General features: G+C 69.6%; 58 protein-coding genes and 4 tRNA genes (2 of these 62 only partly in view). 33 read left to right on the plus strand and 29 right to left on the minus strand.

From position 1 onward, the window contains the following. From IE172_RS18315 to IE172_RS18330, 4 genes are all read left to right on the plus strand, one after another. A protein-coding gene (locus tag IE172_RS18315) for a complex I subunit 4 family protein (RefSeq protein ID WP_190098321.1) crosses the window boundary here: on the plus strand, positions 1-1575 show its 3' portion. The gene continues 54 nt to the left of window position 1, outside the view; the window shows 1575 of its 1629 coding nt (coding positions 55-1629); its start codon lies beyond the left edge, outside the window; its stop codon occupies positions 1573-1575. Then, positions 1572-3071 carry an NADH-quinone oxidoreductase subunit N gene (locus IE172_RS18320; protein ID WP_190098322.1) on the plus strand — a complete coding sequence of 500 codons (1500 nt, stop codon included), beginning with the start codon at positions 1572-1574 and terminating at the stop codon, positions 3069-3071. The genes IE172_RS18315 and IE172_RS18320 overlap by 4 nt, the downstream gene beginning before the upstream one ends. Positions 3072-3283: 212 nt before the next feature. Then, the gene (gene htpX, locus IE172_RS18325; RefSeq protein WP_190098323.1) at positions 3284-4147 is read left to right on the plus strand and encodes a zinc metalloprotease HtpX; all 864 of its coding nucleotides are present in this window, start codon (positions 3284-3286) and stop codon (positions 4145-4147) included. Continuing rightward, positions 4144-4545, plus strand: a complete 402-nt coding sequence (locus IE172_RS18330; RefSeq protein ID WP_190098324.1) for a YccF domain-containing protein — start codon at positions 4144-4146, stop codon at positions 4543-4545. Before htpX ends, IE172_RS18330 begins: the two co-directional genes overlap by 4 nt. 172 nt (positions 4546-4717) lie before the next feature. On the opposite strand, the gene IE172_RS18335 is transcribed toward IE172_RS18330, so the two are convergent. Next, on the minus strand, positions 4718-5965 hold the full coding sequence (locus tag IE172_RS18335; protein ID WP_190098325.1) for an APC family permease: 1248 nt from the start codon (positions 5963-5965) through the stop codon (positions 4718-4720). Between the two features lie 93 nt (positions 5966-6058). Between IE172_RS18335 and IE172_RS18340 the strand changes: the two genes are divergently transcribed. The 7 genes from IE172_RS18340 to IE172_RS18370 all read left to right on the plus strand — a co-directional run bounded on the left by IE172_RS18340 (position 6059) and on the right by IE172_RS18370 (position 9492). Then, a complete protein-coding gene (locus IE172_RS18340) occupies positions 6059-6325 on the plus strand; it encodes a GlsB/YeaQ/YmgE family stress response membrane protein (protein WP_189558459.1) in 267 nt (88 codons plus the stop codon). Positions 6326-6665: 340 nt separating this feature from the next. Then, on the plus strand, positions 6666-7304 hold the full coding sequence (locus tag IE172_RS18345; RefSeq protein ID WP_190098326.1) for a DUF6907 domain-containing protein: 639 nt from the start codon (positions 6666-6668) through the stop codon (positions 7302-7304). After that, positions 7301-7675 (plus strand): DUF6907 domain-containing protein, encoded by a 375-nt coding sequence (locus tag IE172_RS18350; RefSeq protein ID WP_190098327.1) that lies wholly within the window; start codon positions 7301-7303, stop codon positions 7673-7675. Before IE172_RS18345 ends, IE172_RS18350 begins: the two co-directional genes overlap by 4 nt. Further along, positions 7672-8475 (plus strand): hypothetical protein, encoded by an 804-nt coding sequence (locus IE172_RS18355; protein WP_190098328.1) that lies wholly within the window; start codon positions 7672-7674, stop codon positions 8473-8475. The genes IE172_RS18350 and IE172_RS18355 overlap by 4 nt, the downstream gene beginning before the upstream one ends. Continuing rightward, positions 8472-8615: a hypothetical protein gene (locus IE172_RS18360; RefSeq protein WP_190098329.1), complete on the plus strand. Its 144-nt coding sequence runs from the start codon at positions 8472-8474 to the stop codon at positions 8613-8615. Before IE172_RS18355 ends, IE172_RS18360 begins: the two co-directional genes overlap by 4 nt. 11 nt (positions 8616-8626) lie before the next feature. Further along, positions 8627-9136 carry a hypothetical protein gene (locus tag IE172_RS18365; protein WP_190098330.1) on the plus strand — a complete coding sequence of 170 codons (510 nt, stop codon included), beginning with the start codon at positions 8627-8629 and terminating at the stop codon, positions 9134-9136. Next, on the plus strand, positions 9136-9492 hold the full coding sequence (locus tag IE172_RS18370; protein WP_190098331.1) for a hypothetical protein: 357 nt from the start codon (positions 9136-9138) through the stop codon (positions 9490-9492). Before IE172_RS18365 ends, IE172_RS18370 begins: the two co-directional genes overlap by 1 nt. Positions 9493-9856: 364 nt before the next feature. Here IE172_RS18370 and IE172_RS18375 read toward each other — a convergent pair whose 3' ends face one another. Further along, positions 9857-10051: a hypothetical protein gene (locus IE172_RS18375; protein ID WP_190098332.1), complete on the minus strand. Its 195-nt coding sequence runs from the start codon at positions 10049-10051 to the stop codon at positions 9857-9859. A gap of 162 nt (positions 10052-10213) precedes the next feature. On the opposite strand from IE172_RS18375, the gene IE172_RS18380 reads away from it, so the two are divergent. Further along, positions 10214-10444: a GntR family transcriptional regulator gene (locus tag IE172_RS18380; RefSeq protein ID WP_190098333.1), complete on the plus strand. Its 231-nt coding sequence runs from the start codon at positions 10214-10216 to the stop codon at positions 10442-10444. A gap of 36 nt (positions 10445-10480) precedes the next feature. Here IE172_RS18380 and IE172_RS18385 read toward each other — a convergent pair whose 3' ends face one another. From IE172_RS18385 to IE172_RS18415, 7 genes are all read right to left on the minus strand, one after another. Continuing rightward, a complete protein-coding gene (locus tag IE172_RS18385; protein ID WP_190098334.1) occupies positions 10481-15112 on the minus strand; it encodes a peptidoglycan DD-metalloendopeptidase family protein in 4632 nt (1543 codons plus the stop codon). Positions 15113-15768: 656 nt separating this feature from the next. Continuing rightward, the gene (locus tag IE172_RS18390; RefSeq protein ID WP_190098335.1) at positions 15769-16488 is read right to left on the minus strand and encodes a hypothetical protein; all 720 of its coding nucleotides are present in this window, start codon (positions 16486-16488) and stop codon (positions 15769-15771) included. Between the two features lie 13 nt (positions 16489-16501). Further along, positions 16502-16744, minus strand: a complete 243-nt coding sequence (locus IE172_RS18395; protein WP_190098336.1) for a hypothetical protein — start codon at positions 16742-16744, stop codon at positions 16502-16504. A gap of 61 nt (positions 16745-16805) precedes the next feature. Continuing rightward, positions 16806-17048 carry a hypothetical protein gene (locus tag IE172_RS18400; protein WP_190098337.1) on the minus strand — a complete coding sequence of 81 codons (243 nt, stop codon included), beginning with the start codon at positions 17046-17048 and terminating at the stop codon, positions 16806-16808. A 12-nt stretch (positions 17049-17060) separates the two neighbouring features. After that, on the minus strand, positions 17061-18320 hold the full coding sequence (locus IE172_RS18405) for an AAA family ATPase (RefSeq protein ID WP_190098338.1): 1260 nt from the start codon (positions 18318-18320) through the stop codon (positions 17061-17063). Then, positions 18317-19219, minus strand: coding sequence for a bifunctional DNA primase/polymerase (locus IE172_RS18410; protein ID WP_190098339.1), 903 nt, complete (start codon positions 19217-19219; stop codon positions 18317-18319). Before IE172_RS18410 ends, IE172_RS18405 begins: the two co-directional genes overlap by 4 nt. Continuing rightward, positions 19216-19401 (minus strand): helix-turn-helix transcriptional regulator, encoded by a 186-nt coding sequence (locus tag IE172_RS18415; RefSeq protein WP_306432795.1) that lies wholly within the window; start codon positions 19399-19401, stop codon positions 19216-19218. The genes IE172_RS18410 and IE172_RS18415 overlap by 4 nt, the downstream gene beginning before the upstream one ends. Before the next feature lie 137 nt (positions 19402-19538). Here IE172_RS18415 and IE172_RS18420 point away from each other — a divergent pair, with 137 nt between their 5' ends. Continuing rightward, positions 19539-20054 carry a helix-turn-helix domain-containing protein gene (locus IE172_RS18420; protein WP_190098340.1) on the plus strand — a complete coding sequence of 172 codons (516 nt, stop codon included), beginning with the start codon at positions 19539-19541 and terminating at the stop codon, positions 20052-20054. An 82-nt stretch (positions 20055-20136) separates the two neighbouring features. Beyond that, positions 20137-21405: a tyrosine-type recombinase/integrase gene (locus IE172_RS18425; protein ID WP_229886176.1), complete on the plus strand. Its 1269-nt coding sequence runs from the start codon at positions 20137-20139 to the stop codon at positions 21403-21405. A gap of 19 nt (positions 21406-21424) precedes the next feature. Here IE172_RS18425 and IE172_RS18430 read toward each other — a convergent pair whose 3' ends face one another. The 13 genes from IE172_RS18430 to IE172_RS18490 form a co-directional block, all read right to left on the minus strand. Further along, positions 21425-21913: a YajQ family cyclic di-GMP-binding protein gene (locus IE172_RS18430; protein ID WP_030220858.1), complete on the minus strand. Its 489-nt coding sequence runs from the start codon at positions 21911-21913 to the stop codon at positions 21425-21427. 451 nt (positions 21914-22364) lie between these two features. Continuing rightward, a complete protein-coding gene (locus IE172_RS18435) occupies positions 22365-23732 on the minus strand; it encodes a tyrosine-type recombinase/integrase (protein ID WP_190098342.1) in 1368 nt (455 codons plus the stop codon). Between the two features lie 69 nt (positions 23733-23801). Further along, positions 23802-23990, minus strand: coding sequence for a helix-turn-helix transcriptional regulator (locus IE172_RS18440; protein WP_019525248.1), 189 nt, complete (start codon positions 23988-23990; stop codon positions 23802-23804). A 449-nt stretch (positions 23991-24439) separates the two neighbouring features. After that, positions 24440-25912, minus strand: a complete 1473-nt coding sequence (locus IE172_RS18445; protein WP_190098468.1) for an AICE element replication initiation protein — start codon at positions 25910-25912, stop codon at positions 24440-24442. Positions 25913-25914: 2 nt separating this feature from the next. After that, complete coding sequence (locus IE172_RS18450; RefSeq protein WP_190098343.1) at positions 25915-26802, minus strand: bifunctional DNA primase/polymerase; 888 nt, start codon at positions 26800-26802, stop codon at positions 25915-25917. A gap of 88 nt (positions 26803-26890) precedes the next feature. Next, complete coding sequence (locus tag IE172_RS18455; RefSeq protein ID WP_190098344.1) at positions 26891-27343, minus strand: hypothetical protein; 453 nt, start codon at positions 27341-27343, stop codon at positions 26891-26893. 207 nt (positions 27344-27550) lie between these two features. Continuing rightward, entirely contained in the window at positions 27551-29677 is a 2127-nt protein-coding gene (locus tag IE172_RS18460) for an FtsK/SpoIIIE domain-containing protein (protein ID WP_190098345.1), read from the minus strand. A 103-nt stretch (positions 29678-29780) separates the two neighbouring features. After that, positions 29781-30098, minus strand: coding sequence for a hypothetical protein (locus IE172_RS18465; protein ID WP_190098346.1), 318 nt, complete (start codon positions 30096-30098; stop codon positions 29781-29783). Next, complete coding sequence (locus IE172_RS18470) at positions 30095-30445, minus strand: RRQRL motif-containing zinc-binding protein (protein ID WP_190098469.1); 351 nt, start codon at positions 30443-30445, stop codon at positions 30095-30097. The genes IE172_RS18465 and IE172_RS18470 overlap by 4 nt, the downstream gene beginning before the upstream one ends. Next, positions 30445-31308: a protein spdB gene (locus IE172_RS18475; RefSeq protein WP_190098347.1), complete on the minus strand. Its 864-nt coding sequence runs from the start codon at positions 31306-31308 to the stop codon at positions 30445-30447. The genes IE172_RS18470 and IE172_RS18475 overlap by 1 nt, the downstream gene beginning before the upstream one ends. Beyond that, positions 31305-31586 (minus strand): DUF6303 family protein, encoded by a 282-nt coding sequence (locus IE172_RS18480; protein ID WP_190098348.1) that lies wholly within the window; start codon positions 31584-31586, stop codon positions 31305-31307. The genes IE172_RS18475 and IE172_RS18480 overlap by 4 nt, the downstream gene beginning before the upstream one ends. Further along, entirely contained in the window at positions 31583-31852 is a 270-nt protein-coding gene (locus IE172_RS18485) for a DUF6284 family protein (protein WP_190098349.1), read from the minus strand. The genes IE172_RS18480 and IE172_RS18485 overlap by 4 nt, the downstream gene beginning before the upstream one ends. Before the next feature lie 94 nt (positions 31853-31946). Further along, the gene (locus tag IE172_RS18490) at positions 31947-32120 is read right to left on the minus strand and encodes a hypothetical protein (protein WP_190098350.1); all 174 of its coding nucleotides are present in this window, start codon (positions 32118-32120) and stop codon (positions 31947-31949) included. Positions 32121-32679: 559 nt separating this feature from the next. Here IE172_RS18490 and IE172_RS18495 point away from each other — a divergent pair. Then, on the plus strand, positions 32680-33810 hold the full coding sequence (locus IE172_RS18495; RefSeq protein ID WP_498067188.1) for a helix-turn-helix transcriptional regulator: 1131 nt from the start codon (positions 32680-32682) through the stop codon (positions 33808-33810). On the opposite strand, the gene IE172_RS18500 is transcribed toward IE172_RS18495, so the two are convergent. From IE172_RS18500 to IE172_RS18510, 3 genes are all read right to left on the minus strand, one after another. Then, entirely contained in the window at positions 33794-34582 is a 789-nt protein-coding gene (locus IE172_RS18500; protein WP_190098351.1) for an NUDIX domain-containing protein, read from the minus strand. The genes IE172_RS18495 and IE172_RS18500 overlap by 17 nt on opposite strands. 144 nt (positions 34583-34726) lie before the next feature. Next, positions 34727-35539 carry a hypothetical protein gene (locus IE172_RS18505; protein ID WP_190098352.1) on the minus strand — a complete coding sequence of 271 codons (813 nt, stop codon included), beginning with the start codon at positions 35537-35539 and terminating at the stop codon, positions 34727-34729. Further along, positions 35529-36311 carry a hypothetical protein gene (locus tag IE172_RS18510; protein WP_190098353.1) on the minus strand — a complete coding sequence of 261 codons (783 nt, stop codon included), beginning with the start codon at positions 36309-36311 and terminating at the stop codon, positions 35529-35531. The genes IE172_RS18505 and IE172_RS18510 overlap by 11 nt, the downstream gene beginning before the upstream one ends. A gap of 340 nt (positions 36312-36651) precedes the next feature. Here IE172_RS18510 and IE172_RS18515 point away from each other — a divergent pair. Further along, a tRNA-OTHER gene (locus tag IE172_RS18515) sits at positions 36652-36768 on the plus strand. Positions 36769-36889: 121 nt separating this feature from the next. Beyond that, on the plus strand, positions 36890-37102 hold the full coding sequence (locus IE172_RS18520) for a hypothetical protein (RefSeq protein ID WP_190098354.1): 213 nt from the start codon (positions 36890-36892) through the stop codon (positions 37100-37102). A 13-nt stretch (positions 37103-37115) separates the two neighbouring features. Here IE172_RS18520 and IE172_RS18525 read toward each other — a convergent pair whose 3' ends face one another. Both IE172_RS18525 and IE172_RS18530 read right to left on the minus strand, forming a co-directional pair. Then, entirely contained in the window at positions 37116-37772 is a 657-nt protein-coding gene (locus IE172_RS18525; protein WP_190098355.1) for an NAD(P)H-binding protein, read from the minus strand. Between the two features lie 195 nt (positions 37773-37967). Beyond that, entirely contained in the window at positions 37968-39233 is a 1266-nt protein-coding gene (locus IE172_RS18530) for an amidohydrolase family protein (RefSeq protein ID WP_190098356.1), read from the minus strand. 205 nt (positions 39234-39438) lie between these two features. Between IE172_RS18530 and IE172_RS18535 the strand changes: the two genes are divergently transcribed. The 6 genes from IE172_RS18535 (at position 39439) to IE172_RS18560 (ending at position 42042) form a co-directional block, all read left to right on the plus strand. Then, positions 39439-39511, plus strand: a tRNA-Thr gene (locus IE172_RS18535). A 46-nt stretch (positions 39512-39557) separates the two neighbouring features. Then, positions 39558-39630: transfer RNA gene (locus IE172_RS18540), tRNA-Met, on the plus strand. Positions 39631-39719: 89 nt separating this feature from the next. Next, entirely contained in the window at positions 39720-39884 is a 165-nt protein-coding gene (rpmG, locus tag IE172_RS18545; protein ID WP_003948671.1) for a 50S ribosomal protein L33, read from the plus strand. A gap of 158 nt (positions 39885-40042) precedes the next feature. Then, entirely contained in the window at positions 40043-40495 is a 453-nt protein-coding gene (locus IE172_RS18550) for a MaoC family dehydratase N-terminal domain-containing protein (protein ID WP_190098357.1), read from the plus strand. Positions 40496-40503: 8 nt separating this feature from the next. After that, the gene (locus tag IE172_RS18555; RefSeq protein ID WP_190098471.1) at positions 40504-40932 is read left to right on the plus strand and encodes a MaoC family dehydratase; all 429 of its coding nucleotides are present in this window, start codon (positions 40504-40506) and stop codon (positions 40930-40932) included. 54 nt (positions 40933-40986) lie between these two features. Beyond that, positions 40987-42042 (plus strand): UDP-N-acetylmuramate dehydrogenase, encoded by a 1056-nt coding sequence (locus tag IE172_RS18560; protein WP_190098358.1) that lies wholly within the window; start codon positions 40987-40989, stop codon positions 42040-42042. A gap of 87 nt (positions 42043-42129) precedes the next feature. On the opposite strand, the gene IE172_RS18565 is transcribed toward IE172_RS18560, so the two are convergent. Further along, entirely contained in the window at positions 42130-43170 is a 1041-nt protein-coding gene (locus IE172_RS18565; RefSeq protein WP_190098359.1) for an adenosine deaminase, read from the minus strand. A 123-nt stretch (positions 43171-43293) separates the two neighbouring features. Beyond that, complete coding sequence (locus IE172_RS18570) at positions 43294-44520, minus strand: pyridoxal phosphate-dependent aminotransferase (RefSeq protein ID WP_190098360.1); 1227 nt, start codon at positions 44518-44520, stop codon at positions 43294-43296. A gap of 283 nt (positions 44521-44803) precedes the next feature. Here IE172_RS18570 and IE172_RS18575 point away from each other — a divergent pair. The 10 genes from IE172_RS18575 to IE172_RS18620 all read left to right on the plus strand — a co-directional run. Continuing rightward, positions 44804-44876 (plus strand) — tRNA-Trp (locus IE172_RS18575). A gap of 109 nt (positions 44877-44985) precedes the next feature. After that, positions 44986-45273, plus strand: a complete 288-nt coding sequence (gene secE, locus IE172_RS18580; RefSeq protein WP_189558448.1) for a preprotein translocase subunit SecE — start codon at positions 44986-44988, stop codon at positions 45271-45273. Positions 45274-45353: 80 nt separating this feature from the next. After that, on the plus strand, positions 45354-46205 hold the full coding sequence (gene nusG, locus IE172_RS18585; protein WP_190098361.1) for a transcription termination/antitermination protein NusG: 852 nt from the start codon (positions 45354-45356) through the stop codon (positions 46203-46205). Positions 46206-46381: 176 nt separating this feature from the next. After that, positions 46382-46816, plus strand: coding sequence for a 50S ribosomal protein L11 (gene rplK, locus IE172_RS18590; RefSeq protein ID WP_006130605.1), 435 nt, complete (start codon positions 46382-46384; stop codon positions 46814-46816). An 82-nt stretch (positions 46817-46898) separates the two neighbouring features. Then, entirely contained in the window at positions 46899-47624 is a 726-nt protein-coding gene (gene rplA / locus IE172_RS18595) for a 50S ribosomal protein L1 (protein WP_030860891.1), read from the plus strand. Between the two features lie 163 nt (positions 47625-47787). Further along, positions 47788-48726, plus strand: coding sequence for an SCO4651 family lipoprotein (locus IE172_RS18600; RefSeq protein ID WP_190098362.1), 939 nt, complete (start codon positions 47788-47790; stop codon positions 48724-48726). Positions 48727-49058: 332 nt separating this feature from the next. Continuing rightward, a complete protein-coding gene (rplJ, locus tag IE172_RS18605; RefSeq protein WP_030823469.1) occupies positions 49059-49589 on the plus strand; it encodes a 50S ribosomal protein L10 in 531 nt (176 codons plus the stop codon). Positions 49590-49704: 115 nt separating this feature from the next. Further along, positions 49705-50085: a 50S ribosomal protein L7/L12 gene (gene rplL, locus IE172_RS18610; protein ID WP_190098363.1), complete on the plus strand. Its 381-nt coding sequence runs from the start codon at positions 49705-49707 to the stop codon at positions 50083-50085. A 599-nt stretch (positions 50086-50684) separates the two neighbouring features. Continuing rightward, the gene (gene rpoB / locus IE172_RS18615) at positions 50685-54170 is read left to right on the plus strand and encodes a DNA-directed RNA polymerase subunit beta (RefSeq protein ID WP_190098364.1); all 3486 of its coding nucleotides are present in this window, start codon (positions 50685-50687) and stop codon (positions 54168-54170) included. A 95-nt stretch (positions 54171-54265) separates the two neighbouring features. Continuing rightward, on the plus strand, positions 54266-55937 hold the start of the coding sequence (locus tag IE172_RS18620) for a DNA-directed RNA polymerase subunit beta' (protein ID WP_190098365.1). The gene runs 2252 nt beyond the window's last position; only the first 1672 of its 3924 coding nucleotides appear in the window; it begins with the start codon at positions 54266-54268; its stop codon lies off the right edge, out of view.

Here is a 55937-nt window from a genome sequence, read left to right on the forward strand (position 1 = left end):
GGACCGCTCCTCGGCGCCGCCGCCGCCCTCCTGCCGGCCCCGCCCGGACTGAAGGGGAAGTCACCCGAGCAGGCCGTGCTCCGCCACGGCGTCACCGTCACCGGCGCGGTCCTCGCCGCGGCGATCGTCCTCGCGCTCGGCTTCGACCACAGCCGGCCGGCGACGATGCAGGCCACGACCGACATCAGCTGGATCCCCGCACTCGACGTGCGCATCCACCTCGGCACCGACGGCATCTCCCTCCCCCTTCTGGTCCTCACCGCGCTGCTGACCTTCCTCAGCGCCCTCCACGCGTACTTCAAACCGCCCGCGGGCCCGTCCCCGAAGGCCTTCGTCGCCCTGCTGCTCGTCCTCGAGTCCGGCACCCTGGCGACCTTCGCCGTCCTCGACCTGGTCCTGTTCTTCCTCGCCTTCGAGACGGTCCTCATCCCCATGTACTTCCTCATCGCCCGCTGGGGCGGCGAGGGCAGGGCCGAGGCCGCCTGGAAGTTCATCCTCTACACGCTGCTCGGCTCCGTGGTCATGCTGCTCGGTCTGCTCCTGATCGGAATCGAGGCGGGCACATTCGACATGGTGGCACTCGCCACTGACAACGGCCGGTCCCTGACCACATCCGTGCAGGTCATCGCCGTACTGGCGATCGGTGCCGGCCTCGCGGTCAAGACCCCGATGTGGCCGCTGCACAGCTGGCTGCCCGACGCCCACACCGCCGCCCCGACCGTCGGCTCGGTCCTGCTGGCCGGCGTCCTGCTGAAGATGGGCACCTACGGGTTCGTGCGCATCCTGCTGCCCGCCGCGCCGGACGGCTTCCGCACCTTCGCGCCCTACCTCGCCGCGTTCGCCGTCGTCGGCATCGTCTACGGATCCCTCGCCTGCCTGGCCCTCGCCAGACGGGGCGCGAACGGCGACCTCAAACGCCTCATCGCCTACTCCTCCGTCGGCCACATGGGCTTCGTCCTCCTCGGCATCGCCACCATGACCCCGACCGGCGTCAACGGCGCCCTGTTCGCCAACATCGCCCACGGCCTCATCACCGGCCTGCTGTTCTTCCTGGTCGGCGCCCTCAAGGACCGCACCGGCAGCACCGACCTCGACACCCTCGCCCGCCCGTCGCCCGACCACCACCCCGCAACGAGCGGCTCCGCCGCGCCGGAACATTCCGAGACCGGCGCCGCCCTCTACGGCAAGGCACCGCGCCTCGGCGGCCTGCTCGCCTTCGCCGCCGTCGCCTCCCTCGGACTGCCCGGCCTCGCCGGATTCTGGGGCGAGATGCTCGCCCTGTTCGGCGCCTTCGAACCCGCCGAAGGACTCAGCCGGCCCGCCTTCCTCACCTTCATGGCGATCGGCGCGTTCGGCACCCTGCTCACGGCCGCGTACCTGCTGATCGTGGTCCGCCGGGTCTGCATGGGCGCCCCGCCCCAGGACGCCCCGCGCCTCACCGACGTGCGCTCCTACGAGTTCGCGGCCTGGACCCCGCTCGTCGTCCTCACCGTCGTCGCCGGCCTGTGGCCCAGGGCCCTGCTCGGACTGACCGACCCGGCCGTGCAGCAGCTCCTCACAGGAGGCACCCGATGAGCTCCCTCGTCCAGTCCGTCGACTGGCTGGCCATCGCGCCGCCCACCATCGCGGCGGTCGCCGGACTCGCCGTCCTCGTCGCCGACCTGTTCGTCGACGAGCGGAGGAAGCCGCTCCTCGGCCGGCTGGCGATCGCCGGACTCGCCGCCGCCACACTCATGCTGCTGCCCCTTCTCGACGCCGACCGCAGCACCTTCTGCCTGACCGGCGACACGAGCGTGTGCAGCTACACCGCCGACCGCTTCACTCTCGTCGTCCAGTTCCTGGTCCTCGGCGGCGCCCTCCTCGCCGCGCTGCTCTCCGTCACCACCCTGAAGGACGAACGCGCACGGCTCCCCGAGGGCGAGTACTGGTTCCTGTTCCTCGCCTCCGCAGCCGGCGCCGCCCTCCTGCCCGCCTCCCGTGACCTCGCGACCCTGGTCGTCGCCCTCGAGGTCGCCTCCCTGCCCGCCTTCGCCCTGGTCGGCCTCAGGCACGGCGACCGGAAGTCCTCCGAGGCGGCCCTGAAGTTCTTCCTGTCCTCCGTCACCGCCACCGCGGTCAGCCTGCTCGGCATCAGCTTCGTCTACGCCGCCACCGGCACCCTCCACCTCACCCGCGTCGCCGAGCGGATCCAGACCGTCGACGGGCAGCTCCACACCCTCGCCCAGACCGGCGTCGTCCTCACCCTCGTCGGCTTCGCCTTCAAGACCGCCGCGGTGCCCTTCCACTTCTGGGTCCCCGACACCTACGTGGGCGCCCCCCTGCCGATCGCCGCCTACCTGTCCGTCATCGGCAAGGCGGTCGGCTTCTCCGGCCTGATCCTCGTCACCGTCGTCGCCCTGCCGTCGTACGCCGGCGTCTGGGGCCCCGCCCTCGCCGTCCTGGCCGCGCTCACCATGACCGCCGGCAACGTCGGCGCCCTCAGACAGCAGGCCGCACGCGCGCACAGCGCGGTACGCCTCCTCGCCTGGTCGTCCGTCGGCCAGGCCGGGTACCTCCTGGTGCCGATCGCCGCCGCCGCCTACTCCGGCGACGCCGAGAAGTCCATCGGCTCCACCCTCGCCTACGCCCTCATGTACGCCGCCGTGAACCTGGGCGCGTTCGCGGTGGCCGCCCTCGTGGGCCGCACACACCGCCTCAACCGCGTCGCCGACTACCGCGGCCTGTACGCCTCCAGCCCGCTCACCGCGCTCCTCCTCGGCTTCTTCCTGCTCTGCCTCGCCGGACTCCCGCCGGGCATCATCGGCCTCTTCGCCAAGGTCACCGTCTTCGCCGCGGCCGTCGACGCCGGACTCGGCTGGCTCGCCGTCGTCATGGCCGTCAACGTCGTCATCGCGCTGGTCTACTACCTCCGCTGGACCGCCCTGCTGTTCCGCGCCCCCGAGGGGGAGCCGGTCCGGCACCGCCTCCCCGCTCCCCTCACCGCCGCCATCGCCCTGACCGGAGTGATCGGCATCGCCCTGTCCGGCGCCCCCCAGCTGGTCCTCCGCTTCACCGACACCGGACTCTTCTGAGCCCGTCCCGGCACCTCCCCGCACGGCCGTCACCCGGACGGTTCACACGTGCCACCGCGCGCACAAGGGAACTAGTGCCCTTCGCCTCGCGTTGACCGGTACGGGAGGGTCCACTGGACGTGACACCACGCAACCGTGGGCAGCGCGGGTCAGAAGGAAGATCAGCAGATCGCAGCGAGGGTCCCCCTGTCGCAGGATTTGGAGGGCGTACCGTGCACCGCCGGCACAACGGGCTCAGGACAGCGGTCCTCCTCGGGGGACTGTCCGCACTCATCATCGTCATCGGCAGCTTCTTCGGCCGCACGGGCCTCGTCGTCGCCGTCGTCGTCGCGCTCGGCACCAACGCCTACGCGTACTGGAACAGCGACAAGCTGGCCCTGCGCGCGATGCGCGCCCGCCCGGTGAGCGAGTTCGAGGCGCCGGGGCTGTACCGCATGGTCCGCGAGCTCTCCACGCAGGCCCGTCAGCCCATGCCCCGCCTGTACATCTCCCCGACGGAGGCCCCCAACGCCTTCGCCACCGGCCGCAACCCGCGCAACGCCGCCGTGTGCTGCACCGAAGGCATCCTGCGCCTGCTCGACGAGCGTGAACTGCGCGGCGTCATCGGGCACGAGCTCAGCCACGTCTACAACCGCGACATCCTGATCTCCTCGGTCGCCGGCGCCCTCGCCTCCGTGATCATGTTCCTGGTCAACTTCGCCTGGCTGATCCCGATCGGCCGTTCGAACGACGACGACGGCCCGGGTCTCCTCGGCATGCTGCTGATCATGATCCTGGGCCCGCTCGCCGCGTCCGTCATCCAACTGGCCATCAGCCGTTCCCGCGAGTACGAGGCGGACGCCTCCGGTGCCCAGCTCACCGGCGACCCGCTCGCCCTCGCCGGCGCCCTGCGCAAACTGGACCACGGGACCAAGCAGCTGCCGCTGCCTCCCGAGCCCCGCATCGAGACGGCCAGCCACATGATGATCGCCAACCCGTTCCGTCCCGGCCGAGGGCTCTCCAAGATGTTCTCCACCCACCCGCCGATGGCGGAACGCATCGCCCGGCTCGAGAAGATGGCAGGTCACCACCAGTGAAGACCATCCTGAACCTCATATGGCTCGTCTTCAGCGGCTTCTGGCTGTTCCTCGGCTACCTGCTCGCGGGCGTGCTGCTCTGCATCACGATCATCGGCATCCCCTTCGGTGTCGCCGCGTTCCGCATCGGCGTCTACGCCCTGTGGCCCTTCGGGTACACGACGGTCGAACGCCGGGACGCGGGAGCCCCGTCCTTCCTCGTCAACGTGCTCTGGCTCCTCCTGGCCGGCTGGTGGCTGGCGCTCGGTCACGTCGTCACCGGGCTCGCCCTGTGCGTGACGATCATCGGAATTCCGCTCGGCATCGCCAACTTCAAGCTGATCCCGGTCTCACTGTTCCCGCTGGGCCGCGAGATCGTGCGCACCGACCAGGCGTTCACGTCCACGTCGCGCTGGTAGGCGAACCCGCCGGTCCGTCATGAACCGGCGGTTGTCCACAGTCCGGGTCGTCCACAGTCCGGGAGTTGTCCACAGGCCGGCACGCCGTCCGGCGACATCCCGCACGATGAACCCATGACCGCACACGAGCAGTCGCCGACACGGGCCCGCCCCGGCACCCGCCGTCCGCCGGCTAACGGCTCCCGACCGACCTCCGCACGCCGTACACCGCCACACCCACCGCCAGCACCCCCGCGCCCACGGCGACCGACACCCACGGCAGCGAGAAGGCCAGCACCAGGCACCCGGCGAGCCCCACCGCCGGCACCACCCGCGCCACCGGCCTCGCATCGAGCGTCCACGCCGACGCGTTGGCCACCGCGTAGTACGCCAGCACACCGAAGGAGGAGAAACCGATCGCACCGCGCACATCCACCGTGGCGGCCAGTACGGCGACCACCGCGCCCACCACCAGCTCCGCCCGGTGCGGCACCCGGAACCGCGGATGCACGGCGGCCAGCGCACCCGGCATATGCCGGTCCCGGGCCATCGCCAGTGTCGTCCGCGACACCCCCAGGATCAGGGCGAGCAGCGAACCCAGCGCGGCCACCGCCGCGCCGGCCCGCACCACCGGCGCCAGCTCGGGCACCCCGGCGGCCCGCACCGCGTCGGCGAGCGGCGCGGTGGCATCGCCCAGCCCCTTCGGCCCCAGCACCGCGAGGACGGCCGCGGCGACAGCCACGTACACGACCAGCGTGATGCCCAGGGCCAGGGGAATGGCCCGGGGAATGGTGCGCGCCGGGTCCCGGACCTCCTCACCGAGGGTCGCGATACGGGCGTACCCGGCGAAGGCGAAGAACAGCAGACCGCCCGCCTGAAGCACCCCGCCGGCCCCCTCGGACAGCCCGATGTCCAGCCGTCCGGCACCGGCTTCCCCCGACGTCAGACACACGACCACCACGGAAGCGAGGACCGCCAGCACCACACCCACGATCGCCCGCGTCAGCCGTGCGGACTTCTGCACGCCGCCGTAGTTCACCGCGGTCAGCAGCACCACGGCGGCGACCGCCACGGCGTGCGCCTGCTCCGGCCACACGTACGCGCCCACCGTGAGCGCCATCGCCGCGCAGGAGGCCGTCTTCCCGACCACGAACGCCCAGCCGGCCAGATAGCCCCAGAACTCCCCGAGCCGCTCCCTGCCGTACACGTACGTGCCGCCCGACGCCGGGTACCGGGCGGCGAGGCGGGCCGACGACGCCGCGTTGCAGTAGGCGACCACCGCCGCGACCGCCAGCCCGAGGAGCAGACCGGTACCGGCCGCGTGCGCGGCGGGCGCCAGCGCGGCGAAGATCCCGGCCCCCACCATCGAACCGAGACCGATGACCACGGCGTCACCGACGCCGAGCGTGCGCCGCAGCCGGGGACCGGAGGTGTCTGTCATGGGGCCGCACCCTACTGATCAAGTGCAACCAGTACATGGACGTGGGGCTTCTTCCCGGGTGCAGGCACGACAGGAAAGGGGCAGGTGCACCGCATGACGTTCATCAGCTGGATCATCCTCGGACTGCTGGCCGGAGCGATAGCGAAGTTCCTGCTCCCCGGCCGCGACCCGGGCGGCCTCGTCGGCACGACCCTGATCGGTGTCGCCGGCGCCTTCATCGGCGGCTGGATATCGGCCCGTTGGCTCGACCAGCCGATCACCAAGGACTTCTACGACGGCACCACCTGGGTCGCCGCCATCGGCGGCTCACTGGTCCTCCTGATCGCCTACCGCATCCTGTTCGGCCACTCGCGGGACTGACGGACGGGACGGGGCGGGGCGGGCACCGTCCGGTGCCCGCCCCGCCCCGCTCGCCGCCCGTGGTCCTACCGGTAGTTCACGTACCGCCCGCTTGATCGTCTGACCTGCGCGTTACCGCCGAAAGGGCGGGTGACGTGCGAAAACTACTGACAGTGGTTGCCAACGTTTCGGGACGTTGGTCACCGCCTTGTGCCCCGCTTGTGCCCTCGAGGGCACAAGGGCCCCGCGGTCCTCCGGACTCCGCTCCGTCTGCATCTGCAGACAGAGCGGCGCCGCCCGGTGATCTCACCCACCGAACGGCGCCTTGATCCAGACCCACCCTGATCAAGGAGTCCGAACCATGAGCACCACCGTAGTGCCCCTCCCTGCGTTCCTTGGCGAGGTCCTCGCCAGCGCCGACGCAGCCATAACCAATCCGGCCGTCCGTCGCGCTCGGGCTGACATCACCGTGGCCCAGGCCCTCGAGGTGGAGGAGCGAACCGCCCTCGAGCGGTCGATGGACACACGCTTCCCGAAGACGACCGCTCTCCTGGCCGACGGTGAGCAGCCACGGGCACACGTCCTCGAGACGGACGCGGCCGGCGCCGGACGGGTGATCGAGGACCTGGCCGTGTTCCTCGAGGGCCTGCGTGCCCAGCACACGCAGATGACGGCGGAGCCCGCGGCCGCCACCCAGGCCGGTACCTGCAGCGGGCTTGGCGGCGCGTGTGTGGCCGACCACGACGGTTCGCCGTTCGGGCCGGAGGACAGGCACTGCACCAGTTCGTCGGTGCGGATGCCGGACCGGTACGGCCATGACTTCCCCTCGGCGGAGCTCATGCAGTGGACCGGTGACGAGCCGTTCATGGACATCGGCCGGGACACTCCGGAGCTCGACCTCGCTGGCGTCGACCAGCTGCTGGACGACCTGCGCCAGTACACCGCCCGCCTCGCCGGTCTGCGCGCGCAGCTGGCCCGGCTGCAGGGCGGTGGCCGATGAGCGAGCCGCGTACCGTCACCCTGCCCACCACTGACCACGGGGACGTGACGGTCCCCGAGCCGTCCTGGTGCATCGGCCACGCCGACCACCGGCCCGAGCTGCGGGCCGACATCCTGCACCGTGGCGCTGACGTCCCCCTGACGTTCCGCGCCCACCACATCATGGACGCCGGCCTGGTGCAGGCCCCGTTCTCCACGGTCGAGATCCCGGAGCTGTGCAGCAGCACGACGGGCGTGTCCATCAGCGCCATCGCGCGGACGCTCGACGCGCGCGGCGTGTACGAGCTCGCCGCCGCGCTGGACACGTACGCGGACCGGTTGCGCTCCCTCGCGGACCAGCTGCTCGTCGTCCTCGCAGAGGGGGACCTGTGAAGCGGGACCCCTTGCTGTGGGCTGCGCTGGTCGCGGTCTTGGTCGTGCTCGCCTCGGCGGAGTACGAGCTGGCGGTGGCGTGCGGCTTCGGCCGGTACGTCGCCGCCGGCGTCCCGGCCGCCCTGGACGTCTACGCGCTGGCCGCTCTGCGGGCACGCCGCGACGTCCTGGCGGTCGTCCTCACCCTGATCGCGGTGAACGCTGCCAGCCACCTGGTGGCCGTCGGCCTGCTGCCGGTGTCCGTGCCCCTGGTGGTGGCCGTCTCGGCGGTCGCCCCGCTGGTCCTGTGGCGCGTGCACCGACTCTCCGAGGGCCGTCCGGAACCGGTGGCGGAACCGGCCCTCGAGGTCAGTTCCGCCCCGGCGGAAGCCGCGGAACCGGTCACCGTGGAGCGGGCGCCGGCCCCGGTCGACGCGGCCCCCGTCGGGCCGGTCCTCGGCCCGTCGCAGCCGCTGGCGGAACTGGCGCGCGGAACCGGCGGAACCGAGGGCGGAACCAGCCCTGACGTGCCGCTCTCCGAGTGGTTCGCCACGCTGCCGAGCGGCTTCGAGCCGTCGGCGGAATCGGCGCCGGAACCTCCGGCGGAACCGGTTCCGCCCGCAGTTCCGCCGGGCGGAACCGGCGCTGCGGACCTCGAGACGGTGGACAGCAGCAACACCACGTTCGCCGCCCGCGTCGCCACCGTACGGACCTGGCTCGAGACGGAACCGGAACTCACCGGAACCGAGATCGGAACCAGACTCGGCGTATCCGACGGCTACGGCCGGCGTCTCCTGCGCACCGCCCGGGAGGACGCGTGATCGCCCCGCTGTTCCCCGTCCTCACCGTGCTGGCCTTCGCTGGCCTGTGCGCGCTCGCGCTCCGCGACGTTCCCCGCATCACCGGCACCGTCGCCTTCGTGCTCACCCTCGCCGCGCTCGGCGTGGCGACTCTCCGCTGAAGGACCACCCCATGCAGATCGTCACCATCGGCGGCGTCACCGTCGGCCTGTGCATCCTCGGCTACTTCCTCACCACCTGGTACCCCGGCCGCAAGCCGCTGCAGAAGGACCCCGTCCGTCACGCCGCGGCCCTCGCCCCGTTCCTCTTCGCCTGGGCGTACGGCTGCCTGACCATCCTCGGCATCGGCGGCCTCATCGGCTGGATCGCCGACACCGCCTTGTGGATCTCCTCCTGGCTCGGCGACGTCGCCCTCGTGTGGGGCGTCGGCACCGCGGCCGGACAGGCAGCCGGCGGAACCGTCTACCTGCCGCTCACCCAGACCGGCGGCGCCATCGTCCTCATCCTCACCGCGGTGATGGTCGCCATCGTCAAGAAGTCCACCAAGCACGGGGCGGCGATCAAGCTGGGCGCCTGGTGCGGCATCTGCCTCGGCACCAGCGCCGGGATCGCAGGCTTCGCCGCCGTGCCCCTCGCCCAGGCCGTCAACTGGCTCGGCCAGACCGTGTACGGCGTCCTGTGATGGCGGCCCGCAAGAAGTCGGCAGAGACCGAGCGGGAGCCGTCCCGCGCGGCCGGCGGATGCGTCCTCGTGGTCCTCGCCGGGGCGGCCCTCGCTGGGGTGTTCGCCGCGTCGACGGAGGCCGGGATTCTCACGCTGTGGGTGGTGGCCGCGGGCGCTCTGTGGAGGGCCGCCCGCAAGAAGATGCCGGATGCAGCTAACCCCGCTCCCCCACCGGGGTCCACCCCCCTCTCGGAGGCTGAAGAGGCTGGTCACGGCGGTGTGCGTGTCGAGCGCCGTGACGGGATGCTCGTCCTCTACGACCTGTCCGAAGAGATCCACTTCACCGTGTCGGACGGGGAGGTGAACCAGGCATGATCCGTCGTCTCCTCGCAGTCCTCGGCTACGACCAGCCGCCGCTGAACTACTGCCCGAACTGCGCCGGCCACTACCCGCCCTCGCACTTCCCCTGCAGCTAGCCGCACCCTGCCCTACGCTCGGCAGCGTGCCCCCGCACGACGGCCCCCGGGATTGACTCCCGGGGGCCGTCGCCGTGTCCGGTCCGGCCGCGCCGCCTGGGGGGCTCAGCGGCCAGACCGGGGCCTACCGTGGCACGCACACCCGCAGCGCACCGTAAGCACCGGCACCTCCCACTTCGGGGCGCCCGGGCGCCGGATCTCCTGCGGACCACCGCACATCGCGTGCTCACCCAACGAGCACTCCGGCGTCCGCTCCGGACCGCTCACCGGTCCGCGAACGGCACCAGGCCGTGACGCTCCCGGCACGGCTCGCACGCGTACTGCACCCCACCGGACCCGCTGCCCTGCTCGACGACGTCGATGAGCCGCACGCCGGCGGAGAACCGGTTGTGCCAGGAACAGAAGCCGTACCCCTGCGGGGTGTCCTCGGTGTGCTCGCTCTGCGTACCCTGCGCCATGTCGACTCCTTCACCAGTCGGCCAGCCCCCGGGCCGTTCACGCGGTTGCGGGGGCGCTGTTGTGTGGGTCACACCGTAGGGAGCCTGTACACCCCTGTCCATGCCTAGGTATGGCTATGCGTATCTATGCCCAGTTACGTCCGTATATCTACAGTCGGACGGGTGACCGACTACGACCCGACCCGCCCCAAGTGGGAGCAGATCGCCAGCGTGCTGCGTGAGCGCATCGCCGTCGGCGAGCTCCCGCCCCGCACGCTGATCAGCGAGGTGCGCCTGGAGGCGGAGTTCGGCGTCGCCCGCGGCACCGTACGCAAGGCAACCGCCGCGCTGCGAGATGAGGGCCTGATCGTGACCACGCCGGGCATGGGCTCCTTCGTCGCCGACCAGGGGTGAGGGGCGCCCGCTCGAGGGCACCCCTCACCTCTCCGGCTACCTCGGCCGGCCCACCCTGGCCCGGGCCTCCTGCACGCGCTGGACCTTCTCGAGGTCGCGCACGGTGAAGTCGGCGGTACGGGCATTGATGACGTACTGCGTGGACGCGCCTTGTGCTGCGGCCACGCCCACGGCGGCCGCGCCCTCGAGGGCGCGGTACTGCTGCGGGGTGAACACTGCCTCGGGAGACTTCAGGCCGTTGTAGCCCCAGGTGCCGGGCTGCATCCATCCGCCGGTGTCGAACAGCGTCAGGGGGTCGAAGAGCTTCCCGCCCCGGCGGGCCTCGAGGTGGAGGTGCGGTCCGGTGGAGTTACCGGTGGAGCCGACGGCCCCGATCCGGGATCCGCCGGGCACCCGCTGCCCCGTCTTGACGCTCATGGACGACAGGTGCGCGTACAGCGTGGACAGCCCGCCCGCATGAGACATGCGGATGTGGTTACCGTACGGGCCGCCGGAGGTGGCGGAGGTGACGCTGCCTCCGAGGACCGCACGGACCGGTGTGCCGGTGGGCGCCGGGTAGTCGACGCCGGTGTGGTAGCCGGAGGACCACATGCGGCCGGGCACCCCGAAGCGCGTACCGACCGCGGCGTTCACGGGCTTGCCGCCCTGACCGGAGCCGCCTCCTCCCTTGTCGTCGGCGTCCTTGCTGTACCCGAACAGCGCGTCGAGGATCGCGGTGGGGATGCGGCGGATCATCTTCCCGAAGCCGGTGTCGGCGCCCGGGAACCGCTTGAGCAGCGGGTCGACGACGTGCTTGATGCCGGCGCGCGCCGAGTCCTCGAGGCCGTCCTTGAGCCAGCTCGTCGTCTTCTTGACGCCGTCCCACACCTTGGAGCCCACACCGCCGGCGGCGTCCTTGATCCAGCCGAAGATGCCACCGCCGGCGAAGCGCTGCACGGTGCCGCCCTGGGCGAAGTGCAGCGGCACCGGGGCGTGGCCGAGCACTGGGGCCAGCGCTTCCCGTACCCGGTTCGCGCCGCCCGACCTGGCGAGGTGGTTCATCGTGGCGACGAACCGGCTGCCCACGGCACGCGTGAACTCGGGGCGGAAGATGGACTCGCCGCCGGACATCTCGAGGGCCAGGCCCGAGGGGCTGTAGAACTTGTGCGGGTCGCGGCCGGGGGTGTAGCCGGGCAGCACGTCGTACACGCCGCCGCGGGAGAAGCCCTTGGGGTGGAACTCCTTCAGGGTGTCCGCACCGAACGCGGTGGCGATCTTGTTCCACACGCCCACGATTCCGCGGTTGTAGACCGTTTTGATCACGAAGGAGATCGGCCTCTTGGCGATGCCCTCGAGCTTGTCCCAGGCGGTCTTGATGCCCTTGCGTGCTTCGTCGAACGCCCCGACGATCTTGTTCTTCAGAGTCGTTCCCCAGCTAGGGATGGTGGCCGTGAAGAAGGTGCGGATCGGGTAGAGGATGTCCTTCTTGATCCCACCCCAGATGTTGCCCCACCCATCCCGTACCTGACGGAAAGCGCCCACGGTCTTGTTCTTCAGGGTCGTGCCCCACCCGGGCACGGTGACGGTGAAGAAGGTGCGGAGGGGGATGAGGACGTTCTTCTTGATCGAGTTCCAGGCGTCGGAGATGCCCTGACGGATGGCGCCCCAGACCTGCACGGTCTTGTCGCGCAGCCAGGTGAACGCCGGCCCGAGCCGAGTCGTCACCCACGACACCAGCCCGGCGACCGCGCCGACGATCTTCGTGACCCAGCTGATCGCCGAGTTCAGGGCGGCCGCGAACTGCCCGATCAGGAAGCCAGCCAACTGCAGGAGCGGCGGGAGCAGCCACGACAAAACCTTCACCGCGAGCTCGATGACCAGGCCGACGAGCTTCACCAGCGGCGGCACCAGGGGCAGCAGCGCGATGGTGAGGTCCACGCCGGCCTGTACCAGCTGCAGGATCGACGGCAGCAGCTGCACCAGGACACCGGCCGCCATCTGCAGCACCATCCCGACCAGCTCACCGAAGAGCGGCAGGACCGGGGCGAGCGCCTCGACGAGGATGATCAGCGCGTCGGCGAGCGGCGGCAGCACTTCGGCGAGGACGCCGGCGAGCATGCCGACGAAGTCCCCCAGGATGGGGGCGATGTCGGCGATGACCGGGGCGAGCTGTCCCGCCAGCCCGGCGATGACCTCGGCCAGCGGCTGCACGATCGCCACCGCCGCCGCGGCGATCGCCACGAAAGCGTCCGCGAGCGTGGGCAGGACGGGGATCAGCGCGTCGAGGACCTCGGTGACCAGCTGCACCCCGACGGGGATAAGCGGCATCAGCCCCTCGAGGAGAGTGACGGCCGCGCCGGCGATCCCCTCGAACGCCGGCAGCATCGTCAGTACGGCGCCGCCGAGCGTCTCGAAGGCATCGCTGATCACCGGCAGCAGCGGCTCCAGCGCCGCGAACACCGTGCCCACCAGCTGCATGCCGACGTCGATGAGCGGAGTGATGATCGGCATCAGCTGCTGCAGGGCCTGCGCGAGCACGTTGGCGATGAGCTCGGCAGCCTGGCCGATCAGCTGGACGAGCGGCTGCAGCATCGGCTCGAGAGCCTGGAAGATCTGCGTGATCGTCTGGCCGAGCAACTCGATGACGGGGATGAGGGCCTGAACGATGGTGGTCAGAGGGCCCACCAGCGCATCGACCACGCTGAGGATCACGTTGACGACCGGGACGAGCGCCGGCGCCAGTGAGTTGATCCATGTGGCCATGAGCTCGCCGATGGGCACCAGCAGCGGCATCACGGCCTGGACCAGCTCCGTGAGCGCCGTGCCGATGATGACCATCACCCCGCCCATCGCGTCGACGATGGGCAGCAGCACCGCGCCGATCGTCGTGGCGAGCTGGACCAGGACCGGGCCGAGCACACTGGCGATCAGGGCGATCGGCGGGGCGATCGCGGCGAGCAAGGGCACGGCGGCCTGCACGACTGCCCCGAGGATCGGGACGAGCGCGGAGACGATCTGCGCCACCGATCCGAACAGCGACCGCATGGACGCCTGCATCTCGTCTGTCGCCAGTACCCGGCGGAGCTCGCCGAAGACCGCGGCGAGCGACCCGACCATCTGACCGCCGGCATCGGAGGCGGCCTTGAAGATCTGATTGACGGTGCCGAGGACGTTCCCGAGCAGCGTCCCGAACTGCGAGAGGATCCCGAACGCCGAGCCGATGGCCTGCTCGAGACCACCCGACGCGAACGACTTGGCGATCCCGTCGGTGAACGAGGTGAGCGCACCGGCCATCTGCTGCGACAGCGCGTGAAACGCAGGCTGCGCCGCCACGCTCAGTTGCCCGAGCGCGGTGACGATCTGCGCCGGGGCCCTCTCGAAGGCCTTCAGGTTCGCGGTGGCGCCATCCAGGACCTTGTCGAGCAGCCCGGTACGGGCCATCTCCGTGACCGCACCGGCCGCGTTCTTCGCCATCTGGTTCCACACGCCGGCGGTCTCGGTCAGACCGCGCTTGAGGACCGGGATGGTGGCCTGGCCGAGGGTGGTGACGGTGTCGTCCAGGCCCTCGAACAGCCGGTTCTGGACGGACAACTTCATGTCCTCCCAGGCAGGCCCGAGCCCCCGCACAGCGGTGACGAAGCTGCGCGCGTTCGGGGCGAGCTTGGCCATGGCCTGGTCGAACTGCGATGCCTGCCCCGCGGCCGCCGCCTGAGCGTCCGCCACCGCCGCCGCGGCGTCGGCCACCGACCGCTGCGCGTCGGCGACCTGTCGGGCGCCGTCCCGCCGGGCGTCGTCGACACCGCGCTGAGCCTCACCGAGCGCACGCTGCGCGTCCGCGATCTCCTGCGCCGAGTCGACCTCGGTACGCCGCTGGTCCTCCCGCGCCCGGGCCAGCGCACGCGTACGGTCCTCGACCTTGCGCTGTGCGTCGGCGATCCGCTCCTGCGCTTCGCGGACCTTGTCGCTGCCCTCGACGCCGGCCTTGTTGGCCTTGGCCGCGTCCTCGGCGAGCTGCTTCGTCTCGAGCGCCTGGTCGGCGACGGCCTGCGCCGCCTGGTCGTAGGCGAGCTGCAGACGAGCGATGTCCTCCGGCCGGTTACCCGGCTTGGCCTGCGCCGCGCGGAGGGCCTTCTCCGCGTCGGCCATCGCCTGCGCAGCCTCGCGCTCCTCGAGGCGGCTGTTGGCGAGCTTGCTGTTGAGGTCCTCGATCTCCCGGGCCGCGTCCCGGCGGGCCTCCGTGAGGTCGGCCTGGACGTCCCGCGCGTCCTCCTGAGCCTCGGCCAGCTCACGGACCGCGTCGGTCACCTTCAGCTTGGCATCGGCCTGGTCCCGGGCCGCGTCTGCCACGGTGCGGGTCAGGCTCCGCTCAGCGTCTGCCACCGAGCGCAAGGCGTCCTGCACCCGCTCTTCAGCCTGGACCCGGGCATCGGCGAGCGCCCGCTGCGCTGTGGCGAGTCCGCGCTGTGCGGTCTCCACCGCCCGGGTTGCCGATGCGGCCCCGGAGGCCTGCGCGCCGGCGTCGGCGAACGATGCCTTCAGCGCATCGCCCACGCCGGACATGCCCAACTTGAGGGCGCCAGCCGCGGCGCCGGCCGTCGTGAGAGCCGGCGCCAGCAGGGCAGCCGCTCCGGCGGCCGCGTTCAGGTTCGCGGCGATCCCGATCCCGGCGAGGGCACCAAGTGCCTTCACTCCGGTACCGGCCGCCGCGGAGAATGCCTTACCGAACGCCGACCCGCCTTGCGAGCCGGACCGCGACGCGCGAGCGCTGATGCTCCGCGACCAATCGCCTTCGAATTCCGGTCGGATCGACACGTAGCCGCGCCCGACCAACACACCCGTAGCCATGTCTAAGGTGCCTTTCGCACTGTGAAGTTGGCTGCGGGTTGTCCCGGAAGGCCGTCCGGGGCGGAGGAGAAGTAGCAGGTCAGAGGGGAAAACAGGGGGCGCCGGGGGCGCTGAGGGTTAGATCGCTCGAGAGGCCTTCCTGCGAGTTAGAGGGGGGTTTCGCGGGACCGCAGCGCTTCGCGGCCTGGTGCCGGCGGTCGTCTTGCGCGAGGTCGCGAGGGCCTCGAGATCAGGTGATCTCCGCAGGTGAGCGCGGGGAGAGACCTGCAACCGCCGAGCGCCGGCGGGCTGCAGGCCGACCGCGGTCGACGTCTCGTGCGGGATCCCCCAGACCCGTACAGGGAGGGATTGCCCTCCCCCGCGGTCTCCCGTGCGCGCACCCGCGCGGGTGGGCCCCCGGGTGCGCGAGGGCGGTCTGCGCGGTGATCGTCACGGTGATCTCCTTGCCGGTCCGGAGGCGGCGCGGTGCGGCTCACGGCACCGCGCCGCCTGGTCGTGGGTCAGGCTGCGGCGTGCTGCCGCAGTCGCTGGTATTCGGCGGTCTGCTGGTCCTCGGTCGGCAGCCAGACCTCGGCGCCGTGGTCCAGGAGCCAGCCGAGCTTGAGGTGGGTCACGTCGGACCCCCATGGCCAGACCGCGCCGGCGATGTGGGCGAGCTCGCGCCAGTTCGGCGCGACGACGGCGATGTTGCGGACCTCGGCGAGCGGGCTCTGCTTGCCCAGCGGGTCGGTGATGCGGTCGCGGTTGTAGACGTACTCGACGTCACCGCGCAGTTCGGACCAGGCGTCGCGCAGGGAGCCGTACCACTGGGTCGCGGTGTGCAGCTCGAGGATGGCGGCGCGTACGTCGTCGGGCTCGGCGAGCATGTCCAGGCTGGCGCCGTTGCTGTGGGCGTACTTGCCTGCCACCTGGCGCACGGTGCGGAAGCGGTCGAGGCGTTCGGCGAGGGCCGGCTGCAGGTGCTCCGTGATCAGGCGCGGCGCGGCGTAGTTCGAGGCCATGCCGGAGAGGTGTCGGGCGAGGGCCTCGGCTTCCCGCTCCTTGGCCGTGTCCGCCCACTGGGTGCGGCCCCAGTTGGTGGTCTCCTTGCCTTCCTCCAGCAGCTGCTGCAGCTGGTCGTACCCGGCCAGCATCTCGGCGGGCATGGTGTAGTGGCCGGCGCGTGCGCCGTGTACCAGGCGGTGGGTCCTGGTGGCCTTGAAGTTGTCGGCGAGTTCCATCGGTGTCTCCTGGTCAGTCGTTGTCGTTGTCGGTGTTGCTGGGGGCGGGGCGGTGGGCGAGCTGGCCGATGGCGTCGGCGACCTCGCTGGCGGGGGCGGTGCGGTAGTAGCCGTCCGGCAGGGTTCCGTCTTCGGCCGGCTCTGCGGGCTGGGGCGGTCCGAGGACGCGGCCGTGGGTGATGAGCTGGCCGCGGGCGGCCGCCACTTCTGCAGCCGGGGCGGTGCGGTAGTAGCCGTCCGGTACGGGGTTGGTCATGGGCTTGGCCTCTCGAGGGGGAGGCGCCCGCGCGGTGTGCGCGGGCGCCGGTGGTTGTGGTCTAGGAGTCGTGGGCGAGTTCGGCGGCGTGGGCCTGGACGCCGCCGATGACCTCCTGCCAGGCCTCGGCGGTGAGGATCGCGCGGAAGCCGTTGCAGAGGCTCATGAGGGCGTAGCCGCAGGCGTTGCGGACTTCGTCGTCGGGGAGCTCGTTCAGGAGCAGGGCCAGGCCCTCGCCGTCGGCGCGGAGCGCTGCGAGGGAGAGCGCGGTGACCTTCTGCTCGGGGGTCTGTTCGCGGGCCATGCGGAATGTCCTTCAGGGGTTTGTGGGGTTGTCGTTGGGTGTTACAGGGAGTGAGGGGTTTTCCGTAGGTGTCACGTAGGTGCCGTAGGCGCCAGGCCCGTGGGTGCTGGCGCCTACGGCACCTACGGGGGTTTCGCTGGCATCTACGTCATCGGCGGTCACGCTCAGTACCCAGGTCCATTTCTTGTTCTTGCCGAAACCGGAGGACTCGGAGCGGACGCCGGCCTTGGCCCGGGCGCGCTGCAAGGTGCGTTTGGCGATGCCGTCCTTCTCGGCGGACTTGATGACGTCGCCAGCGGGTGCCTCGCCGCCGTTGTCGGTGAGGTAGCCGACCAGCCAGGCGACAGCCTCATCCCGCTCGCCGACTTCATCGCGGTCGACGGGCGCGGCGAGGGTGTCCTCGACGGTGCGTTCCGATACGCCGGTGAAGACCAGCCGCCCGACGTTGGCCGTGCCCTTGGCGGTGGGCACGTCGAAGCCCTCGATCCGGTACGCGAGCGAGGGGAGGTCGAGCCTGCCGAGGCTGTTCTTCGTCTGTGTCATCACCTGCTCCTCCGTCTCGCGGTCGCGGGCGAAGGCGAGGACGGCCCGGGCCAGGTCCTTGAAGGCACCCGACCCGGAGATGAGCTGTGAAGCGTCGGTGCTGCTGCCCTTGTTGAAGTGGGCGATCCCGAGCGTGAGCGCCCTGGTCCGCTCTGCCATACGCACGAGAGGCTCGAGGGCCTGGCGCACGTCCTGGGTGCGGTGGGCGTCGGTGCTGCTGCCGAGGGTCGACATCAGCGGGTCCACGATGAGCGCCGCGACGTCGTGTTCGGCGATGGCCTCCTCGATGAGCGATACGTCCATCGGCAGGGAGATCATCGTTTCGCCGCGCAGAGTGTCCTCGGCGTCGACGCGGAACACGCGGTCCAGGTCGGCCCCGGCCGCGATGAGCCGGGGCACCAGGGTGCGGGACCAGGAGTCTTCAACGGCCGCGTAGAAGACGGTCTTCGGGTGGCCGTAGAAGGTGCCCGGGAGCTCGCCGCGCGACAGGCGCGCGGCGACCCAGATGCCGAAGCTGGACTTGCCCGTGCCCTCGCGTCCCGCGGCGAGGGTGAGGGCTCCAGCGGGCACGCGGCCCTCGCCGGGCTGTGGCTCCCATGCCCAGACCACAGGTTCGGGGGCGATCGCGGACGCCGGCGTGAGCTTCAGCGAGCGGGGAGCAGGGAACGCAGCATCGGTGATGCCGTTGCGTTCGAGGATCTCCCGGGCTTCGTCGTGCGAGTCGGTCAAGCTGAAGCTCCCGTTCTGTGCGGGGCACGCTCAGCGCTGCGGAGCGTCCTCGATGCCTCGGCGTCCGGAAGGCCGATGCGCGCGGCCGCGTCCATGAGGGACGCGAACACGGACGGGCCGTCGGCCTTGCCCGCGCGCACCAGCTCGAGGCCACGGCACGCGGCCCAGAAGAGCCGAGAGTTCCGTTCGCCCTCGCGTGCCTCGAGGACGAACGCCACCAGGCCGACCAGGCTCGCGATCGGGCGTACGGACTCGAGAGAGAGGGTGGGCCTGGCGGGCTCGGCGCGGACGCCGAGAAAAGCGGGCCATGCTGCAGGCCAGTGATTGAACCGGCCGTCGCCAGCCCAGGCGTAGCGAGCACCGGAGGGGTGCAGCGAGGGCGCGGCGACGATGTAACCGTTGGACTTCACGTCGACGCCGGGCCCGAGCTTGCCGGGCAAGTCTCGGCCGGGGTGGGCGTACACCAGGTGCAGGCCGTCTCCGCCCGTGATCTGCATGAGCGTGCCGGGCAGCGTGCCGTGGTCACGCTCGAGGCGGTACAGCGTTTCGCGGCCGCCGTTGCGGGGGTCGACGTCGACGACAGCGAGCCCGTTCGGCGCGCACGGCAGACCGATGCCAGCGCTGGGGTAACGGCGCCACCATGCGCTGATCTGGTCGAGGTCGCGGGTGGCGTCGTGGTAGCCGTGACCGTGCTGACCGCACTCGCCTCGGCAGGGGTGCCCCACTTCATGCACGCGCGGGATCGCAGGCGTCTTGCCGGCGAGGGGGAAGACGCTCCAGCCGTGCTGCGCGTAGGCGAGGGCGTGTGCCACCATGACGGGCGACCCGACACCCATTGCGCGGTCGTTCGGAAACGCCCCGGCCATCACCCGGGGCGTTTCTGCGTTGCGGGTCGTCATGCGGTGGCTCCGCCGTTCGGGCGGATCGTCTGAGCGTCCAGCCAGGCGTCGAGGTCGCTCCAACGCGCCCGCAGGTGCCGGCCGACCTTGATGAGCTTCGGCCCGCCCCCACGGCTCGACCACTGGTAGACGGTGCCGACCGGTACGCGGCAGAACTCCGCGATCTCCGGCGGGGTGGCCAAACCCGTCCGTGTCTGACCTGCACCAGAACTCTGTGTGTGCTTCACAAGCACCTCCAATGTCGCATGAGCACATTCTGTGTTGTTGCCAAAGGTTGCCGCCTCTTGCGACGTGTGTCAATGGATGCTTAGCTGTGCTCATGGAGCACACGAAGGACGCGCTCTCACCGGTGGATGCAATCCGGGTGAGGGTCAAAGAGCTGCGAGGGCGTAGCGGCATGACTGCTGCCGACCTCGCCGAACGGCTCACCGAACTGGGCGTGAAGTGGAACCGCTCGATCGTGGCGAACTTCGAAGCGGGCCGGCGCCCGACGGTAAGCGTGGTGGAGTGGCTCGCCCTCTCCCAGGCGCTGAACGTGGCGCCCCTTCACCTGCTCATCCCGCCGGCTGTGGACCCCGAGACGCCGTACCGCATCACTCCCAACCGGGAAGCAACCGTGAGGGATGCGCGGGACTGGGTCCGAGGCATGCTCGCGCTCAACTCGGAAGACAAGGAGCGGTGGGCACAGGAGAAGCCGGACGACGAGAGCTGGCCCTTCGTGTGGCTTCGGCCTGGGCAATCGCCGCACGAGATCATGAGGACGCGGGACTACCTGTACGCCGTGGCCCTCGAGCGAGCGCAACGGGACCGAGAGCAGGGGGGCACCGATGGCTAGCGTCTACGACCGTTGGCACCTGTCACGCCCTGCCTCGGGCGCTGAGCCGTGCACTGAGCACTCCAGCAAGACGCGCACGCTGGTGCCGAGCAAGAGCCACGGTAAGGGCAAGCGGTGGCAGGTCCGGTGGCGCGACGCAGCGGGGGAGCAGCAGAAGGAGAACTTCGCCAAGCGCTCCCAGGCCGACACTCGCGCAGCCACGATCGAGGCGGACCTCGCCCGCGGGCTGTACGTCGACCCGGCGGCCGGCAAGGAGAGCTTCCGTGCGGTCGCCGAGCGCTGGCGGACCACGGCCGTGCACCGCGGCGGTACGTCCTCCCGCGTTGAGCGGGCTCTGCGGCTGCACATCTACCCGACATTCGGAGACCGGCCGATCGTGTCCATCCGCCCGTCGGAGGTGCAGGCCTGGGTCAAGGACCGGTCACAGGCCCTCGCCCCGACCACGCTGCGGGTCACCTTCTCCTACCTGGTCTCCGTGATGCACACCGCCGTACGGGACCGGACGATCGCCATCAACCCGTGCGCTGGCATCAAGCTCCCCGAAGCCCGACGGCCCGAGATCGTGCCCCTGCACAAGGACGCCGTCCGTGCCCTGATCGAAGCGGCCCCGTCCCCGTACCGCGCGATGATCCTGCTCGCCGTCGCCTCCGGGCTGCGGCAGGGGGAGGTGTTCGGCCTCGAGGTCGACGGCGTCGACTTCCTGCGGCGCGAGGTGGTCGTGCGGCAGCAGCTGGTCACACCGGACAAGGACGTCGACGGGGACCCGGAGGCGGTGCCCGAGTCGTACCTCGGCGAGCCGAAGACGCACGAGAGCTACCGAACCGTCCCCCTGGTCGGCCTCGCGGTCGACGCGCTCGCCGCGCACCTCCAGCAGTATCCGGCGGTCGCAGTCGACATCGAGGACCAGACGGACCCGCGCAAGCCGCGCCGGCGGAAGGCCCGCATGCTGTTCACCAGCGACCGCGGCGACGTCCTGAAGCGGGCCAACTGGTCGCACGTCTGGGCGCGCATGGAGGAGAGGGCGAACGAAGCTCTCAGCAAGGACTACGCCGAGGCGTACGCGGCGTGGGTCCAGCGGGGCCGGCCGGAGGGCCAGGAGCCCGCGCAGGTCCGGGTCCCAGACGGAACGAGCATGCACGACCTGCGCCACTTCTACGCCTCAGCGCTGATCAAGAACCGCGAGAGCGTGAAGACGGTGCAGCGGCGCCTGGGCCACTCGAAGCCGTCGATCACGCTCGACATCTACACCCATCTGTGGCCAGACGATGAGGACACAACGCGAGCGGCGGTCGAGGCGGTCCTCGGCGATGTGCCCGCGTTGTGCCCTCCCGCTCAGATCATTTCCGGATAGTGCAGGTCAGCACGTTGAGTCAGCGGTAGTTCACGAACTGCAGCGCGAACTCGAAGTCCTTGCCCTTGAGGAGGGCGATGACGGTCTGGAGGTCGTCGCGGCTCTTGGAGCTGACCCGCAACTCGTCACCCTGCACCTGGGCCTTCACGCCCTTCGGGCCCTCATCCCGGATGATCTTCGCGACCTTCTTCGCGTTGTCCTGGGAGATGCCCTCCTCGATCGACGCGAAGATCTTGTACTCCTTGCCCGAGAGCTGAGGCTCGCCCGCGTCCAGGGCCTTCAGGGAGATGCCCCGCTTGATCAGCTTGGACTGGAAGACGTCGAGGACGGCCTTGACCCGGTCCTCGGAGTTCGCCTCCATGAGGATCTTCTCCCCGGACCACGAGATCGAGGCACCGACACCCTTGAAGTCGTAGCGCTGCGAGATCTCCTTGGCGGTCTGGTTGAGGGCGTTGTCGACCTCCTGCCGCTCGACCTTCGAGACGATGTCGAAACTGGAGTCGGCCATGTCCTGTGGCTCCTTGTATCGGGGTGCGTATCGGGGTGCGCACCGGATGCGTACCGGCATACGTGGGACGGCCCAGAGCCCGGCATCGGCTCCGGACCGCATCCGGACCAGCCTAGTCACCCCCCGCCCCCCGGGTGGTGATCAATCGGGTGGCGAAGCACCCCTGTCCATCGGGTATTGTTTACGTCGTTGCCACGGAGCACCGCCGCAAGGCGGTCCCAGCGCAGCAACCCAGGCGGTGTGGCTCAGCCTTCCCAGGTTCGAATCCTGGCGCCGCCACGCTGAGATAGTTGAGAAGCGACCCCCTCCGAACTGCGGAAACGCAGGACGGAGGGGGTCTTCTTCGTTGACCGGCCCGGTCTGATCGATATGGGTGCTTTTCCCGTTGTGTCTCACCCTGATTCGGGTGCTGACCAGTCCGTGTGGGGCAGACGTGGGGCAGCTTCGCCCCCTAATTGCCGCTCCTCAGTGCCCGCTCGATCCGGGCGTTCGCTGTGGCCGCACCGCCGTCCAGGCACTTGGCGTACACCCGGAACAGCACGGCCACGCTGTGGCCGGCGCGGGCAGCTACCTCCTGCGGCTCCACCCCGGAGCTGAGCCATGTGGACACGGCCGCGTGGCGAAGATCATATGGACGCTTGGCGAGCGGCGACGCGCACTGAGCGGGCGTGAGAGCACGCGCACGGGCTTCCGCCCACACCTCGCCGTATCCGGTGTCCTGGATGAGCCCGCCGCGCTGCGTCCGGAACAGCCGCCCGTCGGGGGCGACGCCGTACGCGGTGACGTGCCACCGGAGCAGGCTCACGAGATCGGGTGGGATCGGCACGGTGCGGACTGCCCTCCGGGGCCGGTGCTTGAGCCCTCGCCGGTCGTGCGCCTCACCGCTGTCCGTCCAGGCCGACCCCGAGCGCGGGCGGGTTTCTCGGAGTCGCAGAGTGCCCCATCCTCGCCGTGGCAGGTCGCAGTCCTGGAGACGGAGGCCGATGACTTCTGCCGGCCGTGCCGCCGCGTAGTACATGCAGCCGAAGAAGGCGACCAGGCGCCGCCCGCGGGGGCTCTGCGTGCGCACGGCATCGAGCAGCGCGAGAGCTTGCCGGGGGTCTGGCACTGAGGCGGGGTCCAGTTCTTCGGCTACCTGCTCCGGAGCTTTCCACTGCACCTGAGGCAGGGGGTTGTCCGTCAGACGGCCGGCGTCGACGGCGTAGCCGAGGGCGTTGTGGAAGATGGCCCGCTTCCGCCGGATGGTCGACGCGGATGCCGTGGCGCCGTCTAGCTTCTTGGTCAGGGCGTCCAGAGCCGCGCGCACGTGCATCCGGTCGGCCAGCGCGGAGGTGGGCAGCGACTTCCGCTCGAACCACGCCAGCACGGCGGCCACATCGTCCGGGAGTTCCTGGTCACGGCGGCTCATGTTGAACGCCCAGCTATAGAGAGCCGTCCGCACAGTCTTGGCGTCGGCCATTCCCTTGGTGTTCCTGACGAGCGCCGGCGTCACCGTGGCCATGGCTTCCGCGAGCGTCCGGCGCGTCGAACCGGGTGAGTGCTGCCACTTCATCTCGATGTACTCGCGGGCGTGCTGATACCAACTCACGTCGTTGCGCTTCCGCAGCTCGGAGACCGGCACTCCGGTGGACTCGTCGAACGGCTCGCCGGCGTGAGCCGCCCGCAGCAGCTCGGCGCGGCGGCCCTCTGCCAGCGTTTTGGTACGGAAGGTCTGAGAGTGCGGGGTCTCGCCCGTCTTCCAGCGCAGCTCCGCGGAGCTCTGACCACGGTCCTTCCGCTGGCGGACGGACCAGATACGAACGTCGTACGTCTTCCCCATCGGGGGCCTTCCTGCGAAAGGGGCCCGGCGACAGCCGGGCCCCTGGGGTGGTCTGGTGAATGGGTGTGATCAGTAGGCGGGCGAATCCAGGTTGCTGAGCCAGTCGTCCAGGTCACTGCGGCGGACTCGCAGGTGACCGTTGGGCAGCTTCACGAGTCGGGGTGCCTGTCCGCGTGCGCGCATGCGGTAGAAGGCAGCGCGGCTCATGCCGATCTCGGTGAGGACTTCGGGGAGCTTGAGCATCTGGGGGCTGGCCATCAGTGACTCCTCACAGCCGAGGTTTTACGGAACGTTCCTGTCCGAGGTGCCGATTTCTGCGTCATGAGCGTCATCTGCGTCATGTGGGCGTCTGGCCTGCGGTTTTTGCATGACGCAGTCGTTTGAGCTGCGTCATTGGCACGTCATGGGCTGCGTCATGCCATGACGCAGATGACGCAGGATGACGCAGGCGCCGCCGTCTGCGTCATGCCCTCGTCCGCAGGCCAGGGGCCGTTTTCGCGTCTGCATGACGCACATGACGCAGGATTTCCCCTCTTAGGAAAAGAGAGGGGCGTCTGTGGTGGTGCGGTGCGTCTCAAAACGTGAAGAACGAGCCGCTGCGCGGCGCGTCCATCGCAGGGCGGCGCTGCCGCCGAACGGCAAGAAGAGCACGCCCGGGCGGGGTGCTCTTCTTGCTTGGGCCGGTGGCCGGCCGACTGGCGCGGCGGTCAGAGTGTCTGCTGTTGGTGTGGTGGCGCGGCCGGTGAGCGGCTGATCTCGATGTAGCGGCCCTCGTAGGTGCGGCCCGAGTCGATGAGCACGCCGCGGGCGGCGAGGGTGGGCTGTAGCCGCTTGAGACGGTCGGAGAGGACTTTGCCGGTGGTCGGCCACCCCTTGGGCAGGGGACGGCACTCCTCGCCGCTGTAGAGGCGGGTGAAGTGGTGCAGCCACTCCGTGGACGTCATCCGCTGCGCCGTGCCCGGTTCGACGTCGGCGGCGTGCCGCAGCACGGTCTGTGCCAACAGATCGCCCTCGATCACGTCGTCATTGAGGTCGTCCAGGGCGGCCCGGTAGGCGGCGAGCGACCCGAAACCGGTCGCCGCGTCCAGCTGCGCGCACAGGTGCGCGAAGTCTGCCATCCGTAGGTCGGTCGGAGTCTCCACGTCGACCGCGCGGACCTTGACCGTGAGGTCCAGGAGAGACCCCAGGACCACGGGCAGAGCCTCCGCGTAGTCCGCCCATAGTTCCGCCTCGGTGCGCCGGACGCGCGGGCGTTCCAGCCGGAGCGGCAACAGCCGTTCGGCGAGGTCGGGGCGGATGACGCCCACGTCGATGCCGGTGAGGAGCAGGGGGCGACGGTAGCGGGCGCGGAACACGTCCCCATCGGTGAAGAGCGCGCGCTTGACGTTCTCGGCTCCGGTGACGATGCAGCACATCGCATCGGACAGGTCCGGGGTCATGTGAGAGAGGTTGTCGAGCGCTGTGACCCACCCGGCGGCCACGGCCGCGATCAGGTTCTCCTCGTCCTTCGGTGCGCGGCGCAGGTCGCCGCTCATGCCCTCGATGATCCGGGTGAGCATGCGTCCGCCGGTGGACTTGCCGGCGCCCTGGGGGCCGGTGAGGAACGGGGCCGGGACGGGCACGGACGGTTCCAGGCAGCCGATGAGCCACGCGATGGCCAGGCACTCGGTCTGAGCGGTGGCGAAGTTGCACAGCCGCAGCAGCAGATCGATGCCCTTGCCGTCGGTGTCCCGGGCGGGCAGGGGGAGTTCCCCGGTGAGCTGGGTACGCCGCCAGCACACCTCACGCGGGTCGGGAACGGCGATGTCCCACCCGGTGGGGTGGATACGGACCGAGCGTCCGTCGGCCCGCCCCAGGTCCAGCCAGGTAGCGCCGTCCCACCCTGGGGCAACGCGGATGTGTACGGCCTGGACTTCCTCGGTCAGCGCGAGTGCTTCGATCAGGTCGAGTGCCTCCTTGAGGGCGGTGCCGTTGAACACGCCTACGCCGTCGCGGAAGAGACCGACCATGAGTTCCTGGCGGTGGCTTCCCGTGGTGCCCTGGGAGCGGATCGGGCGGGCAACGGGGTGGCCGTTGCGCTGGGCGTAGACGGTGCCGTCGGCGGTGCGGAAGTACCGGAAGTGGGATTGCGCGTAGTCGGTGATGATCTCGCGGGCGGGGGTCTTCTCGTCGTCGGACATGGTCACAGTCCCAACGTGGTGCGGGCGTTGGTCCACGCGTCCGCGCAGTGCCGGGCCGTCTCGCCCTTGGACTGCGCGGCGGTGAACAGCCGGGCAACGTGGAGGTCGGTGAGGCAACCGCACCGACCGTGCCGGGACAGCACGGCCAAAAACGTGCGATACACGGTCGCGTGGACCGCGCTATACGCCTCGGTGATGCGCTGCTCGGCCATGGCGATGCCACGGTCTAGGTAGGCGGGCGTGCGGTGTGGGCACTCCCCGCCCCCGAAACCGGCGGGCACGACGGCCGCATGCGCCGCCGGCCGGACCGGGGAAGGCTCCTTGACGGCCAGCGCCCGCACGGCGTCCGGCAGGTCGGCCATCGGCCCGGTGCCGGGCCCGAGGTAGCGGGCGTAGGCCATGACCGACTTGATGTCGACCCCGGGCCGGACCGCGTTCCGCGAGGGCATGGCGCCCCGGTAGATCCAGTGCTCACCACGCGTTGTCGACACGGTCCGCGTGGCAGGTAGGGCAGTGCGGGCCCAGGTGAGGGCGTCGGCGTCGTCGAGGTCGACGACGGTCAGGCCGGCGCCGCCGGGGTGGTAGCCGACGCACACCGCCCGCCGCCACGCCTCCGCCCACGCGGGCGAGGCGATGACGTCCGGGTCGGTGGTGGCTGCGGCCCACGCGTGGCAGATGCCGGGGCACTGGCAGGGGCCGGGGGTCTTCATGTTCGGCCGGCCGCCGCACGCGTTGCCCTCGCAGGAGTGGCAGTTGCCGAACGGCACCTTGCCCCGCCGCAGCGGCAGCACCGGCACACCGTTCACGGCCAGCGACAGTGCCGTCCGCAGGTGTTCCGGCAGTGGCGGCCGTGGGCGGGAGGCTCGCCGGATGGTGACGGGTTGGGTCATGCTGGATACCTCCAACAGATCTGTTGCGGATTGGTTGGGCAAGGGCGGCCCGGTCTTTGGCGAGACGGAGGGGCCGCCCTTGGCGTAGCTAGCCGTGGAAGTGGTTGCGCTTGATCACGGCCTTGCGGATGTGCACGGTCGTGCCGCCTTTGTGGCCGCTCCCGCTGAGCACCTGGACGGCGATCCAGCCGCCGAAGATGACGGCGGCGAGGATGATGAGCTGGCCGATGAACGCGGTCAGGGCGGCGATGAACGAGGTGAGCAGGAGCAGTCCGCCGCACACCGCGAGGAAGCCGACGCCTCCGAGGGCGACGTTCACCGCCGCGCGGGAAACGGCCGGCTTGGCGGTGACCGGCTCCGGGCGGACGGCGTCGATGGCGTAGCCGGTGACGACTCGGCCGTCCGGAAGGACGACGCTCGCCACTGCCGGCACACTGCCCGGCTGCATCGGAACGACCGGCGCGGAGTGGGCGACCGGGGCCTGTATCGGGGTCGGGTGGTGGACTTCCACGGACCGCTGAGGGGTGTGGGCGGGGTACATGCGGAATCCCTTCCGGCGCATGGCCAGGGAGGCAGAGACACCCCCTTCGGGGTGCCGTGTGGAGGGGGTGCCAGGGGGTCTGACCGGCGGGCCTCCCTGACTCCCTGAACGATCATCTGCGCAGGTCAGAGCCAGGGAGGCGGGTCAGGGAGGTGGTCAGGGAGTTCTCCCTTCCTCCCTGACCCGCCGCCGGTCGGCTCCCTGCCGTCATTCAGCGGAAGCGGAACCCTCGGTGTCGCGGTTGGCGAGGGCACGGGCGACGCGGTCGCGGGAGACGACCATGACGCCGTCGGACTTGTACGGCTCGGCGCCGGCGTCGTCCAGGACGCGCTTGAGGTCGATGAACGACCACTCCCCGTACGCGCCGGCGTTGCGGGTGGCGAGGCGGGCGAGGACGTCCTTGGTGCGGACGCGGGGCGCGTCACCGATGACGGCGGCGATGTCGGCGAGCGGGTCGTGTTCCTCGCCGCGGTCGATGGCGTGGAGGGTGGTGACGCCGTCGCGCAGTGCCTTGGCCCGGTCGGTGATCGCGGTGGCCGCGTCGTCGTCGATGTAGTGCGTGCGCACCGTGATGGACGACTGCCCCGCCGGGATCGTGATGCCGTCGGAGGCGACGACCAGCGTTCCGCGGTCCAGGCCGGGACGGAGCAGGTTGGGGGCGGCTCCGCCGTCGACGGCCTTGTCCCCCAGCGCCATGCGCGCCTGGGACTCGGTACCGAGGGCGAGGGAGGCGCGGGTGTGGGCGCCCTCGCGCACGAGCTTGGGCAGGTTCTCGTTGGTGGGGTCCTGGGTGCCCTGCCACATCAGCACGTTCACCGCACGGCCCTGGTTGTGGATCTTGCGGACGGCCATGAAGTACCGGGAGTTGGCCTTGGAGCCGCCGTAGGGCCGCTTGTCCTCGTCCTTGGCGGGGCACATGAACGCGACCTGCGCCTCGTCGACCAGGACGATGAGCGGTGGGAAGGTGGTGCCGGGAGGGGCCTGGATGCGGCGGTTCATCTCGTCCACCGCGCCCTCGACCATCTCGGTCACCTGGATCACGTGCTCATCCGTCGGCCCCTGAATGAGCGTGGTGGCGAGGCCGTCGAACATGGCCCAGTCGCCCACGCCCTTGAGGTCGCCCATGAGGAACTGCACCGACTTGTCCAGCGCGAGCCACAGGGCGAGGGAGCGCAGGGCCACGGTCTTGCCCTGGTTGGACAACCCTGTGATGAGCAGGTGGCGCTGGTAGAGGGAGAGGGCGGCGGCGTCGCCGCGCAGGTCCTGGCCCCACGGGGCCTTGCCCTTCTTGTAGTCGGCGGTCATCGTCTCGTCGGTGACCAGCGGCGACGGGCCGATCGGCTCGTCCAACGCGCCCGAGTCGGCGATCCACAGGCGGACGGTGCGGGCGGCCTGCGGGATTGTGATGAAGACCTCGTGCTCGTGCCGGGTCAGGTTCTCCGCGAGCTTGCGCCGCTTGCTCTGGACCTCGTTGGTGGACACCCCGGAGGGGAGGGTGACGTCGACTTCCACGCCGCATCCGGCGATGGTGATGGGTCCGAGCATGGACGCGCCGGCGTCACCCATCTCCTTGATGGCCCGCGCGAGGGCGGGCACGCCGAGGTCGCGCAGGGCTTTGACCACGATGGACGGGGTGATCGGCTCACCCTCGCCCGAGCGGACGTTCGCGGGCAGCGCCCACTGGGGCGCGGCGTGCTGCTTGCGCCCGACCGACCACAGGGCGAGCAGCGCGAGGAAGGGGCCGATGGTGATAGCCGGGCCCCAGACGATCTGCACGATGCGGATCAGTAAGGCGATGAAGTCGATGGTCGCCGACAGCGGCGTGACCACGTCGGCCACCTGGCCGGTGCTGACGGCCATCACCACGCCGAGGGCGACCAGCACACCGACACTCATGCCGGCGCCGACGGCCACGCCCTTGGCGGCGTCCACGGGCGAGTGGAGCAGGTCCATGCGGCGGTGGTGGCGGGCGGCGCGGAAGCGCTGCAACCGCTCCTCCCACTCCTCCGCCGCTTCCAGGTTCCCCGCGGCCTCCGCCGCCCGGATCATCCGCTCGTACCGGGAGCCGGTGCGGCCGTCCCACGCCCGACGGGCGGCGATCCTGCCGCCGTTGAACGTGTAGAGGCTGTGCCGGACGACGGCGCGTCCGGCCGATCGGGTGCGCTCGTGCGTGACGGCGGTCTTCACGGCGCGGCCGGAGCGGACCCACAGCGGCACCGGCCGCGCGGGCGGCGCGTCGGGCACGACGGTGAGCACCGTCGGGGCCGTGTCGACGGGCGCGGGTTCGGCGGGCGGGTTGGTGTGCTTGTGGAGGTGAACGACGTTCTCAGACATGCTGGAACAGCTCCTGACTGCCCCTGTGGGGCGATTGTGAGGGAGAGCCGGGGTGGCCGGGTCCTTGCCGGGAGGCGGCCACCCCGGTACAGGTGAGGGCTGGTCACCACCAGCCGGACGACTTCTTGGCGGCCTTGGCGCGGGCGGCCTCGGTGATGAGCCGCTGCCGCTCGCCGTGCAGCGCGTTCAGCTCCGCCGTGAGCCGCATCTCAGCGGCCGACGAGGTGGACTCGATCTGCGTCTCGGCACGGCCGGTGCTGCGGCCCTTCGCGGTGCGGTAGGCGCCGCTGGCGGCGGCGCGGAGCATGGCGCGGCGTTCGCGGCCGTTCAGCGGCCACAGCTCACCGCGCCGCACGGCTTCCAGCTTCTTGCTGGTGGCCCGGATCTCGCGGTCCAGGCGGCGCAGGTCGGCGTTGCTCATCGGGTGCTCCCTTCCGACCCGTGCGGGTCGGTATCGGCGCAGGGCACGCAGGTGCCCAGCGAGGTGGGGATGACGTATCCGGCATCGCGCCGGCAGACAGGGCAGACGCGGCGCGCCCGGTTGGCCGCGGCGAGCGCCGCACGCCGTGCCGGGGTCATCGGACGCACCGGCACCGCGAGGTCGACGCGGTACAGGTAGGCCACCAGCGGGCCCCGCCGGCGGCGGGGCCGTTCGAGCTGTGCGGCCACGTCCTGACCGCCGGGCCGCAGGCCCAACGCGCGGAGTTGGCGGCGGGTGGCGTAGCCGTCCGGGGCGAGGCGCCACCGGAACACCGGCAGCGCCCCCATCACGCGGCCACGCGCTTCCACGCCGCCCGCAAGCGCACCTCGGACGCGGAATGACCGGCCGCACGGAACCGGGCCGCCATCTCCCGGTACGACAGGGCGGGCGTCTCGCTGGTGCGGATCTCGTCGACGATGACGTCCAGCGCCTCATCCGTCAGCGCCGGCGCACTCTCCAGCGACCGCGCGGCGAGCGGCTCGGACGGGCCCCACACCGGCAGCTCCCACCGGGGCGTGACACCGGGCGTGACGCGGGTCGTCACGCTGGTCAGCGCCCTGCCGGTCTCCTCGCCCGCGCGGGCCGTCTCCAGCGTCGACCACGCCGAAGACAGTGTCTGTGCGGTTCGTGCTTGGACGCGTGCGACGCGGGCCCCGGCCTCCGTCACGGCCGTCAGCCGCGTCTCCTCGGTAGCGGCCTCCGCCCGCAGCCGGGCACGGGCCACGGCGGCCTCATCGCGCGCTTCCTGCTGGATACCGCGGATCGCGTCCAGCGCGACCGGGGTGAGGGCGGTGCGCTCCCACATCGAGTGCACCAGCCACAGGGCCTTGGCAGCGATCGGCAGCCACGCCACGGCCAGCCACGCCCCGGCGGACTCCTCGGCCGTGAGCGCGTGGGCGATGAGGACGGCGGCGGCGAGGACGCCGAAGGACCAGCCGACGGCGGTGACGGCCCGGTTGTGGTCGCCCTGTGCGGCGAGGCGGCGTTCGTAGGCGAGGGTGGCCAGCCATCCCCCGTCGATGCCGAGCCCGACGACCAGGGCGACCGGCCACGGCACCGCCGTCCCGAGCCACATGACGACGACGGCGAGGGTGAGCACCATGGACACGGCCGTCATCGCGACGGCCGGCAGAACGGTCTTCGCGTTCATGCCGCACCCCCGTCCCGGCCGCGCACCGTGACGGCCGCGATCAGCAGGACCGGGGTGAAGTCGTCGCCGTGGTCCCGGCTGTCCTCCGTCCAGGACCACACCGCGCCCGGCGCCACCTCGTACCCGAGGGAGGCCAGCGCCGCCCGGCGCTCCGCCCCCGTGGGCACCGGCCCCGTACGCTCCCACCGGAAGGTGGGCCACTCGGTCTCGCCGTACAGCACGACGTACAGGCGCCAGGCGCCGCCGTCGCTCGACATCTGCGCGGTCAGCGTCCTCATGCCGCACCTCCGGGCAGGCTCGCGCCGGCGCTGCGGTTGAGCAGGGCGACGCGGGCGGCCAGCGCGCGGCGGCGGGCCCGGCGGATGCGCCGGTTGTCCAGCTCGGACGGGGTGCGGTCCAGGGTGACGATGTGCGCGTCCAGCAGCTCGACGTCCGCCAGGATGACGGGCATCTCCCGCTCGATCGCGTCCAGTTCCGCGTCCGTCGGCTCCATGAAGTCGGCGAACGCGGTAACGGCGTCCTGAACAGTGACGATGGGGTTCATTGGGTCGTGGTTCCTCTCACAGGTGGGACGGCCCGTCGCGGCTCCCGGGGTGCCACCCGGGAGCCGCTCGCCGTTTGAGGTGTGGCCGCTGTGGTCAGCGGCGGTTGATCTTCTTGATCTCGACGTTGCGGCCGTAGCCGTCGCGCAGGCGGACGACCTTGAAGCAGCCGCCGCCCACGTCGGTGATCAGGTGCTTCTCGCCCTCGTAGTCGACGACCGTGCCGACCTGGTCGACGTTGATGTGCTTGGGGTTGGTGATCCGGCGCATGCCTGCCCCTCTCGGGTCACTGGGAAGGGGGTGGACGACCGGCCCGCCCGAGGTGGGCGGGGAACCGGCTCCCCTCAGCGCCGCACGTACGAGACGTGCAGCGGAGGCAACCGGCCGCAGCCGATGAGCTGCGGAAAGGCTGAACGTGTGTGCTGTCTCCTTCGGGAACACGGGCTCCCGTTTCAGGCGTATGGAGACGTGACCTTTCGGTCTAAGCCGTCCCGAATGACAAGGGTCGGGTCCGCCCTCGGCCCGCTCTGTCCCGGGCCCCTTGGCGCTGCTTCGAAGCGCAGCGCCCGTTGATGCACACCACAGGCCGGACACGAGGTCCGCTAACTGGTGCGCACCAGTAGATTGCATCTGGTGCGCACCAGAGTCAAGGTGGTTCGCCATTTCGGGTGGCGTTCACCCCCGCGGTGCCTCTCCAGAAGACCGCTCAGAGCAGGGCTGTCGGTAGCCAACAGCGCTTAACATCCGTCCTGTTAACCCCTGTTGACCTGCGGCAACGTGCGGCATGCTGAGAGCGCCAGTGAAGGCCTCAACCGTCGGACGGTGATCTGTGAGCGCAGGACTTCGAAGCGCACGGACGGCGCGCGGGTGGTCTCAGGAGCGACTGGTTCGCGAGATCGAGCAGTACGCCCGGAGGAACGTCACGGATGTTGCCTCCACCGCGAGCCTGCGCGTGTACGTGTCGGAGTGGGAGAACGGGAAGCGCACGCTCTCGGACCGGTACGCGGGGATTCTGCGGAAGCTCCTCGGCGTCACTGACGCGGAGCTGAGGGGCGTTGTACCGGCGCCGGTGGCCGCTTCGGTCGACGGCTACGACGAACTGCTCAGCCGGATCGACGCGGCCGGCAGTGTCGGTGAGTCCATGGTGCAGGCGTTCAACGACCAGACAGAGTTGCTCCGCACCATGGACAGGCAGAGGGGCGCGGCCGGTCTGGTCGACCAGATGACAGGGCACCTTGCCGCACTGGAAGACGCGCTCAACTTTGCCGTGCTGCCGTCCGCACGTCGACCTGTTGCCCTAGCCCTTGCAGGTGCGTCGACCCTCGCGGCGTGGCAGGCCATCGACTCAGGAGCGGTTGAGCGGGCATGGCGGCACTATGAGCTCGCGAAGCGAGCGGCGCGTGACGCTGAGGCTCCGATGTACCTCGCCCACGCCATGGCGGAACAGGCGTACGTGCTCTGTGAGGCCGGTCGACCTGCCCTCGGGGTCGACCTCGTACGGGATGCGCGGCGTACCGTTGGCCAGTCGGGTTCCGCCCGATTGCGGGCGTGGCTTCACGCGGCCGAAGCGGAGATGTGCGCATACGCCGGCATGCCGGACGACTCCCGACGGGCGCTCGATGCGGCCCTGGCCACCATCCCGGCAGGACCGGAAGACAGGGACCCGGACATGCTGAGCATCTTCCTAAACGGCACCCACCTTGCCCGATGGAAAGGGAACGTGCTCGCCATGCTTGGTGATGGTGACGCGGTCACCAGTCTCTACGGAGCGCTCGAAGACATGGACCCGTCGTTCGTCCGGGCGCGCGCTGGACTGCACACGGACTTGGCGCACGCGCACCTGACACGAGCCGAGTACGACGACGCCCACACTCATCTGAGGCAGGCCCGGCTACTGGCGGGCCGCACCGGTTCGGTGCGGCAGCGCCGTCGTGTCGACATGCTTAGCGCGCGGCTGTGATTCCCTGCGCACGCCGGTTGGCCAGGATGTGCAGCAAGGCAACCAGAGTGCCGGACCCCATTAGCTCACCGCGGGCCATGAGCCCCGGAATGTCCGCGAGGGGAACCCACTCGATGTGTCCGGCTTCTTCCAGGTCGGTCGGTTCACCGACCCTTTCCGCCCCGTGGCCGATGAAGATGTTGTGGGGTGAGTCGACCATGCCGACCATGGGCTGATAGGTCACAACGTGTTCCAGGGTCTTCGGGCGCCACCCGGTCTCTTCGACCACTTCCCGCAGCGCCGCATCCGCCGGATCCTCGCCAGCGTCGACGATGCCGCCCGGGAGCTCCCAACCAAACTGTTGAGGTACAAAGCGGTAGCGCCACATCATGAGTACGCGATCCTGGCTGTCCAGAACGGCGGTCACGGCCACGTGGTGAAGCTTCACCACGTGATGCTCGAACGACTTCATGCCGGGCGGTTGCACGTCCCAAAGCTGAAGCTTCACCCATCGGTTGTCGTACAGGTCGCGCTCACCGTGGATGCGCCAAGGTTCTACCCCTTCGGGATGCTCAACGCTCACCGTGCCAGGCACCCGGTACGAACTCCGTCCCCGAACCTCCAATAGCCCCTCTGAGAGAAGACGGGCAAGTACCTGGCGCAGTGCCGTCCGGCCGATGCCGAGTTCTTCCGCAAGCGTGCGTTCCGAAGGGAATCTGTCGCCGGGAGCGTAGTCGCCGGCCGCGAGCCGTGCACGAAGCGTCTCGTAGACCTTGGTCGTCTTCGGGCCCATCCGCGCAGCACTCTCCGTTCATAGGTGGTGCGTACCAGAGTAGCGGACCGCAAACGGGCTGCGTAGCGCGGCTATACACGAAAAAACTGTATGCCCCGTCCGAAATGGCCGGGGCATACAGGGCGGGCGCATGAATTAGGCCCGCTAGGCGCTCTGAAGCAGAGGGACGCCCAGTTTGTCTGCCACATCCTCTGCTGCTCCCTCGTCGCGCACGTCCACCGTGTGAGAGAATCGCTCAATCACGCGCAAGTGTCCCTCTATTTGATCGGACATGCGCGATCGACCCAAGTCGTACAGGGTTACGAACGAGGGCTCTCTCAGTTCCTCGTAGTCGCGAACGTGCTCGATTCTGAACATGAGGTCATGGACGGTGCGGCGCAGAGTTTTTTCTGGAGTCGAGAGAGAGATCTTGTCCAGCAGTGTTGTGCGGTCGCCTTCGTAGCGATAATCAAAGCCCAGTTCGTGTGGCTCGCCGCGCAAATTGACGCGGTAGCTCACATCTTTTTCGACGTGATGATTGGCAGGGAAGCGCAACCTGTGAAACAGCAGGTCGTTTGCCAAGTCGTCAATTGACTGAATCGCTGCGGGGCCGGGGTCGCCGACTAGCTCGCTGAACAAGTTGTCTGCGAGGCCACTGATTTCGGCGTCGCTCCCGGAGGAGTCGACTGTCCCTCGAAAATCGATCCTGTAGTTCTGGCCAGGGCGTGAGGACAGGCGCTGCACCTGCTCTCTGAAGGTGCCGGATGTCAGGTGGTATTCGACATAATCGATCCAAGCCTTCATGGTGCGTGGGCTCCTGACGATTCCGCGAACGCGTCGCCCGTCGAACACTCCCTTGTGTTGACCCATGAAGCGCACCACGCCCCTCCCGTCATTCTCCACAACGACGCCGATGTTCTTAGGCTCGTCACGGAACGGGTCTGGGACGTACTTGATGAGATACCAGTTAGCTGCCACTGTCCACCTCCTCTATGTCGAGGGTCCAGCTATCGACGTTCTGGTACTGGTCGCGCGTCTGCTCGATGAAAGAGCCGATGCGTGTCTGTCGATGTTCTAGGAACGCCACCAGCGCATCCCTGAGTTCGGCGCTTACCAACTCTGCTGTGTGAGCGGCAGTGGCGGCTCGACGTATCTCGCGACGTGTGACGGATGCGATCCTGTCGAACCACTCTCCGAAGTGGGAAACGTCTTTCAGGTGAGGCGGCAAGCAGTGGAACTTGACGGGCACGTCTTGAGACGCCGCGAGCAGCGAAAGAGCTTCATCGCTGTTCTTGGCCTCATTGAGAAGAGCGAGATCGTGATCGAATACCGCTACAGCCACGTCGGGGAGATGGCCGATGTTCCCGTCGTGCCTGTCTGTATTATGGATCCAATGGTCAAAGGCTATAATCCCGCAGGCTTCCCAGGCTCGTTCCTCGCAGAACTGGGGAGGGATGATAGGGGGTGGCTTGTCTCCGCGATCACCGAACGCCAACGAGGCATAGTTATATCCACCGCCGTAAACGCCAACGAGTGTCCCGGGAGGTACTGGCAGACCTGTGGCAATTCCCAGCGAGCTGGCAATGAAGTCGTTGGCTACGGCGAACGGTCGCTCGGGAGTGTTTTTTCGCGCGAACGTATTCAGGCGCAGGTGACTAACGCCGCCCGATGAATCTTCGACGCGTGCACCCCAGAGCGCCACATCGAAGTACCCCACCCCGTGCTTCTGGCCCCTCTGCCGTGGCACCATCGACCCTCCCCTGTGCGGTCTAAGCCTCCCCCGCGAGGAGCATAGCGACACCGTGTAGCTGCACCTAGCGTTTCGGTTACGGCGGAAGAACGGTCCGCCCGCGCTGAGGCGGCTGGGGGCATGACTGCTGCGGGTCCGTGACGAGGAGGCGCCGGACTCGGTGTCCGCGCTGGCCAGCGGCTTAGTCGCTCGCATCTCAGGCGCCTCCTGTCCTGTCCGTATGACCCTTGGTGCCGGTAGGTTCAGACGATACGGGTTGCCAGTGACACCAGCACCTCACAGTGTGCTAACAGCACGATGCCCATGGAGGACGAGCAACTGATCCCTTGGACTGCTGTGGGACGGCTGTGGGGCACGGGCCAATATGGAGAGTGTTTCCCCAGGCCACCGGTGCCCCGCTGGGTGATCTGTAAATCTGCCGGCTCAGCCTTCCCAGGTTCGAATCCTGGCGCCGCCACACTTGGGAACGAGGGGCCCGTGACCTGCACAGCAGGTCGCGGGCCCCTCGTCATTCCGATTCCGCACCACTGAGGTGCCGGTCCGTTCCGCGGGCGCGGGCGCGGGGGCACACTGGCCGCATGTCGTCGCGTCGTCGTGCCTGTCCCGAGTGCCGCCGTGAGATCGCCGTCGTCGCCGGGCGGTACGCGCGGCACGACCCGCCCGGCGCCCGGGGGAGCGGGGAGCTGACGTCCTGCCCCGGATCGCGGCGGCAGGCCCCGCTCGGGGCGGAACAGCCGTCGCTGGACGGGCACGTGGTGCCGGAGTTCCCGGGGCAGATGTCCCTCTTCTAGCGTCCGGCGCCGCTCAGTTGCCCGCCACCGACTTGACCGCCACCGACACCGGCGCGTTGCCGCTGATGAGTTCCAGGGTCAGGCCGGCCGTCGCGGGCGTGTCCACCAGTTCCGCGAGGACGGCGGCCACGTCGTCCCGGGGGACGGGCCCGCGCCCCGTGTGGGCCTCCAGGCGGACCAGGCCGGTGCCCGCGTCGTCGGTCAGCCGGCCGGGCCGCAGGACCGTCCAGTCCAGGGCGTCCAGACCGCGCACGTAGGCGTCCGCCTCGCCCTTGGCGCGCAGGTACACGTCGAAGACCTCGTCGCCCTGGTGTGCCGGGTCCGCGCCCATGGACGACACGATGACGAAGCGCCGTACGCCCGCGCGGACGGCCGCGTCGGCGAAGAGGACCGCAGCCGCCTTGTCCACCGTCTCCTTGCGTTCGACCCCGCTGCCCGGTCCCGCGCCCGCCGCGAACACGGCGGCGTCCGCGCCTTCGAGCCGCTGCGCGACCTCCTCCACCGACGCCGACTCCAGGTCCAGGACGACCGGTTCGGCGCCCAGTTGCCGGAGCTCGTCCGCCTGTTCGGGTTTGCGGATGATGCCCGCCGCCTCGTCCCCGCGCGCGGCGAGCAGCCGCTCCAGCCGCAGCGCGATCTGACCATGACCACCAGCGATGACAATGCGCATGCCTCCGACCGTACGCCCGGACGGCCGCATCCGCCGCGCGACTCCCGCGACGCGCCGCGACACCCGTGGCACGCCGGGCGGGACGGACACACGGCGGCGGGCTCCATGCCCTGCGCGAGCCCGTGCCCCACGCGAGCCCGTGCCCTACGCGAGCCCGTGCCCTACGCGAGCCCGTGCCCTGCGCGAGCCCGTTGCCTACGCGGGCCCGCGCCCCTGCCGGGGCAGTCCCGGAGCCGCCGTGCCCGCCGAGTCGCAGTACTCCCGCACCGCGCTCGTCCGCGCCACCACCCGGCCCCCATGGACCACGATCCGGCTGTACGCCAGCGACAGGGCGCCCGGGAGCGCCTCGCCGCGGACCGCCAGCAGTTCCGCCGGGAAACCGGCCTCCACGCGCACCTCGGGCAGTCCGAGAGCCGCCCGTGCGGACGCGCTCACCGTGGCGTACGCGTCCTCCGCCGAGAGTCCCTGGCACGAGGCCAGCAGGTAGGCCGCCTCCAGCGGGTCGCCGCGGCCCACCGGGTTGGACACGTCCCGCAGGGCGCCGCTGCCCGCGGCCACCCGCACCCCCGCCGAGCGCAACAGCCGTACCGGGGCCGCGGCGTGGGCGTCCACGGCGCCGCAGCCGCCCTGGGGCAGGCACACGACCGTCACCCCGGCCGCCGCGAGCCGGTCCGCGGTACGGGCGGCCAGTTCGGCCGGCAGCGCCGCGAGACCGCCGCACGGGCCGAGGGCGACGCCCGGCCGCAGCCCGCCCGCCATGGCCGCGAACCGGGCCAGCCGGGCGGGATCGGCGGCGTCCGTGTGCAGGTCGACGGGGCAGCCGTGCTCCGAGGCGATCTCCAGGGCCGCCTCCACGTAGCCCGTGGGATCGGGGTCGAGGTCCGGGCAGCCGCCCACCACGCTCGCCCCCATCTTCAGCGCGTCGCGCAGCACCGCGAGCCCTTCCGCCCCGGCCACCCCGGTCAGTACCCGCGGCATCGCCACGGTCGTCAGCTCGGCCAGCCCGCGCAGCGAACGCCCCGCCTCCAGGACGGCGGTCAGCGCGCCCAGACCGGCCAGGTCGCCCACCCGCACATGGGCCCGCAACGCCGTCGCACCGTGCCCGAGTTGCAGCAGCACCGCCTCCGTCGCACGCCGCCGGACGCTCCCCGGTTCGTACGAGACGGGCCCGTCGGCGTCGGCGGACAGGGCGGTGGCCGCGTGGGAGTGGGGTTCGACGGGGGCCGGCAGCAGCAGGTAGCCGGTGAGGTCGACCCGGGTGCCGGCCGCGCGCGTGCCGTCCGCCGCGAGGCTGCCCGCCGTGCCCACCGCCTCGATGCGTCCGCCGTCCAGCCGCACGTCCACGGTCCTTCCGTCGGTGAGCCGCGCTCCGCACAGCAGCAGCGGAGCCGGGTCGGCCGGAGGCGGCCCCGGGGGCGACGGCCACGAGTCGGACGGTGGCTGCGGCCGGCTGTCGGGCATCACACTCCTGGGGCTCCGGCTGCGGCACGTGGACGCGCAGCACACGGGGGCAAGATCACACAGAGTGAGACGAGCCTAGGGCGGCCCCACGCCCCCCGCCGGGAGGAGCGCAATAGTCGTACCGGCGTGGTCCCCCATGAGGGGACAGGGCACCCGAAACGGATTTGGGCGAACGGCTGAGGACCGTGTAATGTCTTCCTCGCTCGCCCCAATAGCTCAGTCGGCAGAGCGTCTCCATGGTAAGGAGAAGGTCAACGGTTCGATTCCGTTTTGGGGCTCTGGTGTGTGAGGTTCCCGCCGCGAGGCGGGGCCCGATCGCATCAAAGCGGTGTAGCTCAGTCGGTAGAGCAAGCGGCTCATAATCGCTGTGTCACCGGTTCAAGTCCGGTCACCGCTACAGACAGTAGCCGATTGCGGGGTCGGTCCTTCGATCGGCTACTCTTTTCTGCGTACATACAGTCAATCCGTTCGTCAAGGAGCACTCACGTGGCTGCCACCGACGTCCGCCCGAAGATCACGCTGGCCTGCGTGGAGTGCAAGGAGCGGAACTACATCACCAAGAAGAACCGGCGTAACAACCCGGACCGTCTTGAGATGAAGAAGCACTGCCCGCGTTGCAATGCGCACACCGCGCACCGCGAAACGCGATAAAACAGGCTCGTACACGAGGCCGTCCCCCCAGTCAGGGGGGCGGCCTCGTGTCGTTTCCCCACTCAGGGGGCGCCCTCGTGTCGTTCCCCCGCTGACCGGATACGGTCGGGACCGGCCGACCGCAGGCAGACACAGTCGACACAGGAGGTGCCGCGCGCATGGCGCTCGACCAGTCCTTCGTGGGGCGGACCTACCCGCCCACCGAGCCATACGAGGTGGGCCGGGAGAAGATCCGCGAGTTCGCCGAAGCGGTGGGGGACGCCAACCCGGCGTACACGGACGTGGAGGCCGCCAAGGAACTCGGCCATCCCGACGTGATCGCCCCGCCCACCTTCGTGTTCGCGATCACCTTCAAGGCCGCGGGCCAGGTCGTCGCCGACCCCCGGCTCGGCCTCGACTACACCCGGGTGGTGCACGGCGACCAGAAGTTCGCCTACAACCGGCCGGTGCGCGCCGGTGACCGGCTCACCGTCACCTCGACCATCGAGACGATCAAATCGATGGCCGGCAACGACATACTGGACATCCGCGGCGAGGTGCACGACCAGGACGGCGAACACGTCGTCACCGCCTGGACCAAGCTGGTGGCCCGCGCGGCCGAGGAGGCGTGACGAACACCATGACGGCGAAGATCTCCTACGCCGACGTCGAGGTCGGCACCGAGCTGCCCGCACAGACGTTCCCCGTGACCCGCGCCACCCTCGTCCAGTACGCGGGCGCCTCCGGCGACTTCAACCCCATTCACTGGAACGAGAAGTTCGCCAAGGAGGTCGGCCTGCCCGACGTCATCGCGCACGGCATGTTCACCATGGCCGAGGCGATCCGCGTGGTGACCGACTGGGCGGGCGACCCGGGCGCGGTCGTCGAGTACGGCGTCCGCTTCACCCGTCCGGTCGTCGTCCCCAACGACGACCGGGGCGCCGTCATCGAGGTCAGCGGCAAGGTCGCCGCCAAGCTCGACGACCACACCGTCCGCGTGGACCTCACCGCGACCAGCGCCGGGCAGAAGGTCCTCGGCATGTCGCGGGCGGTCGTCCGGCTGGGCTGAGCCGGACCGGCCGGGGGAGCGGGGCCGTCGGTGCCGTCTCGTAGTCTTGGGCCCGTGCAGGAACTCCACGACGCCCCCCTCGCCCCGCTGACCACCTTCCGGCTGGGCGGCCCCGCGACCCGGCTGATCACCGCGACGACCGACGACGAGGTGATCGCCGTCGTCCGCGAGGCCGACGACAGCGGCACGCCGCTGCTGGTCATCGGCGGCGGCTCCAACCTGGTCATCGGCGACAAGGGCTTCGACGGCACCGCCCTCGTCGTCGCGACCCGGGGTGTCACCCTGGACGGCACCCGACTGGAGCTGGCCGCCGGCGAGGTGTGGACCGACGCCGTCGCCCGCACCGTGGAGGCGGGGCTGGCCGGCGTCGAATGCCTGGCCGGCATCCCCGGCTCGGCGGGCGCCACCCCGATCCAGAACGTCGGCGCGTACGGGCAGGAGGTCTCCTCCACCATCACCGAGGTCGTCGCCTACGACCGCCGGGCCCGCGAGACCGTCACCCTGAGCAACGCGGAGTGCGCCTTCTCCTACCGCCACAGCCGCTTCAAGTCCGACCCCGAGCGGTACGTCGTCCTGCGCGTGCGTTTCGCCCTGGAGGACGCCGGCGGTCTGTCCGGTCCCGTCAGGTACGCCGAGACGGCCCGCGTCCTCGGTGTGGCACCGGGCGAGCGGGTACCGCTGACCGCGGCCCGCGAGACGGTGCTGGGGCTCCGCGCCGGCAAGGGCATGGTGCTGGACCCCGACGACCACGACACCTGGTCGGCCGGTTCCTTCTTCACCAACCCGATCCTCGACGACGAGGCGTTCGCCGCGTTCCGTACGCGCGTCCGGGAGCGGCTCGGCGACGGCGTCGAGGCCCCCGCGTACCCCGCGGGCGAGGGGTACACCAAGACCTCCGCGGCCTGGCTGATCGACAAGGCCGGCTTCACCAAGGGCTACGGCGACGGCCCCGCCCGCATCTCCACCAAGCACACCCTCGCCCTCACCAACCGGGGCGAGGCGACCACCGAGGACCTGCTGGCGCTCGCCCGCGAAGTCGTCGCCGGCGTACGGGACGCGTTCGGCGTCACCCTGGTCAACGAGCCCGTGACGGTGGGCGTGACCCTGTAGCGGAGCATCCCCGTCGTCGCCCGGCACACCGGCCCGCGATGCCGGGCCTGCTGGTCTGCCTCAAGCCGTATCCGCCCTACGCCCACTTCAAGAGGCCGGGGAGCTGAGCCAGTCGTCCACGCCTGACAGCAGCTTCGCCTTCACGTCCTCCGGGGCCGCCGAGCCTCGCACCGACTGACGGGCCACCTCCGCGAGCTCCGCGTCCGTGAAGCCGTGGTGGACGCGGGCGATCTCGTACTGCGCCGCCAGCCGGGAACCGAAGAGCAGCGGATCGTCCGCCCCCAGCGCCAGCGGCACACCCGCCTCGAACAGCGTCCGCAGCGGTACGTCCTCGTGCTTCTCGTAGACACCCAGCGCCACGTTGGACGCCGGGCACACCTCACAGGTCACCTGGCGGTCCGCGAGCCGCTGCATCAGCCGCGGGTCGTCCGCCGCCCGCACACCGTGCCCGATCCGGTGCGCCTCCAGGTCGTCCAGGCAGTCCCGCACCGACGCGGGGCCCGCCAGCTCGCCGCCGTGCGGGGCGGACAGCAGCCCGCCGTCCCGGGCGATCGCGAACGCGCGGTCGAAGTCGCGGGCCATCCCGCGCCGCTCGTCGTTGGACAGCCCGAACCCGACCACGCCCCGGTCCGCATACCGCACCGCGAGCCGGGCCAGCGTGCGCGCGTCCAGGGGGTGCTTCATCCGGTTGGCGGCCACCAGCACCCGCATCCCGATCCCGGTGTCCCGCATCGCCGCGTCCACCGCGTCCAGGATGATCTCCAGCGTCGGGATCAGCCCGCCCAGCCGGGGCGCGTACGACGTCGGGTCGACCTGGATCTCCAGCCAGCCGGAACCGTCGCGCACCTCCTCCTCCGCCGCCTCCCGCACCAGCCGCTGGATGTCCTCCGGCTCGCGCAGGCACGAACGGGCGGCGTCGTACAGCCGCTGGAAGCGGAACCAGCCGCGCTCGTCCGTGGCCCGCAGTCTCGGCGGCTCCCCGCCGGTCAGCGCGTCGGTCAGCGCCTCGGGCAGGCGGACCCCGTACTTGTCGGCCAGCTCCAGCAGGGTGGCGGGCCGCATGGACCCGGTGAAGTGCAGGTGGAGATGGGCCTTCGGCAGTTCAGAGACATCACGTACACGCTCCATTCCCAGATCCTGCCGCACGTCCCGCCCGTCCCGGTAGCGCTTTCACCGTTCGTGGTCTTGCCCGCACAAACAAACAGGGGCGCCCGGGGTGAATCCGGGCGCCCCTGTGGTGGAAGGCGGAGGTCAGTCCCGCGCCTCCGCAAGCAGCTTCTGGATCCGGCTCACGCCCTCGACGAGGTCCTCGTCACCGAGCGCGTACGACAGCCGCAGGTAGCCCGGGGTGCCGAACGCCTCACCGGGCACCACCGCGACCTCGGCCTCCTCCAGGATGAGCGCGGCCAGCTCGACCGAGTCCTGCGGGCGCTTGCCCCGGATCTCCTTGCCGATCAGCGCCTTCACCGAGGGGTAGGCGTAGAACGCGCCCTCGGGCTCCGGGCACAGGACACCGTCGATCTCGTTGAGCATCCGCACGATGGTCTTGCGCCGCCGGTCGAAGGCCTCGCGCATCGTCGCGACCGCGTCCAGGTCGCCGGAGACGGCGGCGAGAGCGGCGGCCTGGGCGACGTTGGAGACGTTCGACGTGGCGTGCGACTGGAGGTTGGTCGCGGCCTTCACCACGTCCTTCGGGCCGATGACCCAGCCGACCCGCCAGCCCGTCATCGCGTACGTCTTCGCGACACCGTTGACCACGATGCACTTGTCGCGCAGCTCGGGCAGCAGCGCGGGCAGGGACACGGAGACGGCGTCGCCGTAGACCAGGTGCTCGTAGATCTCGTCCGTCAGCACCCACAGACCGTGTTCCACGGCCCACTGGCCGATCGCCTCGGTCTCGGCCTCGCCGTAGACCGCGCCGGTCGGGTTCGACGGGGAGACGAACAGGACGACCTTCGTCTTCTCCGTGCGGGCCGCCTCCAGCTGCTCCACGCTCACGCGGTAGCCGGTGGTCTCGTCGGCGACGACCTCGACCGGGACACCGCCGGCCAGCCGGATCGACTCCGGGTAGGTGGTCCAGTACGGCGCGGGGACGATGACCTCGTCGCCCGGGTCGAGGATCGCGGCGAAGGCCTCGTAGATGGCCTGCTTGCCGCCGTTGGTGACGAGGATCTGGGACGGGTCCACCTCGTAACCGGAGTCGCGCAGCGTCTTGGCGGCGATCGCGGACTTCAGTTCCGGCAGACCGCCGGCCGGTGTGTAGCGGTGGTACTTCGGGTTCTTGCAGGCCTCGATCGCGGCCTCGACGATGTAGTCGGGCGTCGGGAAGTCGGGCTCACCGGCACCGAAGCCGATCACCGGTCGCCCGGCGGCCTTGAGGGCCTTGGCCTTGGCGTCCACGGCGAGGGTGGCGGACTCGGAGATCGCACCGACTCGGGCGGAGACCCGGCGCTCGGTGGGAGGGGTTGCAGCGCTCATGGGCCCATCGTTCCAGACCGGAAACCTCACGGGCACAGGGGTTTCACCGACTGAACATCGCCGGGGAGATCGCTGAACACCAGTCCGGTTCCCCGGTGCGGGCCCACGTCGCCGGGGGTGGTTCCGCGCCGTCCGCGGCCGGGACGGTTCCCGCGCGGGCACTTTCTGTTCGACGCCCGGCCCAGGAACACGTACACTCTCACCTCGTTGGCCTTCAGCGGCCCGCGCCCGTCCGGTGCACACCAAGCATCCGGTTGGATGCGGTACGTTGGGGGACACACAAAGGGTCGTAGCTCAATTGGTAGAGCACTGGTCTCCAAAACCAGCGGTTGGGGGTTCAAGTCCCTCCGGCCCTGCTACACACACCATCGCCAGGATGTGTGCGCATGTACGTACAGCAATGCACCGCCGTGCGGGCTCGGACCGGGCGCGGCACGGCCACGACCCGGAATCAGGTGAGGACGAGTGACGGACGCCGTGGGCTCCATCGACATGCCTGATGCCGAGGACGAGGCTCCGGACTCCAAGAAGAAGACCCGCAAGGGCGGCAAGCGGGCCAAGAAGGGTCCGCTGAAGCGCCTCGCGCTCTTCTACCGCCAGATCGTCGCGGAGCTCCGCAAGGTCGTCTGGCCGACCCGAAACCAGCTGACGTCGTACACGACCGCTGTGATCATCTTCGTGGTCGTGATGATCGGCCTGATCACTCTGATCGACTATGGCCTCAGCAACGCCGCCAAGTACGTCTTCGGCTGATCCCCGAGCGAAGAGCGCCGAGGTACCCGGCGCTCCTTTCGCATGTTCCACCCCTATGTATCCAGGAAGAAGCAGCCACCGTGTCTGACCCGAACGTGAACGACGCCGTCGAGCCTCATGGCGAAGGGGCCGAGTCCGCCGAGGACGCGCTCGCCGCCGTCAAGGACGCGGACGTCGAGGACACCGAGGCCTCCGCCGAGGCCGAGGCTGCCGACACCGGCGCGGAGGAGTCCGCCGACGCGGACGAGTCCCCCGAGGACGAGACCTCCGAGACCGCGGAAGCGGCCGAGGAGGCCGAAGAGCCCGAGGACGACCGCGACCCGGTCGAGAAGCTCCGCGAGGAACTGCGCACCCTGCCCGGCGAGTGGTACGTCATCCACACCTACGCGGGCTACGAGAACCGGGTGAAGACCAACCTGGAGCAGCGCGCCGTCTCGCTGAACGTCGAGGACTACATCTTCCAGGCCGAGGTGCCGCAGGAAGAGGTCGTCCAGATCAAGAACGGCGACCGCAAGACGATCAAGCAGAACAAGCTCCCGGGCTACGTCCTGGTCCGCATGGACCTGACGAACGAGTCCTGGGGCGTCGTCCGCAACACCCCCGGCGTCACCGGCTTCGTGGGCAACGCCTACGACCCGTACCCGCTGACGCTGGACGAGATCGTCAAGATGCTCGCCCCGGAGGCCGAGGAGAAGGCCGCCCGCGAGGCCGCCGAGGCCGAGGGCAAGCCGGCGCCGCAGCGCAAGGTCGAGGTCCAGGTGCTGGACTTCGAGGTCGGCGACTCGGTCACCGTCACCGACGGCCCGTTCGCCACGCTCCAGGCGACCATCAACGAGATCAACCCCGACTCCAAGAAGGTCAAGGGCCTGGTGGAGATCTTCGGCCGGGAGACGCCGGTCGAGCTCTCCTTCGACCAGATCCAGAAGAACTAGCCCTTCTGGAACGGCTGGTACACAGCTTCCGCGCAGGTCAGGCGAACGCTCGCGCGTTTGTCTGACCTGCTCGGTTTTGGCCGCGCATCTATACCCGTTATCGTTGTGCGGTATGCCTGCGTCCGGGTTGTCCCCATGACGTGGGCAGGACCCGAATCGAAAGGACCCGGAGAGCCATGCCTCCCAAGAAGAAGAAGGTCACGGGGCTCATCAAGCTCCAGATCCAGGCCGGTGCCGCGAACCCGGCCCCGCCGGTCGGTCCCGCGCTGGGCCAGCACGGCGTCAACATCATGGAGTTCTGCAAGGCCTACAACGCCGCGACCGAGTCGCAGCGCGGCTGGGTCATCCCGGTGGAGATCACGGTCTACGAGGACCGTTCCTTCACCTTCATCACCAAGACCCCGCCGGCCGCCAAGATGATCCTCAAGGCCGCGGGTGTGGAGAAGGGCTCCGGCGAGCCGCACAAGACCAAGGTCGCGAAGATCACGCGTGACCAGGTCCGTGAGATCGCCACCACCAAGATGCCCGACCTCAACGCCAACGACCTGGACGCCGCCGAGAAGATCATCGCCGGCACCGCCCGTTCCATGGGCGTCACGGTCGAGGGCTGACCTCCACCTCCGTAAGCCAAGCAGTAGTGGAAGGGCCGGCTCGGCCCGGACCACGACTCCTCAGATTCCACAGGAGCTTTCAGTGAGCAAGCGCAGCAAGTCTCTCCGCGCTGCGGACGCCAAGATCGACCGGGAGAAGCTGTACGCCCCGCTCGAGGCCGTCCGTCTCGCCAAGGAGACGTCCACGACCAAGTTCGACGGCACCGTCGAGGTCGCCTTCCGCCTGGGTGTCGACCCGCGCAAGGCCGACCAGATGGTCCGTGGCACCGTGAACCTCCCGCACGGCACCGGCAAGACCGCCCGGGTCCTGGTCTTCGCGACCGGTGACCGTGCCGAGGCCGCGCGTGCCGCGGGCGCCGACATCGTCGGCGCCGACGAGCTGATCGACGAGGTGTCGAAGGGTCGTCTGGACTTCGACGCCGTCGTCGCCACCCCGGACCTCATGGGCAAGGTCGGCCGCCTCGGCCGCGTGCTCGGTCCCCGTGGTCTGATGCCGAACCCGAAGACCGGCACCGTGACCCCGGACGTCACCAAGGCCGTCAACGACATCAAGGGCGGCAAGATCGAGTTCCGCGTCGACAAGCACTCGAACCTGCACTTCATCATCGGCAAGACGTCGTTCGACGACGCCAAGCTGGTGGAGAACTACGGCGCGGCGCTGGAGGAGATCCTCCGTCTGAAGCCGTCCGCCGCCAAGGGTCGCTACATCAAGAAGGCCGCCATCACCACCACGATGGGCCCCGGCATTCCGCTCGACCCGAACCGCACCCGCAACCTCCTCGTCGAGGAGGACCCGGCCGCCGTCTGAGCCGGGTGACCGGCCCTGCCGGTCCGCGCACGCCTGAAAGCCCGTCCCCGAGCCTCCCGGAGGCCCGGGGACGGGCTTTTTCGTACGACAGTGTCAGCCGGGTGGGTTACCGTTCCCTTGACTTCACAGACGTAGCACAGAGAAACAACCAGGGGTGGGATTCATGGCCATGGCCGCTTGGAAGCGCGTGGGTGTCTGTCTGACGGCCGCGGCCGTCGTCGCGGGCGTCGCGGGATGCGGCGGGGACGGCGACGGGGACGGCAAGAAGAAGGCCGCGGACTCCGCGCAGAGCGGTGTCCAGACGCAGAACGAGATGACGAAGGTCCTGCAGGCCGCCTTCAAGAAGACGTCGGAGGCCAAGTCCTCCAAGGTGCGGATGACCATGACGATGCCGGCCGGACTGGACGGCGGCGGCACCATGGAGATGTCCGGCGTGCAGGGTTGGGACCCGGCCGTCATGGACGTCACCATGAAGGGCTCCGCCCTCACGGCGGGCGACCCGGACGCGCCCGAGCAGATCCGCATGATCATGCTGGACAGCGCCATGTACATGGACATGGGCGCGGAGCAGGCCGCCGAGATGGACGGCAAGCGCTGGATGAAGATGGACTTCGGCGCCATCGCCGAGGCCTCCGGTGACCCGGAGATCCAGAAGCAGATGACCGGCGGCATGGAGAACATGAACCAGGACCCGGCGCAGCAGCTCGCCCTGCTGCTCGAGTCCAAGAGCCTGAAGCACGTGGGCCCGGAGAAGGTCGACGGCGTCCAGACGCAGCACTACAAGGGCACCCTGACCATCGAGGAGATGCTCGACGCGAACAAGGGGCTCGAGGGCGCGTTCACCGACGAGGAGCGCGAGCAGCTCGTCGCCAACATGAAGAAGACGGGCCTGAAGGGCTACGACACCGAGATCTGGGTCAACGAGGACAACTACCCGGCCAAGATGGTCGTCGGCATGCAGATGGACCAGGGCACGATGAACATGACGGCCCACTACTCCGACTACGGCGCCGCTGCCGAGGTCGAGGCCCCGCCGGCCAAGGACACCTTCGACTTCATGGAGATGATGAAGGAGCTGGAGGACCTGGGCGCGGGCGCCTGACGTCCCTGCCCGGCTCGCCGGCCCCGGTCTCGCCGGGGCCGGCCGGTCGGCCGATTTGCTCCACGCCGATCCGTTCGCGTACTCTTCCACGGAAGCCAAAGACCGCTGGTCGTTGCCGTGCCCCCGTCAGAGGGTGCGGTGGCCGAAGGATCCGCTGAACTGCGGACGACCCGCGCAGGTGTCAGTGGAAGAGTTCCCGGAGTTCGCTGCCGCGAGGATGCGAAAGACCGGTTGAGCTACGCCCCGTGCGCCTGCGCCCGGGGCGTTTCGTTTTCCCCAGTCCTCCTTCGGGTCCGCGCGGTCCGAATCACCCGGAAGGAGGCCGAGGCTCTATGGCGAGGCCCGACAAGGCTGCCGCGGTTGCCGAGCTGACGGACAAGTTCCGCAGCTCCAACGCCGCCGTGCTGACCGAGTACCGCGGTCTCACCGTGGCGCAGCTCAAGACGCTGCGTCGTTCGCTCGGTGAGAACGCCCAGTACGCCGTGGTGAAGAACACGCTGACCAAGATTGCGGCCAACGAGGCCGGGATCACGCTCGACGACCAGCTCTTCGCTGGCCCGACGGCGGTCGCCTTCGTCACCGGTGACCCGGTGGAGTCGGCGAAGGGTCTTCGTGACTTCGCCAAGGACAACCCGAATCTCGTCATCAAGGGCGGTGTCCTTGATGGCAAGGCGATGTCCGCCGACGAGATCAAGAAGCTCGCGGACCTCGAGTCCCGCGAGGTTCTGCTCGCCAAGCTGGCGGGTGCCTTCAAGGGCAAGCAGACGCAGACTGCTCAGCTCTTCCAGGCGCTCCCCTCGAAGCTCGTCCGCACCGTGGACGCGCTCCGTGCCAAGCAGGACGAGCAGGGCGGTGCCGAGTAATTCGGCTCGCTTCCTGACCCTGGCCGCCTAGCGGCGAGGGTCGCAGCGGGCCCGACGTACGCCCGCCTCACCCCGTACATCCGGCACCTGCCGAATTAGTGGAAGGACCGCCATCATGGCGAAGCTCAGCCAGGAAGACCTGCTCGCCCAGTTCGAGGAGATGACCCTCATCGAGCTCTCCGAGTTCGTGAAGGCCTTCGAGGAGAAGTTCGACGTCACCGCCGCCGCGGCCGTCGCCGCCGCCCCGGCCGCCGCTGCCGCCCCGGCCGAGGCCGAGGCCGAGAAGGACGAGTTCGACGTCATCCTCACCGGCGCCGGCGAGAAGAAGATCCAGGTCATCAAGGTCGTGCGTGAGCTGACCTCGCTGGGTCTGAAGGAGGCCAAGGACCTCGTCGACGGCACCCCGAAGCCGGTCCTGGAGAAGGTCAACAAGGAGCAGGCCGAGAAGGCCGCCGAGTCCCTCAAGGGCGCCGGCGCCTCCGTCGAGGTCAAGTAAGACCTCGCGGATCCCACGGGATCCGCAGCGCGTCCCACGGGGCGTGTAACGCTCAAGCACCGAAGAGCGATCATCCATCCGGGTGGTCGCTCTTCGGCGTACGGGGGGTCCGGCGACGGCTGCCTTGCCCCCGGGACGGCGGGAGGTATGGTGATCTTCGTTGTGCCTCCGAGGGGCGCGAAGAATCACCTCGTGGCAGGCGGCTCGGGCAAGGGGGGCCTTGACGAACCGCACGCAGCGCGCAATTCTCAGGACGCGTCGTCACAACGATCCGAATCCGAGGCATGGATCGACGGCAAAGAGGGCAGTATCACGGTGCGTTGAGGGCAGCGCCTTGTCGCAGGAGTTGATGACAACGAGGGCCACCACCCGGTCTCGTACACCGCACTGGACATCAGTGTGCCAAGTGGCTACACTGACCCTTTGCGCTGCCTGTTAGCTGTCCCCTGCCCGTCACCAGGGGCATGCCCTCACTCGAGCACCGATGACCAGATGATCTCTGACCTGGGCTTTTGGGCCCCATCAGACGAATCTGTCACCGCGCACAGTGGGGGGCCGGTACGCGCGTAGTGAGTCCGAGCCCTCGGAAGGACCCCCTCTTGGCCGCCTCGCGCAACGCCTCGACCGCGAATACGAACAACGGCGCCAGCACCGCCCCGCTGCGCATCTCCTTTGCAAAGATCAAGGAGCCTCTCGAGGTTCCGAACCTGCTCGCGCTGCAGACCGAGAGCTTCGACTGGCTGCTCGGCAACACCGCCTGGCAGAGTCGGGTCGAGGAGGCTCTCGAGAACGGGCAGGACGTCCCCACCAAGTCCGGTCTGGAGGAGATCTTCGAGGAGATCTCGCCGATCGAGGACTTCTCCGGGTCGATGTCGCTGACCTTCCGCGACCACCGCTTCGAGCCGCCGAAGAACTCCATCGACGAGTGCAAGGAGCGCGACTTCACGTACGCCGCCCCGCTCTTCGTCACCGCCGAGTTCACCAACAACGAGACCGGCGAGATCAAGTCCCAGACCGTCTTCATGGGCGACTTCCCGCTCATGACGAACAAGGGCACCTTCGTCATCAACGGCACCGAGCGTGTCGTGGTGTCCCAGCTGGTCCGCTCGCCGGGCGTTTACTTCGACTCCTCCATCGACAAGACGTCCGACAAGGACATCTTCTCCGCCAAGATCATCCCCTCCCGGGGTGCCTGGCTGGAGATGGAGATCGACAAGCGCGACATGGTCGGTGTGCGCATCGACCGCAAGCGCAAGCAGTCCGTCACCGTCCTCCTGAAGGCGCTCGGCTGGACCACCGAGCAGATCCTCGAGGAGTTCGGCGAGTACGAGTCCATGCGCGCCACCCTGGAGAAGGACCACACCCAGGGCCAGGACGACGCGCTGCTCGACATCTACCGCAAGCTGCGCCCGGGCGAGCCCCCCACGCGTGAGGCCGCGCAGACGCTGCTCGAGAACCTCTACTTCAACCCCAAGCGCTACGACCTGGCCAAGGTCGGCCGCTACAAGGTCAACAAGAAGCTCGGCGGGGACGAGCCGCTGGACGCCGGCGTGCTCACCACCGACGACGTCATCGCCACCATCAAGTACCTGGTGAAGCTGCACGCCGGTGAGACCGAGACGGTCGGCGAGTCCGGGCGTTCGATCATCGTCGAGACCGACGACATCGACCACTTCGGCAACCGCCGCATCCGCAACGTCGGCGAGCTGATCCAGAACCAGGTCCGCACGGGTCTCGCCCGTATGGAGCGCGTCGTGCGCGAGCGCATGACCACCCAGGACGTCGAGGCGATCACGCCGCAGACCCTGATCAACATCCGGCCGGTCGTCGCCTCCATCAAGGAGTTCTTCGGCACCAGCCAGCTGTCCCAGTTCATGGACCAGAACAACCCGCTGTCGGGCCTGACGCACAAGCGTCGTCTCAACGCGCTCGGCCCGGGTGGTCTCTCCCGTGAGCGGGCCGGCTTCGAGGTCCGTGACGTGCACCCCTCGCACTACGGCCGCATGTGCCCGATCGAGACGCCCGAAGGCCCGAACATCGGTCTGATCGGCTCGCTCGCCTCCTACGGGCGGATCAACCCCTTCGGTTTCATCGAGACGCCGTACCGCAAGGTCGTCGACGGCCAGGTCACCGACGAGGTGGACTACCTGACCGCCGACGAGGAGGACCGCTTCGTCATCGCGCAGGCCAACGCGCCGCTCAGTGACGAGATGCGCTTCGTCGAGAACCGCATCCTGGTCCGCCGCCGCGGCGGCGAGGTCGACTACGTCCCCGGTGACGAGGTCGACTACATGGACGTCTCGCCGCGCCAGATGGTGTCGGTCGCGACCGCCATGATCCCGTTCCTCGAGCACGACGACGCCAACCGTGCCCTCATGGGCGCGAACATGATGCGTCAGGCCGTGCCGCTCATCAAGAGCGAGTCCCCGCTCGTCGGCACCGGCATGGAGTACCGCTCCGCCGTCGACGCCGGCGACGTGGTCAAGGCCGAGAAGGCGGGTGTGGTCCAGGAGGTCTCCGCGGACTACATCACCACCGCCAACGACGACGGCACGTACATCACGTACCGCCTCGCCAAGTTCTCCCGGTCCAACCAGGGAACCTCGGTCAACCAGAAGGTCATCGTCGCCGAGGGCGACCGGATCATCGAGGGCCAGGTCCTCGCCGACGGTCCGGCCACCGAGAACGGCGAGATGGCGCTCGGCAAGAACCTGCTGGTCGCGTTCATGCCGTGGGAGGGTCACAACTACGAGGACGCGATCATCCTGTCGCAGCGCCTCGTGCAGGACGACGTCCTCTCCTCGATCCACATCGAGGAGCACGAGGTCGACGCCCGTGACACCAAGCTCGGCCCCGAGGAGATCACCCGGGACATCCCGAACGTCTCCGAGGAGGTCCTCGCCGACCTCGACGAGCGCGGCATCATCCGCATCGGTGCCGAGGTCATCGCCGGTGACATCCTCGTCGGCAAGGTCACGCCCAAGGGTGAGACCGAGCTGACCCCCGAGGAGCGCCTGCTCCGCGCGATCTTCGGCGAGAAGGCCCGTGAGGTCCGTGACACCTCGCTGAAGGTGCCGCACGGCGAGACCGGCAAGGTCATCGGCGTGCGCGTCTTCGACCGCGAGGAGGGCGACGAGCTTCCCCCCGGTGTCAACCAGCTGGTGCGCGTCTACGTCGCGCAGAAGCGCAAGATCACCGACGGTGACAAGCTCGCCGGCCGTCACGGCAACAAGGGCGTCATCTCCAAGATCCTGCCCATCGAGGACATGCCGTTCCTCGAGGACGGGACCCCGGTCGACATCATCCTCAACCCGCTGGGTGTGCCGTCCCGAATGAACCCGGGACAGGTCCTGGAGATCCACCTCGGCTGGCTCGCCAGCCGCGGCTGGGACGTCTCCGGTCTCGCGGAGGAGTGGGCCGAGCGCCTCCAGGCCATCGGCGCCGACAAGGTCGAGCCCGGCACCAACGTCGCCACCCCGGTGTTCGACGGTGCGCGCGAGGACGAGCTCGCGGGCCTGCTCCAGCACACCATCCCGAACCGCGACGGCGAGCGCATGGTGCTCCCGTCCGGCAAGGCGCGGCTGTTCGACGGCCGCTCGGGCGAGCCGTTCCCGGACCCGATCTCCGTCGGCTACATGTACATCCTCAAGCTGCACCACCTGGTCGACGACAAGCTGCACGCCCGTTCGACCGGCCCGTACAGCATGATCACCCAGCAGCCGCTGGGTGGTAAGGCTCAGTTCGGTGGCCAGCGGTTCGGCGAGATGGAGGTGTGGGCACTCGAGGCGTACGGCGCCGCCTACGCGCTCCAGGAGCTGCTGACCATCAAGTCCGACGACGTCACCGGCCGCGTGAAGGTCTACGAGGCCATCGTCAAGGGCGAGAACATCCCCGAGCCCGGCATCCCCGAGTCCTTCAAGGTGCTCATCAAGGAGATGCAGTCCCTGTGCCTCAACGTGGAGGTGCTGTCCAGCGACGGCATGTCCATCGAGATGCGCGACACCGACGAGGACGTCTTCCGCGCTGCGGAGGAGCTCGGCATCGACCTGTCCCGGCGCGAGCCGAGCAGCGTCGAAGAGGTCTGACGGGTGTCGGGCGGCCCGGTGAACCCCGGGCCGCCCGCCCCAGGACCCCCGTTTCAGACCCCAAGACTTACAACCCTGAGAGGGATTGACGCATAGTGCTCGACGTCAACTTCTTCGACGAGCTCCGGATCGGTCTGGCCACCGCTGACGACATCCGTCAGTGGAGCCACGGCGAGGTCAAGAAGCCCGAGACCATCAACTACCGCACCCTCAAGCCCGAGAAGGACGGACTCTTCTGCGAGAAGATCTTCGGTCCGACCCGGGACTGGGAGTGCTACTGCGGCAAGTACAAGCGCGTCCGCTTCAAGGGCATCATCTGTGAGCGTTGTGGCGTCGAGGTCACGCGCGCCAAGGTGCGCCGTGAGCGGATGGGCCACATCGAGCTCGCCGCCCCCGTCACGCACATCTGGTACTTCAAGGGCGTCCCGAGCCGGCTGGGCTACCTGCTCGACCTGGCTCCCAAGGACCTCGAGAAGGTCATCTACTTCGCCGCGTACATGATCACGTACGTCGACGAGGAGCGCCGCACCCGCGACCTGCCCTCGCTGGAGGCGCACGTCTCCGTCGAGCGCCAGCAGGTGGAGAACCGCCGCGACGCCGACCTCGAGGCCCGCGCCAAGAAGCTCGAGACCGACCTCGCCGAGCTCGAGGCCGAGGGCGCCAAGGCCGACGTGCGCCGCAAGGTGCGCGAGGGCGCCGAGCGCGAGATGAAGCAGCTGCGCGACCGCGCGCAGCGCGAGATCGACCGCCTCGACGAGGTGTGGAGCCGGTTCAAGAACCTCAAGGTCCAGGACCTCGAGGGCGACGAGCTGCTCTACCGCGAGCTGCGTGACCGCTTCGGCACGTACTTCGACGGTTCGATGGGTGCCGCGGCGCTGCAGAAGCGCCTGGAGTCCTTCGACCTCGACGAGGAGGCCGAGCGTCTCCGCGAGATCATCCGCACCGGCAAGGGCCAGAAGAAGACCCGTGCGCTCAAGCGCCTCAAGGTCGTCTCCGCGTTCCTGCAGACCAGCAACAGCCCCAAGGGCATGGTGCTCGACTGCGTGCCGGTCATCCCGCCGGACCTGCGTCCGATGGTGCAGCTGGACGGTGGCCGCTTCGCGACCTCCGACCTGAACGACCTGTACCGCCGTGTCATCAACCGCAACAACCGCCTGAAGCGGCTTCTCGACCTCGGCGCGCCCGAGATCATCGTGAACAACGAGAAGCGCATGCTCCAGGAGGCCGTCGACGCGCTCTTCGACAACGGCCGCCGCGGCCGCCCGGTGACGGGCCCCGGCAACCGTCCGCTGAAGTCGCTGTCCGACATGCTCAAGGGCAAGCAGGGCCGCTTCCGTCAGAACCTGCTCGGCAAGCGCGTGGACTACTCCGCGCGTTCCGTGATCGTCGTCGGCCCGCAGCTCAAGCTGCACCAGTGCGGTCTGCCGAAGGCGATGGCGCTGGAGCTGTTCAAGCCGTTCGTGATGAAGCGCCTGGTCGACCTGAACCACGCGCAGAACATCAAGTCGGCCAAGCGCATGGTCGAGCGCGGCCGCACCGTGGTGTACGACGTCCTCGAAGAGGTCATCGCCGAGCACCCGGTGCTGCTGAACCGTGCGCCCACGCTGCACCGCCTCGGCATCCAGGCCTTCGAGCCGCAGCTGGTCGAGGGCAAGGCCATCCAGATCCACCCGCTCGTCTGCACCGCGTTCAACGCGGACTTCGACGGTGACCAGATGGCCGTGCACCTGCCGCTGTCCGCGGAGGCGCAGGCCGAGGCCCGCATCC

The organism is Streptomyces griseoflavus, assembly GCF_014649995.1.
GTDB classification, from domain to species: domain Bacteria; phylum Actinomycetota; class Actinomycetes; order Streptomycetales; family Streptomycetaceae; genus Streptomyces; species Streptomyces griseoflavus.

Bases quoted from the DNA above. Each gene is read 5' to 3' on its own strand.
- IE172_RS18320 (WP_190098322.1), top strand. From the start codon at position 1,572: ATGAGCTCCCTCGTCCAGTCCGTCGACTGGCTGGCCATCGCGCCGCCC.
- IE172_RS18335 (WP_190098325.1), bottom strand. From the start codon at position 5,965: ATGACAGACACCTCCGGTCCCCGGCTGCGGCGCACGCTCGGCGTCGGT.
- IE172_RS18340 (WP_189558459.1), top strand. From the start codon at position 6,059: ATGACGTTCATCAGCTGGATCATCCTCGGACTGCTGGCCGGAGCGATA.
- IE172_RS18345 (WP_190098326.1), top strand. From the start codon at position 6,666: ATGAGCACCACCGTAGTGCCCCTCCCTGCGTTCCTTGGCGAGGTCCTC.
- IE172_RS18350 (WP_190098327.1), top strand. From the start codon at position 7,301: ATGAGCGAGCCGCGTACCGTCACCCTGCCCACCACTGACCACGGGGAC.
- IE172_RS18365 (WP_190098330.1), top strand. From the start codon at position 8,627: ATGCAGATCGTCACCATCGGCGGCGTCACCGTCGGCCTGTGCATCCTC.
- IE172_RS18370 (WP_190098331.1), top strand. From the start codon at position 9,136: ATGGCGGCCCGCAAGAAGTCGGCAGAGACCGAGCGGGAGCCGTCCCGC.
- IE172_RS18375 (WP_190098332.1), bottom strand. From the start codon at position 10,051: ATGGCGCAGGGTACGCAGAGCGAGCACACCGAGGACACCCCGCAGGGG.
- IE172_RS18390 (WP_190098335.1), bottom strand. From the start codon at position 16,488: ATGGAACTCGCCGACAACTTCAAGGCCACCAGGACCCACCGCCTGGTA.
- IE172_RS18395 (WP_190098336.1), bottom strand. From the start codon at position 16,744: ATGACCAACCCCGTACCGGACGGCTACTACCGCACCGCCCCGGCTGCA.
- IE172_RS18400 (WP_190098337.1), bottom strand. From the start codon at position 17,048: ATGGCCCGCGAACAGACCCCCGAGCAGAAGGTCACCGCGCTCTCCCTC.
- IE172_RS18410 (WP_190098339.1), bottom strand. From the start codon at position 19,219: ATGACGACCCGCAACGCAGAAACGCCCCGGGTGATGGCCGGGGCGTTT.
- IE172_RS18420 (WP_190098340.1), top strand. From the start codon at position 19,539: ATGGAGCACACGAAGGACGCGCTCTCACCGGTGGATGCAATCCGGGTG.
- IE172_RS18430 (WP_030220858.1), bottom strand. From the start codon at position 21,913: ATGGCCGACTCCAGTTTCGACATCGTCTCGAAGGTCGAGCGGCAGGAG.
- IE172_RS18435 (WP_190098342.1), bottom strand. From the start codon at position 23,732: ATGGGGAAGACGTACGACGTTCGTATCTGGTCCGTCCGCCAGCGGAAG.
- IE172_RS18440 (WP_019525248.1), bottom strand. From the start codon at position 23,990: ATGGCCAGCCCCCAGATGCTCAAGCTCCCCGAAGTCCTCACCGAGATC.
- IE172_RS18445 (WP_190098468.1), bottom strand. From the start codon at position 25,912: ATGTCCGACGACGAGAAGACCCCCGCCCGCGAGATCATCACCGACTAC.
- IE172_RS18450 (WP_190098343.1), bottom strand. From the start codon at position 26,802: ATGACCCAACCCGTCACCATCCGGCGAGCCTCCCGCCCACGGCCGCCA.
- IE172_RS18455 (WP_190098344.1), bottom strand. From the start codon at position 27,343: ATGTACCCCGCCCACACCCCTCAGCGGTCCGTGGAAGTCCACCACCCG.
- IE172_RS18460 (WP_190098345.1), bottom strand. From the start codon at position 29,677: ATGTCTGAGAACGTCGTTCACCTCCACAAGCACACCAACCCGCCCGCC.
- IE172_RS18465 (WP_190098346.1), bottom strand. From the start codon at position 30,098: ATGAGCAACGCCGACCTGCGCCGCCTGGACCGCGAGATCCGGGCCACC.
- IE172_RS18470 (WP_190098469.1), bottom strand. From the start codon at position 30,445: ATGGGGGCGCTGCCGGTGTTCCGGTGGCGCCTCGCCCCGGACGGCTAC.
- IE172_RS18475 (WP_190098347.1), bottom strand. From the start codon at position 31,308: ATGAACGCGAAGACCGTTCTGCCGGCCGTCGCGATGACGGCCGTGTCC.
- IE172_RS18480 (WP_190098348.1), bottom strand. From the start codon at position 31,586: ATGAGGACGCTGACCGCGCAGATGTCGAGCGACGGCGGCGCCTGGCGC.
- IE172_RS18485 (WP_190098349.1), bottom strand. From the start codon at position 31,852: ATGAACCCCATCGTCACTGTTCAGGACGCCGTTACCGCGTTCGCCGAC.
- IE172_RS18490 (WP_190098350.1), bottom strand. From the start codon at position 32,120: ATGCGCCGGATCACCAACCCCAAGCACATCAACGTCGACCAGGTCGGC.
- IE172_RS18500 (WP_190098351.1), bottom strand. From the start codon at position 34,582: ATGGGCCCGAAGACGACCAAGGTCTACGAGACGCTTCGTGCACGGCTC.
- IE172_RS18510 (WP_190098353.1), bottom strand. From the start codon at position 36,311: ATGGTGCCACGGCAGAGGGGCCAGAAGCACGGGGTGGGGTACTTCGAT.
- IE172_RS18520 (WP_190098354.1), top strand. From the start codon at position 36,890: ATGTCGTCGCGTCGTCGTGCCTGTCCCGAGTGCCGCCGTGAGATCGCC.
- IE172_RS18525 (WP_190098355.1), bottom strand. From the start codon at position 37,772: ATGCGCATTGTCATCGCTGGTGGTCATGGTCAGATCGCGCTGCGGCTG.
- IE172_RS18530 (WP_190098356.1), bottom strand. From the start codon at position 39,233: ATGCCCGACAGCCGGCCGCAGCCACCGTCCGACTCGTGGCCGTCGCCC.
- IE172_RS18550 (WP_190098357.1), top strand. From the start codon at position 40,043: ATGGCGCTCGACCAGTCCTTCGTGGGGCGGACCTACCCGCCCACCGAG.
- IE172_RS18555 (WP_190098471.1), top strand. From the start codon at position 40,504: ATGACGGCGAAGATCTCCTACGCCGACGTCGAGGTCGGCACCGAGCTG.
- IE172_RS18565 (WP_190098359.1), bottom strand. From the start codon at position 43,170: ATGGAGCGTGTACGTGATGTCTCTGAACTGCCGAAGGCCCATCTCCAC.
- IE172_RS18570 (WP_190098360.1), bottom strand. From the start codon at position 44,520: ATGAGCGCTGCAACCCCTCCCACCGAGCGCCGGGTCTCCGCCCGAGTC.
- rplK (WP_006130605.1), top strand. From the start codon at position 46,382: ATGCCTCCCAAGAAGAAGAAGGTCACGGGGCTCATCAAGCTCCAGATC.
- IE172_RS18600 (WP_190098362.1), top strand. From the start codon at position 47,788: ATGGCCATGGCCGCTTGGAAGCGCGTGGGTGTCTGTCTGACGGCCGCG.
- rplJ (WP_030823469.1), top strand. From the start codon at position 49,059: ATGGCGAGGCCCGACAAGGCTGCCGCGGTTGCCGAGCTGACGGACAAG.
- rplL (WP_190098363.1), top strand. From the start codon at position 49,705: ATGGCGAAGCTCAGCCAGGAAGACCTGCTCGCCCAGTTCGAGGAGATG.